The following is a 57,671-nucleotide window of genomic DNA, read 5'->3' on the forward strand; positions in this document are numbered from 1 at the left end:
TTCGCGAGCCCGACCCCGCTTTCCGGCTAAACCCTTGTAAGTACTGGGCCTCACACCGAAATTCGCTTCCCGGAAAGGTCGTATTAAACCCTATCGGCAAGGCACTTTGATGGCACCTGACCAATGGACACGAATACCTGCCAACTGGTTCACAGTCGCCCTTCGCGGCGCGTAGCTTACCTTGACAGCAATTTGGAAATAAACCATAAATGCGCAACTTAAGAGTGCCAAAGTGATATCACAGTGATATCAACTTCGCATTCTTTGACAAGTTTGTGCGCCATTTCACATTTGCAACTTGGCGCAAACGACGCCCTCACCAAGGGCCGATATGGAGATCGATTTCTGGTGAACTCACCGCAGCTGCTCGCCGCTGTTTCCGCAGACTTTCCGTGCGGCGACGACCTCGAATACGATGCCGATTTCCTGCAACTGGAACGTGATGCCCAGGGCCGCCCCGAGCGTGTGATGGGCGACGCCGTGCAGCCGGCCGAACCGCCGCAGTGGCGCGCCATCGAACAGTCCTGCACAGGCCTGCTGCAACGCAGCAAGGACCTGCGCATCACCCACTTTCTGGTCCAGGCCAACCTGGCCCTGCACGGCCTGCCGGGCCTGGCCGCGAGCCTCGAACTGATCCGCGATCTGCTGGGCGAATACTGGCTGCACCTGCACCCGCAGCTGGACGCCGCCGACGACAACGACCCTACCGTGCGCGTCAACGCCCTGGCCGGACTCACCTGCGACACCAACATCGCCCTGCTGCGCGACGCCGTGCTGGTGCGTTCGCGCACCTTCGGCCCGGTCACCCTGCGTGCCGCCCTGCATGCGGCGGGCGTGCAGCACTTCGCCAGCGAGCAGTTGAGCGCCGAGGAACTGGCCGCCGCCCTGCGCGACGCCGACCCCGAGCAGCTCGCGCAATGCCGCCAGGCCCTGCAACTGGCCCGCGAAGCCCTGGACACCATCGAGAGCCGGGTCAACGACCAGGTCGGCTCGGCCAGCGGCGTCGACCTGTCCGCCCTGCGCCAGCCGCTGCGCCAGGTCCAGCAGGTGCTGACCGACTACAGCCCGGAAGGCTCGGCGCCGGTCAGCGCGAGCATGGACGAAGTGACGGCGCCCGGCGCCAATGACGACCCGCAGCCCGCCGTCGCCGCGCCACGTGCCGCGGCTGTCGCGGCGCGCCCCGGCGAGGTGAACAGCCGCGATGACGTGCTGCAGAGCCTCGAGCGTGTGCTCCAGTACTACGCCCGCCACGAGCCCTCCAGCCCGCTGCCGGTGCTGCTGCGCCGGGCGAAGAAGCTGGTCGACGCCGACTTCGCGACCATAGTCCGCGACCTGATCCCCGATGGCATGTCGCAATTCGAGAACCTGCGTGGCCCGGAACACGACTGACGTCGTTCCGGCCGCCTAAACACCGACGCCCGCAACAAACAGAGCCGCCGTACCGGCGACCAGGAGGAACAACGTGGCGAAAGACAGCTCCCAGAAATTCATCGCGCGCAACCGTGCGCCGCGAGTGCAGATCGAATACGACGTCGAGCTGTACGGCGCCGAGAAGAAGGTCCAGCTGCCCTTCGTCATGGGCGTGCTCTCGGACCTCGCCGGCAAGCCCGCCGAGCCACTGCCGGCCGTGGCCGACCGCAAGTTCCTGGAGATCGACGTCGACAACTTCGACTCGCGCCTGAAGGCCATGAAGCCCCGCGTGGCGTTCAACGTGCCCAACGAGCTGACCGGTGAAGGCAACCTTAGCCTGGACATCACCTTCGAGAGCATGGACGACTTCAGCCCCGCCGCCGTGGCGCGCAAGGTCGATGCCCTGAACCAGCTGCTCGAGGCCCGCACCCAGCTGGCCAACCTGCTGACCTACATGGACGGCAAGACCGGCGCCGAGGACATCATCCTCAAGGCCATCAAGGACCCGGCCCTGCTCCAGGCCCTGGCCAGCGCGCCGAAACCTGCCGACACCGAGCCGAAGGCCTGAGGAGACCGACCATGAACGATCCGTTGCGCGACAGCCAGGCCCCGCAGGCGGCCACCCAGGACCCGAGCGAGTTCGCCAGTCTCCTGCTGCAGGAATTCAAGCCCAAGACCGAGCGGGCCAAGGAAGCCGTCGAGAGCGCCGTGCGCACCCTCGCGCGAGCAGGCCCTGGCGCAGACCAGCCTGGTCTCCAACGATGCCATCGGCTCGATCGAGCAGATCATTGCCGCCATCGACGCAAAGCTCACCGCCCAGGTCAACCAGATCATCCACCACGATGACTTCCAGAAACTGGAAAGCGCCTGGCGCGGCCTGCACTACCTGGTCAACAACACCGAGAGCGACGAGCAGCTGAAGATCCGCGTGCTCAACATCTCGAAGAACGACCTGCACAAGACCCTGAAGAAGTTCAAGGGCACCGCCTGGGACCAGAGCCCGGTGTTCAAGAAGCTCTACGAAGAGGAATACGGCCAGTTCGGTGGCGAGCCCTACGGCTGCCTGGTGGGCGACTACTACTTCGACCAGTCGCCACCCGACGTCGAGCTGCTGGGCGAAGTGTCCAAGGTCTGCGCCTCGATGCACGCGCCGTTCATCTCCGCCGCCTCGCCGACGGTGATGGGCATGGGCTCGTGGCAGGAGCTGTCCAACCCGCGCGACCTGACCAAGATCTTCACCACCCCGGAATACGCCGGCTGGCGCTCGCTGCGTGAATCGGAAGACTCGCGCTACATCGGCCTGACCATGCCGCGCTTCCTGGCGCGCCTGCCCTACGGCGCCAAGACCGACCCGGTGGAGGCCTTCGCCTTCGAGGAAGACACCGACGGCGCCGACAGCAGCAAGTACACCTGGGCCAACGCCGCCTACGCCATGGCGGTGAACATCAACCGTTCGTTCAAGCATTACGGCTGGTGCTCGCGTATCCGCGGCGTGGAATCCGGCGGCGAAGTCGAAGGCCTGCCGGCGCACACCTTCCCCACCGACGACGGTGGCGTGGACATGAAGTGCCCGACCGAGATCGCCATCTCCGACCGCCGCGAGGCGGAGCTGGCGAAGAACGGCTTCATGCCGCTGCTGCACAAGAAAAACACCGACTTCGCCGCCTTCATCGGCGCCCAGTCGCTGCAGAAGCCGGCCGAATACGACGACCCGGACGCCACCGCCAACGCCAACCTGGCCGCGCGCCTGCCGTACCTGTTCGCCACCTGCCGCTTCGCCCATTACCTGAAGTGCATCGTTCGCGACAAGATCGGCTCGTTCAAGGAAAAGGACGAGATGCAGCGCTGGCTGCAGGACTGGATCCTCAACTACGTCGACGGCGACCCGGCGCACTCCACCGAGACCACCAAGGCCCAGCACCCGCTGGCGGCCGCCGAAGTGGTGGTCGAGGAAGTCGAAGGCAACCCGGGTTACTACAACTCGCGCTTCTACCTGCGCCCGCACTACCAGCTCGAAGGGCTGACCGTGTCGCTGCGCCTGGTGTCGAAGCTGCCTTCGGCCAAAGGGGCCTAAGCCTGAACGGGGCCGCTGCGCGCCCCATCGCGGGACAAGCCCGCTCCTACAAAGGCTGCACAAATCCTGTAGGAGCGGGCTTGTCCCGCGATGGGCTGCACAGCAGCCCCAATAGCACCGCCAACCGACTGGAAATTCCGAGGACATCATGGCTGTAGATATTTTCATCAAGATCGGCGACATCAAGGGCGAGTCCCACGACAAGGCCCACAAGGACGAAATCGACGTGCTCAACTGGAGCTGGGGCATGTCCCAGTCCGGCAACATGCACCTGGGCAGCGGTGGCGGCTCGGGCAAGGTCAACATCCAGGACCTGTCGATCACCAAGTACATCGATAAATCCAGCCCCAACCTGATGGCCCACTGCTCCAGCGGCAAGCACATCGACAAGGTCAAGCTGACCGTGCGCAAGGCCGGTGGTGAAAGCCAGGTCGAGTACCTGATCATCAACCTCGAAGAGGTGATCATCAGCTCGCTGAGCACCGGCGGCTCGGGCAGCGACGACCGCCTGACCGAGAACGTGACCCTGAACTTCGCCAAGGTCACTGTCGACTACCAGCCGCAGAAGGCCGACGGCACCAAGGAAGGCGGCCCGATCAAGTACGGCTGGAACATCCGCTCCAACGTCAAGATCTGACCGACCGCGCCCGTGCCGCCCCAGGCGGCGCGGGCGCCCTTCCCCACGCCTCACCCGCCCACGGTGAACATCATGGCCAAGCCTTCCTTCATCAATCTGTGGAATGCCTATCCGAGCGAATCCTCGCCTTGCGATGGAGGCTGGGACAACCAGTGCGCCATCCGCATGAGCATCGCCCTCAATGGTGAACACACGATCAAGGTCAATGCCAGAACCTACAGCGAGCCACGCTGTGCCCATGACCACGCCAGGGGCGCGGAGTCACTGGCGAACTGGCTGTGGAAACACCATCTCGGCGCGCCTCTGCAACTGAGTGGCAGTGCGAATGACCGTCTGAAACTCAATGAGAAACGCGGCATCATCTTTTTCAAGGACTGCTTCGCCCGTGCAGGGCAGTCATACGAGAACCGCACCGGCGATCACATCGACCTCTGGGATCGAGGTCGGGTAACCGGCTACTTTGCCGACCAGGCCCATCGCTCCAAGGCTGTATGGTTCTGGGAGCTGAAATGAAAAGACTGCGCAAAGTCGTCCCTGGCCTGTTGATCGCGCTTGCCCTGAATGCATGCGCTCAGCAGAGCTCGACTGGCACCCCCCAAGACCTTCAGGTCAATCTTGCGGCCCAGACGCTGTCGTTGGTGAACCACGAAGGTCGCTGCGCATTGCGCAAGGCCGATCAGTCGTTGCTTGAGCTGGACATGCCTTGGCCCTGCCAGCTCAGTCCGGAGCGGCTGACTGGCAAGCCTCGCGTCGAGCATTTCAATGGTTCGCAGATCATCATCGTCAGCCATGTGGAGGCCGACCCGTCGCAGCCCGGCCGGTGCAATAGCCAGTATCAGGCCGTACGCCTGGTAGGGGCCAGCCTTGAGCCTTCGATTCTCGCGAAGGGTGGCAGTTGCTCGACAGGCCCTGTAGATCAGAAGGACTTCGTGGGGCTGTTCCAGTGGTAGCCGAGATCGCCACCCGCGACCGCCTGCAGCCCTCGCTGCTGGATCGCCTGACCGACGACGACCCGGGCAATCCGCAGGAAGCCCCCGACAAGCGCGTGCTCAGCCTGTCGCAACTCAAGGCCTCGGTGCTGCGCGACCTGGCCTGGCTGCTCAACACCACCTCGCTGCTCGACACCGGCGCCACGCTGAATTCACCGGCAGGCGCCTCGGTGATCAACTACGGCCTGCCCGCATTGGCTGGTAACAGCGCGTCGAACATCGACCTCAACGCGCTCGAACGCATCATCCACCAGGCCATCGCCACCTACGAGCCGCGTATCCTCGCCCATACCCTGAAGGTGCGCGCCCAGGCCGCGCCCGGCGAGATGAACGCCAACGCCCTGAGCTTCGAGATCGAAGGCGACCTCTGGGCCCAGCCGGCGGCCCTGCCGCTGCTGCTGCAGACCGACGTGGACCTCGAGTCCGGGCACGTGCGCGTGGCCCCCGCCGACCGCCGGAGACGCGCATGAACCCGCGCCTGCTCGAGCTGTACAACCAGGAACTGCAGCACATCCGCGAGGGTGCCGCCGAGTTCGCCAAGGAATACCCGAAGATTGCCGGGCGCCTGACGCTGTCCGGGATCGAATGCGCCGACCCCTATGTCGAGCGCCTGCTGGAAGGCTTCGCCTACCTCACCGCGCGGGTGCAGCTGAAACTCGACGCCGAATACCCGACCTTCACCCACAACCTGCTGGAAATCGCCTATCCGCACTACCTGGCGCCGACCCCGTCGATGACCGTGGTGCAACTGCAGACCGACCCCGACGAGGGCTCGCTGGCCGCCGGTTTCCAGCTGCCCCGTGACAGCGTGCTGCGCGCCAACCTCGGCCGCAACTCGCAGACGCCGTGCGAATTTCGCAGCACCCAGGACGTGACCCTGTGGCCGCTGCAGGTGGCCCGCGCCGAATACTTCGGCAACCCCGGCGCCGTGCTCGGGCGCCTGGCCGCCAGCGAACCGAAGGCCCGCGCCGGCCTGCGCCTGACCTTGCGCAGCGGCGCGGAAATCCCGTTCAACAGCCTGCCGCTGACGCACCTGCCGCTGTACCTCAATGGCGCCGACGAAACCCCATTCCGTCTGTACGAACAACTGCTGGGCAGCGCCTGCGCGGTGTTCGTGCGCCAGCCCGGGGCCGACTGGGTCGAGCGCATCCCGGTCGAACAAGCCTTGCTGCCGTGCGGCTTCGACGACCGCGAAGCGGCGTTGCCGGTGGTGCCCCAGGCGTTCCAGGGCTATCGCCTGTTGCAGGAGTACTTCGCCCTGCCGCAGCGTTTCCTGTTCGTCGATTTCGCCGGGCTGGAGCGCGCGGTCAAACGTTGCGATGGCCAGGAACTGGAGCTGCTGGTGCTGTTCGAGCGCTTCGACGCCGCGCTGGAAAGCAGCGTGGGCAGCGCGCAGTTCGTGCCGTTCTGCACCCCGGCGATCAACCTGTTCCCGCGCCGGGTCGACCGCATCCACCTGACCGACCGGGTCCACGAGCACCATGTGATCGCCGACCGCACCCGGCCTACCGACTTCGAGATCCACTCGCTGCAGCAGGTCAGCGGCCACGGCACCGGACCGGACCAGGCGTTCCTGCCGTTCTACGCCGTGCGCGACCCGTCGCGCTACGGCCGTGACCAGGCCTACTACATCGTCCGCCGCGAGCCACGGGTGCTGTCCAGCGAGCAGCGACGCAACGGCACGCGCTCCAGCTACATGGGCAGCGAGACCTTCGTCAGCCTGGTCGACGGACACCAGGCGCCGTACCGCCACGACCTGCGCCAGCTGGGCATCAGCGCGTTGTGCAGCAACCGCGACCTGCCGCTGTTCATGAACGTCGGCGACGGGCGCAGCGACTTCAGCCTGGCCGACAGCGCGCCGGTGTCCGCGGTGCGCTGCCTGGCCGGCCCCAGCCGACCGAAGGCCAGCCATGCCCACGACAACCGGGCCTGGCGCCTGATCAGCCAACTGTCGCTGAACTACCTGTCCCTGGCCGAACAGGGCCAGGGCGCCGCCGCCCTGCGCGAACTGCTGCGCCTGTACGGCGACCAGCAGGACAGTGCCCTGCAACTGCAGATCGACGGCCTGCGCGAGGTCAGCTGCAAGCCCTGCACCCGGCGCCTGCCGATGCCCGGCCCGATCGTCTTCGGCCGTGGCCTGGAGATTACCCTGACGTTCGACGAAAACGCCTTCCGCGGCACCGGCGTGTTCCTCCTGGGCGCGGTGTTCGAGCGTTTCCTGACCCGCTACGTGTCGATCAACAGCTTCACCGAAACCGTGCTGCGCACCAGCGAACGTGGCGAGATCATGCGCTGGAAAGCCAAGCCCGGGCGCAGGCCGACCCTGTGAACACGCTACAGGCCATGCAGGCAGAGCCCTGGGAGTACGACTTCTTCCAGGCGTTGCGCCGCCTCGAGGCGGAAAACCCCGAGCTGCCGCGCTTCGGCCATTCGCTGCGCCTGGCCGATGAGCCGGTGCGCCTGGGCCAGCGCCTGGATTGCAGCTTCGCCCCGGCAACGCTGGCCTCGGTCACGGCCAACGACGATCAGCCGGCGCGCCTGGAGCAGTTCTTCTTCGGCCTCGGCGGCCCCAACGGCCCACTGCCGCTGCACCTGACCGAGTACATGCGCGAACGCCAGCGCAACCACGCCGACCCGACCAGCAAGCGCTTCCTCGACATCTTCCACCATCGCCTGCTGAGCCTGTTCTACCGTGCCTGGGCCGAGGCCCGGCCGACCGTCAGCCACGACCGCCCCGGCGACGACTACTGGGCCGCGCGCCTGGCCGCCCTCAGTGGCCGCGGCCAGCCGGAACTGCAAGGCCAGGGGCCGCTGGCCGACACCGCCAAGCTGCACTGGTCCGGCCACCTGGCGGCGCAGACCCGCTACCCGGACGGTCTGTGCAGCATCCTGTCGAGCTATTTCGGCGTGCCGGTGCAGCTCGAGGAATACGTCGGCCAGTGGCTGGAGCTGCCCGAGCGCAGCCAACTGGGCGTGCGCGCCAACCGCCTCGGAGTGGACCTGTGCCTGGGCCGTTACGTCTGGGACCGCCAGCACAAGTTCCGCTTGTGCCTGGGCCCGCTGACCCTCGACCAGTACCACGCCCTGCTCCCCGGCGGGCAGGCGTTTATCGAGTTGGCGGCCTGGGTCGCCGAGTACCTGGGCCAGGAACTGGACTGGGACCTCAACCTCATCCTCGCGCAGGGCCAGGTGCCCGCGCTGCAACTCAATGCCGGTCAGCGCCTGGGGTTCGACACCTGGCTCGGCCGCCCCTCGCACGATGCACGCGACCTGAAGCTGGCCCGGTACTACGCCGACCAGCCAGTCGCCGCGCCCCACACAAGGAGTCAGGACCATGGGTGAAATCAGCCGCGCCGCGCTGTTCGGCAAACTCAACAGCGTCGCCTACAAGGCCATCGAGGCCGCCACGGTGTTCTGCAAGCTGCGGGGCAACCCCTATGTCGAGCTGGCGCACTGGCTGCACCAGCTGTTGCAACTGCAGGACAGCGACCTGCACCGCATCATCCGCCAGTTCAACGTCGAGCCGGCGCGCCTGGCCCGCGACCTGACCGACGCCCTGGACCGCCTGCCACGGGGCTCGACCTCGATCACCGACCTGTCCTCCCAGGTGGAAGAGGCCGTCGAGCGCGGCTGGGTCTACGGCAGCCTGATGTTCGGCGAAAGCCAGGTGCGCACCGGCTACCTGCTGGTCGGCATCCTCAAGACCCCGAGCCTGCGCAACGCGCTGCTGGGGCTGTCCGGCGAGTTCGCCAAGCTGAAGATCGAAGCCCTGAGCGAGCGCTTCGACGAGTACGTCGGCGACTCGCCGGAAAACAACCTGGCCGCCAGCGACGGCTTCAGCGCCGCCGCGCCGGGAGAGGCCAGCGGCGCCATGGCTCCGGCGGCGATGGGCAAGCAGGAGGCGCTCAAGCGCTTCACCGTCGACCTCACCGAGCAGGCCCGCAGCGGCAAGCTCGACCCCATCGTCGGCCGTGACGAGGAGATCCGCCAGCTGGTCGACATCCTCATGCGCCGCCGCCAGAACAACCCGATCCTCACCGGCGAGGCCGGCGTCGGCAAGACCGCCGTGGTCGAAGGCTTCGCCCTGCGTATCGTCGCCGGCGACGTGCCGCCGGCACTGAAGGACGTCGAGCTGCGCAGCCTGGACGTCGGCCTGCTGCAGGCCGGCGCCAGCATGAAGGGCGAGTTCGAACAGCGCCTGCGCCAGGTGATCGAGGACGTGCAAGCCTCGCCCAAGCCGATCATCCTGTTCATCGACGAAGCCCACACCCTGGTCGGCGCCGGCGGCGCGGCTGGCACCGGTGACGCCGCCAACCTGCTCAAACCGGCCCTGGCCCGTGGCAGCCTGCGCACCGTGGCCGCGACCACCTGGGCCGAGTACAAGAAACACATCGAGAAGGACCCGGCCCTGACCCGCCGCTTCCAGGTGGTCCAGGTCGACGAGCCGAGCGAGGCCAAGGCACTGCTGATGATGCGCGGCGTGGCCTCGACCATGGAGAAGCACCACCAGGTGCAGATCCTCGACGAAGCGTTGGAAGCCGCCGTGAAGCTGTCGCACCGCTACATCCCGGCGCGCCAGCTGCCGGACAAGTCGGTGAGCCTGCTCGACACCGCCTGCGCCCGCGTCGCCATCAGCCTGCACGCGGTGCCGGCCGAGGTGGACGACAGCCGTCGGCGCATCGAGGCGCTGGAGGTGGAACTGCAGATCATTGCCCGCGAAGCCGCCATCGGCGTCAAGACCGAGCAGCGCCAGGCCCAGGCCGACAACCTGCTGACCGAGGAACGCGAGCGCCTGGCCGCCCTCGAGAGCCGCTGGGCCGAAGAGAAAGCCCTGGTCGACGAGCTGCTGGCCACCCGCGCGCAACTACGTGAACAGGTCGGCGTGGTCGATCAGGAAGTGGACGTGCAGGGCAGCCATGAACTGCGCGAAAAACTCGTCGACCTGCAGCAGCGTCTGAGCCAGCTGCAAGGCGAAAGCCCGCTGATCCTGCCGACCGTGGACTACCAGGCGGTGGCCTCGGTGGTCGCCGACTGGACCGGCATCCCGGTGGGCCGCATGGCGCGCAACGAGATCGAGACCGTGCTCAACCTCGACAGCCACCTGGCCAAGCGCATCATCGGCCAGGACCACGCGCTGAAGATGATCGCCAAGCGCATCCAGACCTCCCGCGCCGGCCTCGACAACCCGAACAAACCCATCGGCGTGTTCATGCTCGCCGGCACTTCCGGCGTGGGCAAGACCGAAACCGCGCTGGCCCTGGCCGAAGCGATGTACGGCGGTGAGCAGAACCTGATCACCATCAACATGAGCGAGTTCCAGGAAGCCCACACCGTCTCCACCCTCAAGGGCGCGCCACCCGGCTACGTCGGTTACGGCGAGGGCGGTGTGCTGACCGAAGCGGTGCGCCGTCGCCCGTACAGTGTGGTGCTGCTGGACGAGGTGGAAAAAGCCCACCCCGACGTGCACGAGATCTTCTTCCAGGTGTTCGACAAGGGCGTGATGGAAGACGGCGAAGGCCGCCAGATCGATTTTCGCAACACCCTGATCCTGCTCACCACCAACGCCGGCACCGAGCTGATCGCCAACATCTGCAAGGACCCGCAGGCCCTGCCCGATCCGGAGGCCGTGGCCACCTCGCTGCGCAAGCCGCTGCTGGAGATCTTCCCGCCGGCGCTGCTCGGCCGCCTGGTGACCATCCCCTACTACCCGCTCAGCGACACCATGCTCAAGGCCATCACCCGCCTGCAGCTTGAGCGCATCCGCAAGCGCGTGGAAGGCACACATAAGGTCGGCTTCGCCTACGACGACGGCGTGGTCGAGCTGATCGTCTCGCGCTGCAGCGAGACCGAAAGCGGTGGCCGCATGATCGACGCCATCCTCACCAACGGCCTGCTGCCGGACATGAGCCGCGAGTTCCTGACCCGCCTGCTCGAGGGCAAGCCGCTGGCCAGCGTCAGCATCAGCCGCCGCGACAATGACCTGCATTATGACTTCGGCGCCGCCGACTGACAGGACCGACCATGCTGTTCAAGCAGTTCACGCGCCTGGCGCAGATCAACAGCCCCCTGGGGCCGGACAAGCTGATCCTTGCCGAGATGGGCGGCAGCGAGGAGCTCGGCCGCCTGTTCGACTACGAGCTGCAGCTGACCAGCGACGACCCGGCCATCGACCTCAACCAGCTGCTGGGCAAGCCCATGAGCCTGAGCGTGCAGCAGAGCGTCGGCACCTCGCGGCACTTCCACGGCATCGTCGCCCGCTGCAGCCAGTCGGTGGACCAGGGCCAGTTCGCCGCCTACCGGGTCACCCTGCGTCCGTGGCTGTGGCTGCTGACGCGCACCAGCGACTGCCGGATCTTCCAGCACCTGAGCGCGCCGCAGATCATCAAGCAGGTGTTCCGCGACCTGGGCTTCTCGGATTTCGAGGACCTGCTCAGCCGCAACTACCGCGAGCGCGAGTACTGCGTGCAGTACCGCGAGACCAGCTTCGACTTCGTCAGCCGCCTGATGGAGGAAGAAGGCATCTACTACTTCTTCCGCCACGAGCAGGAACGCCACGTGCTGGTGCTGGCCGACGCCTACGGCGCGCACCAGAAGGCACCAGGCTACGAGACCGTGCCCTACTACCCGCCGGACGGCCAGCACCGCGAGCGCGACCATATCAACGACTGGCACCTGGCCCAGGAAGTCCAGTCGGGCTCCCTGGAGCTCAACGACTATGACTTCCAGCGCCCCAGCGCGCGCATCGACGTGCGCTCGGCCATGCCGCGCCCGCACCAGGCCGGCGACTACCCGCTGTACGACTACCCCGGCGCCTATGAGCAGACCCAGGACGGCGAGCATTACGCGCGCACCCGCCTGGAGTCGCTGCAGAGCCTGCACGAGCGGGTCGAGCTGCGCGGCAATGCCCGGGGCCTGGGCAGCGGTCACCTGTTCAGCCTGAGCAACTTCAGCCGCCAGGACCAGAACCGCGAGTACCTGATCGTCGCCGCCCGCTACTACGTGCACCAGGAGCGCCTGGAAAGCGGTGGCGGCAGCGGCGCGGCGCAGTTCGAGAGCAACCTCAGCTGCATCGACGCGCAGCAGAGCTACCGCCCGGTGGGCAGCACCCTGCGGCCGATCGTCAAGGGGCCGCAGACCGCCGTGGTGGTCGGCCCGTCCGGCGAGGAGATCTGGACCGACCAGTACGGTCGGGTCAAGGTGCACTTCCACTGGGACCGCCACGACCAGTCCAACGAGAACAGCTCGTGCTGGATCCGCGTGTCGCAAGCCACGGCGGGCAAGAACTGGGGCTCGATCCAGGTGCCGCGGATCGGCCAGGAGGTCATCGTCAGCTTCCTCGAAGGCGACCCCGACCGGCCGATCATCACCGGGCGGGTGTACAACGCCGAACAGACGGTGCCCTACGACCTGCCCGGCGGCGCCACCCAGAGCGGCATGAAGAGCCGCTCGAGCAAGGGCGGCAGCCCGGCCAACTTCAATGAAATCCGCATGGAGGACAAGAAGGGCGCCGAACAGCTGTACGTGCACGCCGAGCGCAACATGGACACCGTGGTCGAGCAGAGCGAGACGCTGTCGGTGGGCATCAACCGCAACCAGACCGTCGGCATGCTCGAGACCATCACCATCGGCCAGGACCGCATCCGCGCCGTGCGCCGCGACGACATGCTGCTGGTCGGCGCCAGCAAGACCGACAGCGTCAGCACCAGCTACCTGATCGAAGTCGGCGAGAACCTGCGCCTGGTCTGCGGCAAGAGCGTGATCGAGCTCAACGCCAGCGGGCAGATCAACATCAGCTGCGAGCAGTTCAGCTTCCACGCCAACGCCGACGCCGAGATCAACACCGGTGGCACCCTGGACCTGAACGTGGGCAGCGGCGCCCAGACCGACCCGAAGAACCAGGGCGTGAAATCGACCATCGACGGCGCAGTGAAGGCCCTCTTCCCCGCCGCCGGCAAGTAACGAGACCGAACCATGAGTTACCGCCTCAACGAATTCCGCTTCGCCCTGCCCGACGCGCAGGTACGCGACACCAGCATCAACATCCTGCGCTTCGAGGCCCTGGGCACCTCGCTGATCGTCAGCCGCAGCCTGCTCGAAGAGGGCGAGACCCTGCAGAGCAACTTCGACGGCCAGCTGCAGCGCCTGCAGCAGCAGGTCAAGGACCTGCAGTTCCAGCCGGCCCGCGCCACCCAGGTGGGCGCGGCCCAGCCGATCGAGGCGATCGAGCTGAGCAGCCAGTTCAGCAAGGGCCAGGAGAAGGTCTACCAGTACCAGCTGGCGCTGGTGCTGCCGGGCACGCGCAAGATGTTCGCCCTGAGCTACGTCAAGCCAACCCCGCTGGGCGAGGCCGAGGCCGCGCACTGGGCGACGCTCAAGCAGTCCCTCGCCTTCGACAACCTGGGTTGACGTAGCGGATGTCCGACGCACTCTGGGCCGCCCGCGAGGGCGATGCGCTGTTGCACACCTCGGTGATGGCCGACATCATCGGCGGCGTGCTGGAAGTGGCCGCCAACGTCGCCATCGGCGCCCTGGCCACCGCCGCGGTGGCCGCGGCACTGGGCCTTACCGTGGTCACCGGCGGCCTGGGCTGTTTCGTGCTCGGCGCGGTGGTGGGCCTGGTGGTCGGCGTGGTCATGGCCAAGACCGGCGCGGACACCGGGCTCAGTCGATTATGCGAGGGCATCGGCAACGCCCTGTTCCCGCCGACCGTGCAGGCCACCATCGTCAGTGGCTCGCCCAACACCAAGACCAACGGCAAGCGCGCCGCACGCGCGGCCGGCGTGGTCACCGCCCCCTCGGCACCGTCCAGTGGCGGGGGTGGTGGCGCGCAGGCCGAGGAGCAGGAAGAGACCTTCCTCGACATGGCCAAGGGCTTCTTCTCGCAGATGTGGCGGCCGACCGTCGCCAGCCCCGCGCCCAACACCCAGGAAGCCCCCGACGACAAGGTGCTGTGCACCAAGCACCCGCCGATGCCGCCGCAGTACCTGGCCGAGGGCTCGAGCAAGGTGCTGATCAACGGCCACCCGGCCTGTCGCAGCGGCGATCGCAGCACCTGCGAGGCGGTGATCGTCGATGGCGGACTGGTGTCGAACAACGTGCGCATCGGCGGCGGGCCGATCGTGGTGCGCGAGATCCGCAGCGGCAAGACACCGGGGATCGGCCTGGCGATTACGGCGTTGATGATGTTGCGGGGGCGGGGGGGGAAGTTTTATAGCAAGTTTGGGTGCATGTTGATTGGGGGTGTCACCAGTTTCGCCACGAGCCAGGTAACCGGTGCCTTGGTCCAAGCGATGTCCGGCTCACCTAACCCGGTGCACGCGGCGACAGGCGCCAAAATCCTCAGCGGTGGTGACGAGCTCGACTTCAGCGTCCAGGCCTTGCTGCCGTTGGACTGGCAGCGGTTCTACAACAGCCGCGACGATCGCCTCGACGGACTGTTCGGCGCTCGCTGGAGTGTCGAGTACGAGGTCGTGGTAGAGATCGTTCTTGATCCGGACGGCAATGAACGACTGCTATTCACCGACGAGCAGGCACGTTTGATTGACATGGGATCAATTGCTCTCGGTGATGCGGTTTTCAGCGTCGCCGAAGGCCTGAGTGTGCGCCGTTCCATACACAATGAGTTGCTGCTGGAGGACATCGACAAAGGCCTTTACCGCTTGTTCCACCCCTCGCCTGACAACCCCAGGCGACTACGTCTGTGCATGATGGGTGATCGCAATGACAACCGTATCCACCTGGATTACGACAGTTGCGGTCGCCTGGTGCGATTGCGCGATACGTTTGACCTGGCACAGGTCGAGCTGAATTATTCGACGCAGTGGCCCACAAGGGTAAGCAGTGCCACCCAACGCCATGCTGATGGCGAGCTACAGGTGCTGTCGCGCTATGAATACGACGCGTGCGGCGACCTGATCACGGTATTGGACGAACAAGGGCAAGTTCGACGGCGCTTCGCCTACGACGAACAAAGGCGCCTGATCGAACATCAGGACGCAGCAGGTCTGCGCTGTTGCTACGCGTGGACACTGACCGACGACGACTGGCGCGTCACGCGCTACTGGAGCAGCGCTGGCGACGAGTACCACTTCGAGTACGACATCGCAGCGGGGATCACACGTGTCGTCGACAACCTGCAACGTATATCCACGCGCCAGTGGAACAGCCAGTACCAGATCACCGAATTCGTCGACAACGTTGGGTCCACCTGGCAGTTCGAATGGAACGAAGATCGCCAACTGCTTGGCGCTGTCGATCCATTAGGTGGGCAGTGGCGGTTCTTCTACGACGACTCCGGGAATATCGCACAGACCATCGATCCACTTGGACGAAGCGAATCGACACAGTGGCTGGAACACTGGTCATTGCCAAAGTCGGTGCTGGACCCTGCCGGAAATCGTTGGATCTATGGCTACGACACACGTGGCAATTGCATTCGCCAGACCGACCCCCTCGGTCATGTCACGCAGTATCGCCACGACGATCATGGTCAGCTGAGTGAGATCATCGACCCCGCCGGCAGATCGAGAACACTGCGCTGGAGCACCTTGGGTCTGCTGCAGCAGGAGACCGACTGCTCCGGCTTTGTCACACGCTACGCTCATGACCGCAACAGCCATCTGCAATCGATCACCGATGCTGCGGGTGAGCGAACCGAGTTCGAGCATGACTCGCAAGGGCGTCTGCTGGCGTTGGTGTTACCCGATGGAGATCGAGAATCCTATCGCTACGATTGCGCCGGCCAGCTTGTTCAGACACTGGACGCATTGGGTGGCTTGACCCAATACCGCTATGACAGCCGCGGACTCCGGACACAGACCATTGACCCGCAGGGCCGCACACTGGGTTACGAGTACGACGCTTATGGCCGCCTGTTGTCGCTGATCAACGAAAACAACGAGCGCTACAGCTTCCACTGGGACAATGCCGATCGCCTTGTCCGGGAGCGATTCCTGGATGGTACTGCAAGGGTGTATCAGCATGACGCGTTGCATAACGTCGTACAGGTGACCTTCACCCCCACACAGGACGATTCGCCAGCCTCACCGGAGCCGATTGTGCATCGGCTCGAACGCGATGCGCTGGGTCGCCTGACCGGAAAATACACTGCAGACGGTCTCACCACCTATGGCTACGATGCGCTCGACCAGTTGACCAGCATCTGTTTCCGGGACAAAACCGGCCAGGACGAGACACTCTCCCTGCACTTCGATCCGCTCGGCCAACTGCTTGAGGAACATAGTCCACAAGGCGTACTGCGTCATCAATACGATGAACTGGGGAATCTCAGCCGTACTCGACTACCCGACGGCCGATGGCTCAATCGCCTTTATTACGGCAGCGGGCATCTGCACCAGATCAACCTCGACGGCCATGTCATCAACGACTATGAGCGCGACCGGTTGCACCGCGAGGTGGCACGCACACAAGGGCCACTGACGACCCACAGCGAATACGACCGCAACGGGCGGCTGCGCACCCGCAAGTGCCGACCGACTACCCAGTCGGTACAGCTACCGGTCGCTATCCAACAGCGATTCGAGTATGACGCCCGCGACCAGTTGATCCGACGTACGCGACAGTTGCCAGGTGCGCCACTCCGCGACCAACTGGTCCAGCATGATGCCAGTGGACGCCTGCTTGGCATTCATGATCTCAATCGTGCCCAGCACGAGTCCTATCGCTACGATCCTGCCGGCAATCTGCAGGATGCAGGCAATGCCGGAGCCCTCCGACACGATCGCCTGCACACCTATCAGGACAAGCGTTATCGTTACGACGCCTTTGGCCGGCTTGTGGAGAAACGCAGTAGCAGACGCGCAAGACAGTTGTTCGGCTATGACGCCGAACATCGGCTTGTGGAGGTCCGCACTCTTCATGCCGGCCGTGAACGCAAGGTCCGCATGCGCTATGACCCTCTCGGAAGGCGAGTGGAAAAAAGCGAGTACGACGAGCACGGGCTTCTGCTCGGCCAGACAGATTTCGCCTGGGATGGCCTGCGTCTGCTGCAAGAAAAACGCCACGGCCGTGCCAGCCTGTATCTGTACGAGGGAGAGAGCTACGAACCCCTGGCGCGGGTCGATGGTACCGGCCCGGACCAGCAGATCCTGCACTTTCACAACGATCTCAGCGGCCTTCCCGAACTATTGACCGATGAGCAGGGCCAGATCACCTGGCAGGCCAACTACCTCGCTTGGGGCAATACGTTCGAGGAGTCATCTTGCACCGGTAGCCTGCACGAGCAGAACCTGCGGTTCCAGGGCCAATATCTGGACAGGGAGACAGGGCTGCACTACAACACTTTCCGCTACTACGACCCCGACATCGGCCGGTTCACCCAACCGGACCCCATCGGTCTTTCGGGTGGACATCAACTATACGCGTATGCACCCAGTCCGCTGAGCTGGATTGACCCACTGGGCTGGCTGACCTTGACCGGGAAGACCAAGGGCGGCATGGATCGGGCGTCCAAGGCCTGGAGAAGCCGCCACGGACCGGCGTCCCTACGGGACCACCACATGATCCCACAAGAGATGTGGCGGGACAGGGACTTCCGGACCCAGATGAAAAATGCCGGTATAGCCAATCCCAAACGCTACATAGACCAGCAGATTTCACGCATTCCCAACGTCCAGCACGCCGACTTGCATAGCAAGGGCTGGAACAAGGACTGGGAAACTTGGTTTGGCCGCAATCGCAACTTCACCAAGAGAGACCTGCAGAAACAGATCAAAACCATGATGCGTCAGTACAACCTGCCCAAGGCTACTCGAAACCATGTGCGCCGCTATGGCCAGAACAGCAAGAGCTGTGGAGCTTGATATGAACATCTATTTTGTCAGCAACGCACAAACACCCTGGGGCGATTGGGGTGAAGTGCTAGCCTACGGCATGATCGCCTGGGACGAAGATACCGACATTGACAGCATCGAGCGTACCGGTCCCTACACACCGCCCGCCTATATCCGCTCTGGCCTGCTGGTACTGACCGAGCCGACAAAGGAAGCGTTGGAGAACTCTGGCCTGAAAGGTATCAGCCGCTTCGAGCATCTGGAAAAGACCCATATTGTCGAACTCGACTGGCAGCAATGGGACGCGGCCAAGGACATCAGCGTCTACCTGGAGCTGGATGGCGAGCCCGAATCGATCATCGAGTCACGCCCCCATGCCCCACAACTGGCAGCACGCATGCCGGCGTTCTGGTGCGCCTACGTCGCTGGCAAGGTCGCCTTGCGCATGGACGAGAGTGTAAAGAGCAATGATCCCTCTCATTACCTGGAGGTAGTCCGTGCTGATGAGCACGCCGACTTCTTCAAGGCCGATGTGCACGGCGGCTATTTCGTCAGTGAACGGGCAAAGAACTGGCTCGAGCAGCACTGCCCGGAAGCATTCCAGTTCGCCTTGATCCCCCTCCCGCGCAAGTGATATTTCCGTGGGGCTGACAAGGGTCTTACTTAACCTGAACCAGACCCTCGGACGGGGAACCGCTATTTGATGATCGGTTGGCAACAACTCTACGAAAAGCATGAGACCAAGCTCGACCGCCTCTACGACGATGTAGAAGAAGGCAAGCTGGAGCGGCTACGTGCGTTCGCACAGAAATACCCCGAGCTTCTGGTGCTGCCCCGCTATGGTGAAGCCGACGAGGAGGGGCTGCTGCACATGGCCGCTCGGGCCGGACAGGCGGCGAGCTGTGGCCTGCTCCTGGAGCTGGGCCTGGCGCCGAACCAGCCGTATGTAGACGAGGGCCATGCCAGTGCTCTCGAACTGGCAGCCAGTGAAGGGCACCTTGAAACCTGCGTTTGCCTGCTCGATGCCGGTGCCTGGGTCGACGGCCTGCCACTCAGCGTCTGCCCACCGCTATACGCAGCGGCCCAATCGGGCCACAACGAGGTCGTTGCACTACTGCTGACACGAGGCGCACAGGTCAATCGCCTGCACCGACGCGCCAATGACAGCGCACTGGACGCTGCGCGCGAATGGGGGCATCAGCGCACGGTCGATCTTCTGCTCGAACACGGCGCACGCAGCATCAACGATGTCGAGGGCGCCGATGCCGAAGGCGCCGGACAGGCCATTGTCACCTTTGTGCACAATACCGCTGGGTGGGTCCTGCCCACCGCGTTCTGCCCTCCCAGTGAAGACCCTCGCAGCAAGCTGCATGTCAGCCTGATCGATAGCAAGACCGACTACAAGCTGCTGTTCACCACCGGCCTGTACCAGGTTGCCCCGATGATCGAGTTGTTCCTCTGCCTGCCAGGTGACTGGGCACTGCCCCAGGCCGGATTGCCGGTGCCAGACGCCTGGTGTTTTCCAGTAGGAATACTGGCACGCCTCGCCGCCAGAACCTTCGAGCACGGCCCTGTGGCCGAGGGCATGCTGTTCCAGCGTGACGATCCACAGTTTGCCAACCTGCACTGGCCTTGCGCGGTGGATGCGCTGTTGGCGGTGGACAAGCCCTGGAACAAGCATGGTGATGGCGAGCGGATTCCCGAAAGTGAGAAGGTCACCCTGCTGACCCTGGCACCGGTGAAGTTCACCGGCAAGGGTGCTCCGACCGCCAAGGCCCTGGCCGCGCTCATCGAGCGTAAACGCAAGGCGAGCTGGAAGGTCCTGGCACTGGAGACGCCGAACTGAAGTGGAACAACCCGTAAGACGCAAAGGATGCTATTGACCATGACCTCGCAAAAAATCGTGCTTTCCGACCAGGATCACGGTCTGGGCCAGATCGGCGGCGGTGCCCGTCTCAAGGATGCCTCGCTGTGGCCAAGAAGCCCGGACACTGGTGAGCCAATGATCCCGCTGCTGACATTGAGCGAACGCTTCCTGCCCGTCAGCTTCATTCCCCCCAGCATGGCGATCACGGTGTTCATCACTGCGCGCCAACATGACGGTGCTTTCAGCCGGTCCACCCAGCGCCACTACACCGTCAATCAGCAGAGCGAGCTCGACGAAAAACGCGCCAATGGTTTTGCCGGGTCATCCTGCACGAGCTGGCCGACCAGTCGATCGCACCGCCCACCACAGCCTTCCTGCTGGACCGTGCCTACATTCAGTTCGAACCCTTCAGCGATGAGGAAGAAGAACAGGAACTGGAGGACGAGGACAGCGGTATCGACCTGAGCAAGCCCGTCGGCAGGCCTTGCTGGCTGCAGGACCCGATCTACGAACCCCAGCGCTTCCTGTTCCTGATGCAACTGCTCGACAGTGATGTGGCCGCCGCCAGCCCGCAGCACGTGGGATTGTTCTCGGACGGTATCGGCTACCTGTATGTCGACAGGCAGGCACGGCGCGGCAAGCAAGGCGATGAAGCCGGCTTCTTCTTCATCCAGTTCACCTGATTGGAGACCGGCGCCTTGGCTCCGATCAAACCTGACCGTGTGTACTCCTCCAAGGCAGTTCCGCGTCGAGTAACAGTCTTTTACCGAAACCCCAGGTTTTCCTCCCGCAGCCTTTGCCTATCCTAGGCCGGGTCATCCCGCCTGCGATGGACCCATGAAAGACTCGCTCCCCAGCCGCTATGCCTGCCTGTTCCTGTGCCTGGTCTTCACGATCGCCAGCGCTCCGTTCCTGCTTGCGCACACCTGGCTCTGGCCCTTCACCGTCATCAGCGCCCTGCTTAGCCTGGTCGGCCTCAACGACCTGCGCCAACGCCACCACGCCGTGCGCCGCAACTATCCGATCCTGGGCAACATCCGCTACCTGATCGAAACCATCCGCCCGGAGATCCGCCAGTACCTGATCGAGGGCGACGACGACAAGCTGCCGTTCTCCCGCGCCCAGCGTTCGCTGGTCTACGCCCGGGCCAAGAACGAAAGCGCCGAGAAAGCCTTCGGCACCCTCAACGATGCCTACAAGCCGGGCTTCGAGTTCATCAGCCATTCGATGCTGCCGGTGCCGATGGCCGACCCGGCCTCGTTCCGCATCCGCATCGGCGGCCCGCAGTGCCGCCAGCCGTACTCGGCGTCGATCTTCAATATCTCGGCCATGAGCTTCGGCGCCCTCAGCGCCAACGCCATCGCCGCGCTGAACAAGGGCGCGCGCCTGGGACGCTTCGCCCATGACACCGGCGAGGGCAGCATCAGCCCCTACCACCGCGAACACGGCGGCGACCTGATCTGGGAAATCGGCAGCGGCTATTTTGGCTGCCGTACCGAGGACGGCCACTTCGACCCCGATCGCTTCGCCGAACAGGCCCGCGCGCCACAAGTGAAGATGATCGAGATCAAGCTCAGCCAGGGCGCCAAGCCGGGCCATGGCGGGATTTTGCCGGGGCACAAGGTCAGCGCCGAGATCGCCGCCACCCGGGGCGTGCGCGAAGGCGAGGACTGCATCTCGCCGGCCGCCCACAGTGCCTTCAGCACACCGCGGGAGCTGCTGCAGTTCGTCGCCCGCCTGCGCGAGCTGTCCGGCGGCAAACCGGTGGGTTTCAAGTTCTGCCTGGGCCATCCGTGGGAGTTCATGGGCATCGCCAAGGCCATGCTGGCCACCGGCATCACCCCGGACTTCATCGTCGTCGACGGCAAGGAAGGCGGCACTGGCGCGGCGCCCCGGGAGTTCTCCGACAACATGGGCGTGCCGCTGCGCGAGGGCCTGATGTTCGTGCACAACACCCTGGTGGGGCTGAACCTGCGCGAGCGCATCCGCATCGGTGCGGCGGGCAAACTGGTCAGCGCCTTCGACATCGCCAGCGTGCTGGCCATCGGCGCGGACTGGGTGAACTCGGCGCGGGGCTTCATGTTCGCCATCGGCTGCATCCAGTCGCAGAGCTGCCACACCAACAAGTGCCCCACCGGGGTGGCGACCCAGGACCCGCTGCGCCAGCGCGCACTGGTGGTGCCGGAGAAAGCCGAGCGGGTCGCCAGTTTCCACCGCAACACCCTGCATGCCCTGGCCGAGATGCTTGCCGCCGCCGGCCTGGACCATCCCTCTGAACTCAAGCCCAAGCACCTGGCGCGGCGTATCAGCGCCAGCGAGATCAGCCTGTTTTCGCAGCTGCACACCTTCCTCAAGCCGGGCGAGCTGCTCAGCGGCACGATCGACAGCGAGTTCTATGCGCGGATGTGGCGGATGGCACGCAGCGACAGCTTTGCACCGGAGACGGGGGAGATCGAGGTGGCGGCGGCCAGCGTGCGCCGGAAAGAAACAGCCCCGGCATAGGCCGGGGCTGCGGGTCACGCAAGATCAGGATCAGAAGATGCTGATCGGGTACTCGACGAATACGCGGACTTCGTTGCCGTCGTCGGTGTAGTTGTCGGCATAACGAACGGCGTTGTTGGTACGCAGGAAGGAACTACGCAGCTTGATCGACAGATCCTTGGCCGGGCCTTCCTGAACCACGTAGCGAATCTGGTTGAAGATTTCGCGCTCTTTACCTTCACCGTAACCCTCAGGCTTGCCGACGGTGCGAGTGTTGATATTGTCACCCACCACGTAGGCGAGCTTGTAGGTCAGGCCAGGGATACCAAAGGCACCGAAGTCCAGGCCGTAACCCAACTGCCAGGAGCGCTCGTCCTCGGCGTTGAAATCGGACCAGTAGGAGTTCGCCAAGTAGATGGTCGAACCACCATCACCCACGCCACCCGCGTTCTGATACCAGCCATATTGATAGCCGGTGCTGCCGGTGCTGCGCTGGTGCGCCAGGGTGAACGAGTGCGGGCCGTAGGCGTAGGTCGCCGCCAGGCTCCAGATGGTGTTGGAGTCGCCGTTGAGCTTGGCCGCACGCACGTACTTGTTGTCGATGTCCGACTTGTAGCCGTTGAAGTCCAGGGTCAGGGACTGGTCGCTGGCGATCGGGAAGACGTAGTTCAGGCCCAGGTAGTGCTTCTTCATCACGTCTTCGTTGTCGGCGGTGTACAGCGACGCGGTGAAGTTATCGGTGAACTTGTAGCTGCCGCCGAGCACATTGATCGACTTCAGGCCACCGCCATCACGGCGTTCGGCACTCTTACGCGCCTCCTGGGTGAAGCGACCGGCGTTCAGCTCCAGGCCTTGGATTTCCTTGGAGGTGATCAGCGTACCGGGTGAAGCTTTCCGGCAGCAGACGGCCGTCGTCGTACTGCAGTACTGGCAGGGTAGGCATCTGGTCACCGTATTTGAGCACGGTGTTGGAGATGCGGAACTTCACGGCTGCACCTGCACGGGCCAGGTCATGCGGACCACTGGCGTTGCCATCGGCGTTCGTGGAGTTGTGCGGTTTGAAGAAATCGACACCCGCGCCACCGTTGTGACCCTTGCCACCATCCAGACGCACGGCGTACAGGCCGAAGGCATCGACACCGACACCCACGGTGCCCTGGGTGAAACCGGAGGAGAAGTTGGCGATGAAGCCTTGGCCCCACTCGATCTGGTCATCGGTACCGTGCTTCTTGTCACGGTTGATGTAGGCGTTACGCAGCAGTACGTTGGCGTGGCTGTCTTCAACGAAGCCCTTGCTTTCGGCCTGCTCATTGGCCTGTGCCTGGGTCGCGGCGATCATCGCCAGGGCGACCAGGCTGATCCTGGTTTTCAACATGTTGTTTTCCTTATTTCGTATTCAAAAACGCTCTGCATTAGAACGCCAGGAACCAACGCCCCTTCGTAGGTTCGACGCTATGCGGATCCAAGCCGAAAGGCCCGCCAATGGTCTGCAACGGGCCTTGCAGCCGCATGGCCAGATCATGGCCAGCAGGCGTAGAGCCCGAATCCTAGCCCTGCCTGCTCATACATGTCAAAAAAACGTGAAATGCAGGTTGATATAACCAAAAACTAGGTCAGTGCTGGTGCATTTCCATGCATATCTGCCGTGGGTCAGCGCAAATTTGTCTCTTTTGTGGAAAGCGGGCGAAATCCATAAAACCGTCATACGACCGTGCTTCCGCAGGCCTCTCGATACCCTGTCGGAAATTGCCCTGAGCAGCGTGGAAGCGGCGGTGCGACTTGCCCCGCGATAAGGTCGGCAATGCCCTCATCACCGTCCAGCCAGGGCGCCATCGCGGGACAAGCCCGCTCCTACAGGTCATCCCCGTGCGCATCTGCATGAATATCAAGACAATTCAAAATCAATCCGCATGGATAGCAACATTTTGAAACATATGTAAAGACAACCCTTTACAAATGTCGATGCAACAGTAAATAGCAAGCATTACCATTCGCGCCCAATTTCTCACTCCATTCCTTGGACGCCTTCGATGCCTGCCCCCTGCCGCCTTTCCCCCCTGACCCTGGGCCTGTCACTGCTGTTCAGCGCCGGCCTGGCCAGTGCCGCCACCACGACCCTGCCGGAAACCTCGGTGACCGCCGACAGCACCCGCGAAGAGGACAACCCGCGGGTCAAGGACGTGACCACCGCGACCCGCACCTCGACCCCGGCGCGCTATGTGCCGCAGGCCATCGACTCGGTGAAGACCCGCAACGTGCTGGACTACGGCAGCAGCAACCTGGGCAAGGCGCTGGAAGGCATCCCCAACGTCAGCAGCGGCGCCGACACCCGCTTCGACAGCCTGCGCATCCGCGGCTTCGACGCCAGCAACGACTTCTACCTGGACGGCATCCGCGACGACAGCCAGTACACCCGCGACCTGCACAACATCGAGCGGGTCGAGGTGCTCAAGGGCCCGGCGGCGGTGCTCTATGGCCGTGGCAGCCAGGGCGGCATCGTCAACCGGGTGAGCAAGGCGCCGGAGCACGGCCGCCGCTCGAGCATCGAGGCCCAGGGCGGCAGCCAGGACCTGCGCAGCCTGTACGCCGACCTCAGCGCCGACCCCAGCGACACCCTCAGCCTGCGCCTGAACCTGGGCAACGAAGACAAAAACAGCTTCCGCGACGGCATCGACGGCAACCACCGCCAGCTGTTCGCGCCGTCCATGAGCTGGCAGATCACCCCCGAGCTGAACTGGCTGGTGCAGTACGAGTACAGCCGCTACGACCGCACCCCTGATCGCGGCATCCCCGGCAACCCGCTCACCGGGCGCCCGGCCGATGTCAGCCGCAAGACCACCTACGGCGACACCCAGCGCGACTACATCAACGACCGCGCCGAATCGCTGCGCTCGCGCCTGAACTACGAGCTGAACGACCAGTGGCAACTGCGCCACACCTTCAGCCTGTTCACCCTGGAGAGCGACTTCGACAACACCTACCTGACCGCCTACCGCCCGGCTGCCGGGCTGGTGGATCGCCAGCGCTGGCAACAGGACCTGAGCACCCGCAACCTCTACAACACCGTCGAGCTGGAAGGCCATGTAGAGACCTTTGGCCTTGAGCACACGCTGCTGGTGGGCCTGGAAATGGGCGAGCAACGCCGCAACTCGCTGCTGCACCAGGGCGTCGGCGTGCCATCGGTACCCGTGCAGGGCTCGACGGCCGGCCAGCAGCACAACGGCACGATGCGGGTGTCCAGCAACAACCACACCGACGTCGAGAGCACCGGTATCTACCTGCAGGACCAGATCCGCCTCAACGACCAGTGGCAACTGCTGGCGGGCGTACGCTTCGACCAGTTCGAGGTGGACACCACCAACAAGCTGCGCGACATCTCGGAAAAGCAGAAGGACAACAGTTTCAGCCCGCGCATCGGCTTGGTGTACACGCCCTGGCAGGACCACTCCTTCTATGCGTCCTGGAGCAAGACCTACTCTCCGGTCGGTGGCGGCCTCATCGGCATCACACCAGGCGCTGCCGGCAACACCAACCAGACCGACCCGGAAAAGACCCGGCAGAAGGAGATCGGGGTCAAGAGCGAGTGGTTCGACGAGCGTCTGAGCACCACCCTCGCGATCTACGAACTGGAACTTTACAACCGCCGTACCCGCGACCCGATCAACCCGGAGCTGATCCAGCTCAGCGGCCTGCAACGCTCGCGCGGCATCGAGCTGACCGCTACCGGCAACGTGGTGGGCAACTGGTATGTGCGCGGCGGCATCGGCCTGCAGGACGCGACCATCGTCAAGGACAACAACGGCCAGCAGGGCAACCGCATCAACGACGTGGCCAAGCGCAACGCCAGCCTGTTCGTCACCTGGAAACCGGAGCTGGGTTGGTACGCCGAAACCGGCCTGACCCTGGTCGGCGACCGCTACGCCGACAACCAGAACACCGTGATCCTGCCGGGCTATGGCCGCTGGGACGCGCTGGCGGGCTACCGCACTCATGACTGGGATGTGCGCGCGGCGCTGAGCAACATCACCGACAAGACCTACTACAGCTCGGCCACCAGCGCCGCGCAGATCCAGGTGGGCGATCCGCGCAGCCTGGTGGTGACCGGGACCTACAGCTTCTGATCGTCAAAGGCCATACGCCGTCCGTGTAGGAGCGGCCTTGCCGAGGCGTCGGACCGGCCGGAAAGGGCTGCGAAGCGGCCCCAGGATTTCAGCGTTCATGCAAGATCGCCGGGGCCGCCTTGCGGCCCTTTCGCGGCACAAGGCCGCTCCCACACACAGGGGATGTGTACTTCTGCTGCACGCCTCACAAACGAAAACGCCACCGCAGATGCGGTGGCGTTTTTTTCTGCGACGGGTTCCTTCCCGATCAATGCCAGACAGCCAGCAGAGCTTCGAGCTCCTCTTCGCTGATCAGGCCTTGTGGGTATCGCCCATCCAGCAGGCGTCGTGGGTCGGTCGTCCTGACCCGATTGTCTCCGTGACGTTTCAACCACTGAGCCAGGATTCTGAGCGATCGGTGGCTGGCTGCCGCTGCGGGCAAAGCCGACTCACTTGCTGCGTTCATTTCCTCACGTACTCCCCGGGCCTAGTGAGCGGCTAAGGTACTTCAGGCGCGTTACAGAATGGCGTAGGTCCATTCGTCTGAAGCACGAGGAAAAATCAATACAATTGCTGTGCCATGCCGCCCGACCGATTATCGCGAGCATAAAAAAACCCGTCATCCGACGGGTTTTTCACTCATTGGCCGATCAACGTTTTACCGGTGCCGGCTGCTGCTGGGTCAGGCAGTGGATGTTGCCACCGCCCAGCAGCAGCTCGCGCCCCGGGATCATCACCACTTCGTGATCCGGGAAGACCTTGGCCAGGATCGCCCGGGCCTGGGCATCGGCCGGGTCGTCGAAGCTCGGGGCGATGATGCCGCCGTTGACGATCAGGAAGTTCACGTAGGAACCGGCCAGACGCACCGACGGGTCACGCTCCTGGCTGCCCACCACATGATCAACGCCGTCGCATTCTGCCTGGGTGGCATACAGCGGCCCCGGGATCGGCATCTTGTGCACCACGAACTCGCGCCCTTTGGCGTCACGGGTGTTTTTCAGCACCTCGTAGGCGGCATGGCAGCGTGCATAGTTGGGGTCATTGGAATCATCGGTCCAGGCCAGTAACACTTCGCCGGGGCTGACGTAACAGCAGAAATTGTCGACGTGGCCATCGGTCTCGTCGTTGTACAGGCCGTCCGGCAGCCAGACGATGGTCTCGACCGCCAGGTGTTCGCGCAGGATCTCCTCGATCTGCTCGCGGTTCAGGTGCGGGTTGCGGTTGCGGTTGAGCAGGCACTCCTCGGTGGTGATCAGGGTGCCTTCGCCGTCGACGTGGATCGAACCGCCCTCGAGCACGAAACCTTCGGTGTGGTAGCGCTGCACGCGCTCCATCTCCATGACCTTGGCGGCCAGCTCCTCGTCGCGGTTCCAGGGGGCGTACAAGCCACCGTCGAAGCCACCCCAGGCGTTGAAGCCCCAGTCCACGCCACGCACTTCGCCATGGTCGTTGATGACGAAGGTCGGCCCGGTGTCGCGCACCCAGGCGTCATCGTTGCTGATCTCGACCACGCGGATGTTGGGCAGGTCGAGCTGGCGACGGGCGTTGGCGTACTGGCCGGCGGACACCGCCACGGTGACCGGCTCGAAACGGGCGATGGCCTTGGCCAGAGTCACGTGCGCGGCCTGCGCCGGCTTGCCACCCAGGCGCCAGTTGTCCGGGCGCTCCGGCCAGACCATCCACACCTGGGTCTGCGGGGCCCACTCGGCGGGCATATGGAAACCGTCGGCGCGGGGAGTCGAGTTGAGCGTTTTCATCGATGGCCTCTGATGGCAACTGTCGGTGGTCCAGGGCCCGCTGCGCGCGCCTTTCGCGGCACAAGGCCGCTCCTACAAAGAAAATGTGTGGGACCTGTAGGAGCGGCCTTGTGCCGCGAAAGGACCGCATCGCGGTCCCGGCTACGGTAAAGCGGACATTTATAAACGATAAATATCGACTTTAGAAGTTATCGACAAGACCGTTTTCGTATAAACGACGCACAAAATCCGATAAAAATCGATATCACAAACCTTCACCCAGGATCCGCTCCACGCTGTCGACAAAGTAGTCCACGCTGGCCCGCGTGGTGCACATCGGCGGTTTGATCTTGAGGATGTTCAGGTAGTCGCCGGTCGGCTGCATGAAGATCCCCAGGTCGCGCAGGCGATCGCACAGGATCATGGTCTCCTCGGTCGCCGGCTCCAGGGTCTGGCGGTCGCGCACCAGTTCCAGCCCCAGGTAGAACCCGGAACCGTGGGCGGCGCCGGCCAGCGGATATTTATCGACCAATGCCTGCAGGCGTGCCTTGAAGTGGCGGCCGACGTCACGGGCGTTGTCCCACAGCCCTTCGTCGCGCATCACATCCAGCACCGCCATGCCGATGCGACAACTGACCGGGCTGCCTCCGGCCGAGGAGAAGAAATAGCCCTCGGCCTCCAGTGCCTCGGCGATCTCGCGCCGGGTGATCACCGCGCCCAACGGCTGGCCGTTGCCCATGCCCTTGGCCATGGTGATGATGTCCGGCACCACGCCCTGCTCCTCGAAACCCCAGAAATACTCGCCCAGGCGCCCATAGCCGACCTGCACCTCGTCGGCGATGCACACCCCGCCGCGCTGGCGCACCTTGGCATAGGCCTCACGCAGGTAGCCCGGCGGCAACGAGATGCCCCCGGCGTTACCGTACACCGGCTCGCAGATCATGCCGGCCAGCTGGCGGCCACGGGCGTCGAGGTCGGCCAGCTTGGCATCGACATCACGCAGGTAGTCGGCGGCGCTGTCGGCGCCCCGGTAGCGCCCGCGGAAGGTGTTCGGTGCCTCCACCGGGTGCACCCAGTCCGGACGGGTCTCCAGGGCCTGGGGGTTGTCGGCGATGGAGGTGGAGATCGCGTCGGTGGCCACCGACCAGCCGTGGTAGGCCTCCAGCACGCTGAGCAGGTCGCGCCCGCCGCTGTAGGCCCAGGCCAGGCGGATCGCCAGGTCGTTGGCCTCGGTGCCGCTGTTGACCAGGAACACCCGGTCAAAGCCTTCCGGGGCCACTTCCAGCAAGCGCTCGGAGAACTCGGCGATGGCCGCGTAGTGGAAGCGCGAGTTGGTGTTGAGCAGCGACCACTGGCGCGCCGACTCGGCGACCATGCGCGGATGGCCATGGCCAAGCACCGCGACGTTATTGAGCATGTCGAGGTACGAGCGGCCCTGCATGTCGATCAGGTAGTTGCGCCAGCCGCGCTCGATGTGCGGCGGCTGGGCGTAGTAATGCTTCTGCGAGCGGGCGAAGCTGGCATCGCGACGGGCCAGCAGGGCCTGCGCGTCGGCCAGTGGCTCGGCATCGCAGTCGAAGCCCAGCAGGGCTTGCGGTGACGGGCACAGGGCCAGCCAGGCGGATGCGTGGGACGGTGTGGCGAAGAACGGTGGGCGGGTATCGGCATCCAGGCACAGCTGCACGCTGAGGAAGCCACAGGTCGCGCCCAGCGCCTGCCCCTTGAGCAGCGCCTGGCCATCGGCCGGCGTCTCTTCCAGGCCAGCGAGCCACAGGCTCCAGTGCGTGGTTCGCAGGCAGCCACGACCATCTCCGGTGCGCTGCCAGATACCAGCCTCGGGGGCTTGCAGCGCGCTGCCGGGCAACAGGTTCAGCTCCACGCCCAGGGCACAGGTGGCCGGCTCTTCAGGTCGGTCGATGTGGGTTTGCGACAGGCGGTACTGCCCATGGAGGCTGCACGCCGGCCCCGGCTGGGCGGCGAGCAGGCGCTGGTCGAAGCCCGGCTGCTCCCAATTGCCCGCCTCGCAGAGGGGGCTGAGCACGCCCAGGTCGACCCGGGCGACCGGCTGCCCGGCAAGACTCGGCAGCAACGCGGCGCAAGCGCTCATGTCCGGCGTCACGGGCACCTGGCCCGCCGCCTGCAGGATCGCCGCCTCCATCAGCGCGGCGGGCACGGCGCAGGCGGTGTCGAAGATCTCCCATTCATGGTCGATGTTGTCGCGGGTGTACTGGTTATCCGGGTCGATCGCCAGCTGCTGCTCGCTACTGAGCACCAGCACCGCGGCGCGGTTCAGCACCAGCGGCCACAAGGCGCGCAGCTCAACCTCCTGCAACGGGTTCGCCGCGTGATAGGCGCTAACCGCCGGCAGGACGCGCAACGGGTCGCCCTCGGCGTGGTGCAGCAGGGCCGCGCAAGTCACCGACAGGTCGGCGATGCGCCAGGTACGCAGCAAGTCGCCGAAGTCGATGACGCCCTGCACCTGCCACTGCCGCTGGTCGTCGCGGGCCCAGACCACGTTGTCGTCGGTGATGTCCAGGTGCACGGCCTGGACCGGTAACTGCTCGACCAGCGGTTGCAGGCGAGTGGCTGCGAGCTCGGCTACCTGTGCCACCTGCTCGCGACGCTGGGCATCCGGTAACACCGGCAACAGGTGCTGGATCAGCGCTTGAGCGTGCCGCGGATCCCACTGCAGCGTGCGCTCCAGCCCTGGGTGATCGAAGTCGGCCAAGGCCCTGTCGACCTCGGCACAGAGCACCCCCATCCCGGCCATCAACCGCGGGGCCATGTGCTTGAGGCGAGTCAGCGGCTGACCGTCGATAAAATCGAGCAAGCGCACGCGTAAAGACTGGCCGTCGATATCCAGCGCCAGCAGATCCTGGCCGTCGATGGACCGTCGGACCGCAGGTACCGGTAATGCGCGTTCGCGCAGATGACCCAACGCGGCATGCTGGGCCTCCAGCTCCACCTTGGCGTAGCTGCCGTGACAGACCTTGAGCACATAACGCGCATCGCGGCCATCGACCTGGAAGTTCAGGTCCTGCTGGCTGCCCAGCGACTGCAGGTCTCCCTCCAGATCGTAATGCGCCCGCAGCAAGGCATGGGCCCGGGCCTCGCTGAGCGAAGGAGCGGGCAAGCTGGAGCGCTGGATCAGGGTGGAAAGCGGCATGGCGAAAAACCTCGTTTTTCTTGTATGACGCCACCAGGCAGGCAAATTGGCAAGCTGGCAGCGTACAATTGGCGTTTCGTCGCGCTGGACATGCAACCCGGCGCATTCAACTTGCCTCCCGCCTTGTCAGCCGACAAGCTGTGAGCCCGTTAGCCACCGTCATTATTGGAAGGAAAGGGAATCCGACATGCGTATTCTCATTACCGGGGGAGCCGGTTTCATCGGATCGGCCCTGGTACGCCACCTCATCAGCAATACCGAGCATGAAGTCCTCAATCTCGACAAGCTGACCTATGCAGGAAACCTGGAATCACTGTCGAGCATCGCCAGCAATTCGCGCTATGAGTTCGCCCAGGTCGATATTGTCGACCAGGCCGCCGTCAGTGCTGTGCTCGCCCGGTTCCAGCCACACGCCATCATGCACCTGGCGGCGGAATCGCATGTGGATCGCTCCATCGACGGTCCTTCGGACTTCATCCAGACCAACATCGTCGGCACCTACAGCCTGCTGGAGGCTGCCCGGGGTTACTGGAACACGCTGGACGACGAGGAGCGCAAGGCTTTCCGCTTCCATCACATTTCCACCGACGAGGTCTACGGTGACCTTCACGGGGTCGACGACCTGTTCACCGAAACCACGCCCTACGCCCCCAGCTCGCCCTATTCGGCGAGCAAAGCGGCCTCCGACCACCTGGTCCGCGCCTGGCACCGTACCTACGGGTTGCCGGTGCTGCTGACCAACTGCTCCAACAACTATGGGCCGTTCCACTTCCCCGAGAAGCTCATTCCACTGGTCATTCTCAACGCCCTCGAAGGCAAGCCGCTGCCGGTCTATGGCGATGGCCTGCAAGTGCGTGACTGGTTGTTCGTCGAGGATCACGCCCGCGCACTGTTCAAGGTGGTGAGCGAAGGCGAGGTCGGCGAGACCTACAACATCGGTGGCCACAACGAGCAGAAGAACATCGATGTGGTGCGTGGCATCTGTGCCCTGCTCGAGGAGCTGGCTCCGCAACACCCTGCAGGAATTGCGAACTACGCTGACCTGATCACCTTCGTCAAGGATCGCCCGGGCCACGACCAGCGCTATGCCATCGACGCCAGCAAGATCGAGCGCGAACTGGGCTGGGTTCCCGAGGAAACCTTCGAGACAGGCCTGCGCAAGACCGTCCAGTGGTACCTGGACAACCTTGAATGGTGCCGCCATGTCCAGGATGGCAGCTATCAGCGTGAACGACTGGGCAACAACGATTACAAGGATTCGATCGCATGACCAAGGGCATCATCCTCGCCGGCGGCTCCGGCACTCGCCTGCACCCGATCACACTGGCCACCTCCAAGCAGCTGCTGCCCATCTACGACAAACCGATGATCTACTATCCGGTCTCTGTCCTGATGCTGGCGGGTATCCGCGATATCCTCCTGATCTCCACGCCCGCCGACCTTCCGCAGTACCGCCAGCTGTTCGGTGACGGCAGCCAGTTCGGCATCAACCTCAGCTATGCCGAGCAACCGTCACCCGACGGCCTGGCCCAGGCCTTCCTGATTGGCGAGGAGTTCATCGGCAACGACTCGGTATGCCTGATCCTGGGCGACAACATCTTCCATGGCCAGGGCTTCAGCGAACAGCTCCAGCGCGCGGTCAAGCACCAGGCCGGCGCCACGGTGTTCGGCTACTGGGTCAAGGACCCCGAGCGCTTCGGCGTGGTCGAGTTCGACGGCAATGGCCGGGCCTTGTCGATCGAAGAAAAGCCAGCCAAGCCAAGGTCCAGCTACGCCGTTACCGGCTTGTACTTCTACGACAACGATGTGGTGAAGATTGCCAAGGGAGTCAAGCCCTCCCCACGCGGCGAACTGGAGATCACCGACATCAACAACGCCTACCTGGAACGTGGCGACCTGCGCGTGGAGCGCCTGGGGCGCGGCCTTGCATGGCTCGACACCGGCACCCACGACAGTCTCCTGGAAGCTTCCCAGTATGTGCGGACCATCGAGCACCTGCAGGGATTGAAAATCGCGTGCCTGGAAGAGATCGCCTATCAGAAAGGCTGGATCAGCCGTCAAGAATTGCAGAAGAAGGCCGAAGAACTTAAGAAGACGGGGTACGGACAGTACCTCAGTAAATTGATAGAAGAGACCCCATGAATATCATCGCCACGGCCATCCCGGATGTTCTGATCATCGAACCGAAGATTTTTGGTGATAGCCGTGGCTTCTTCTTCGAAAGCTTCAACGCACGGGATTTTGCCGACAAGGCTGGCGTTGACGTGAACTTCGTGCAGGACAACCACTCACGCTCGCAAAAGGGCGTGTTGCGCGGCCTGCACTACCAGATCGACAATCCCCAGGGGAAACTGGTGCGGGTCATGCAGGGCGAGGTCCTCGACGTCGCCGTGGACCTGCGGCAAAGCTCACCTACCTGTGGAAAGTGGGTCGCGACGCGACTGAGCGCCGTGGAGCACCGTCAATTCTGGATACCACCAGGATTTGCCCATGGCTTCCTGGTGCTGAGCGAGTCGGCCGACTTCCTCTATAAAACCACCGATTACTACACCCCGAGCGCCGAACGCTGCATCCGCTGGGATGACCCTCAGCTGGCGATCGACTGGGGCCTGCTGGAAGCACCGATCCTGTCCGCCAAGGACCAGGCCGGCAAATTGTTCAAGGATGCGGAGCTGTTCCCGTGAAAATCCTTGTCTGCGGCCACAATGGCCAGGTTGCCCAGGCGTTGCAGGGCGCCCTGGCCGGACTGGGCGAGGTGTGCCTGGTTGGCCGCGACCAGTTCGACATGGCCCGACCGGAACAGCTGCGCGAACCACTGCGCCGACAGACCCCCGACCTGATCATCAATGCGGCGGCACACACTGCGGTGGATCAGGCAGAGAACGAGCCGGAACTGGCCTTCGCCATCAATGCCGAGGCGCCAGGAATAGTGGCCGAGGAAGCCGCACGCCTTGGCGTGCCACTGATCCACTACTCCACCGACTATGTCTTCGACGGCAGCAAGGCCACGCCATACGACGAGGACGACGCGCCCAACCCCCTGGGAATCTACGGACGCAGCAAGCTGGCCGGAGAACAGGCGATCCGCGCAGCAGGCTCAGAACACCTGATCCTGCGCACCAGCTGGGTCTATTCGCTGCATGGGCGCAATTTCCTGCTGACCATGCAGCGCCTGCTTCAGGAACGCGCTCAACTGAAAGTGGTGGACGACCAGATCGGCGCCCCGACTTGGGCAGCCACAATTGCAGCCAGCACGCGTGCATTGATCGAGCGCTGGCAGAGCGGCCAGGCCGGCGCCTGGGGCACCTACCACCTGACCGCCCAGGGTGAAACCTCCTGGTTCGGCTTCGCCCAGGCCATCGGCGAACAGCTCAAGATCCGTGGCCTGCCCTGCGCCGAATTGCTGCCGATCCCTTCCAGCGAATACCCGACACCGGCAAAGCGACCGCTCAACTCGCGCCTGGACTGTTCGCGCCTGGCCCGCGAATGGCAGGTCAGCCAGCCACACTGGCACGATGCACTCATCGACTGCCTCAAGTAGCGCATAATTGCGCCAGATCCTACTGGCGCCATTATCGCAATGATCCCAAGACCCACGCCTCCCCGCCGCCCCCGCTGGCGCAGCCTGGCCCTGCTGGCGCTGTGCCTGGCCCCGCTGCTGTGGCCGCTGCACCACCTGGCCGAGCGCTACTATCAGGACGAACTGGCTTCGCAGAACCGCCAGACCCTCGACCTCTACGTCGCCAACCTGCTGGGCACCCTGCACCGCTATGAAACCCTGCCGCAGATCCTCGGCGACCTGCCGGCGCTGCGCAGCGTGCTGGCCGACCCGTTGCGCCTCGAGGCGGTGACCAACGCCAACCGCCTGCTCAAGCACATCACCCAGCAGACCGGCGCCGAGGTGATGTACCTGATGGATGTCAGCGGCAACACCCTGGCCGCCTCCAACTGGGACAAGCAGGACAGCTTCGTCGGCCGCAACTTCTCGTTCCGCCCCTACTTCATCGAAGCAATGGAGGGCCGCCTGGGGCGCTTCTTCGGCCAAGGCACCACCTCGGCCAAGCGCGGCTACTTCTTCGCCGCCGCCGTGCACGACCGCGACAAGGTGATCGGCGTGCTGGTGGTCAAGGTCGATCTCGATCACACCGAGACCCTCTGGGGCCGCACTCCGGAACAACTGCTGCTGACCGACCAGAACGGCGTGGTGGTGCTCACCTCGCGCCCGGACTGGCGCTTTCGCGCCACCCGCGAGCTGACCGCGGCCGAGCGCCAGGCCATCGTCGCCATCCAGCCCTACCCGACCCAGGCGCCGCAGCCGCTGACCCTCGACCAGGCCGCCTGGCTGATCCAGACCCGCGACATCAAGGAAACCGGCTGGCAGGTGAGCATCCTCGCCCCGCGCCTGCTGGTCGACCGCTCGGTGCAGACGGTCATGGCCATCGGCGGCGGCGCGCTGCTGGTGACCATGCTCCTGGCCGGCCTGGTGATGCAGCGCCGTCGCCACTACATCGACCGTATCGATTTCGAGGCCCGTGCCCGCCAGGAGCTGGAAAACCGCGTGATCGAACGCACCGCCGACCTCGAAGGCCTCAACACCCGACTCAAGAGCGCGGTGCTCGAGCGCGAAAGCGCCCAGCAAGAGCTGGTGCGCGCCCAGGACGAACTGGTCCAGGCCGGCAAGCTGTCGGTGCTCGGCACCATGTCGGCCAGCATCAGCCACGAGCTGAACCAGCCGCTGGCGGCCATCCGCAGCTACGCCGAGAACGCCGAGATCCTGCTTGATCATCAGCGCACCGAGGACGTGCGCGGCAACCTCAAGCTGATCGGCGAGCTGACCGGGCGCATGGCCTCGATCATCGCCCACCTGCGCGCCTTCGCCCGCGCCGCGACCAGCACGCCCCGGAAAGCGTGGCCCTGCAACCGGCCCTGGACGACGCCCTCGCGCTGCTGGCCAAGCGCCGCCGGGCCATGGCCGTGGAACTGGTGCGCGACCTGCCCGAGGCTACCCTGTGGGTGCAGGCCGGCGAGACCCGCCTGCGCCAGGTGCTGGGCAACCTGCTGGCCAACGCCCTCGATGCCCTCACCGAGAAAGCCAACCCACGCAGGCTGTGGCTGAGTGCCGAACGCCAGGATGACTGCGTCTACCTGTACATCCGCGACAATGGCCCCGGCTTCAGCCGCCAGGCCCTGGAGCACGCCAAGGAACCGTTCTTCACCACCAAGACCCGCACCCAGGGCCTGGGCCTGGGCCTGGCCATCTGTGAAAGCCTGATGCATGCGCTGGGCGGCGAGCTGCTGCTGGGCAACCACCCGGAAGGCGGTGCCCTACTGACGCTGAAACTGCGTGTGGCCAAGCCCGGCGCCAACCTGCAATCTTCGGAGGACACCTCGGCATGACCGAGACACTGATCGACAGCCACGCCCAGGTGCTCCTGGTCGACGACGACCCGCACCTGCGCCAGGCCCTGAGCCAGACCCTGGACCTGGCCGGGCTCAAGGTCGTGGCCCTGGCCGACGCCCAGGGCCTGGCCGGGCGCATCGAGGAAGACTGGCCAGGGGTGGTGGTCAGCGATATCCGCATGCCCGGCATCGATGGCCTGCAACTGCTGGAACAACTGCATGCCCGCGACAACGAGCTGCCGGTACTGCTGATCACCGGCCACGGCGATGTGCCGCTGGCGGTGCAGGCAATGCGCGCCGGCGCCTACGACTTCCTCGAAAAGCCCTTCGCCAGCGACGCCCTGCTCGACAGCGTGCGCCGTGCCCTGGCCCTGCGCCGCCTGGTGCTGGACAACCGCAGCCTGCGCCTGGCCCTGAGCGACCGCCAGCAGCTGGCCACGCGCCTGGTCGGCCAGTCGCCGGGCATGCAGCGCCTGCGCGAGCAGATCGGCGCTCTCGCCGGGACCCGCGCCGATGTGCTGATCCTCGGTGAGACCGGTGCGGGCAAAGAGGTGGTGGCCCGTGCCCTGCACGACTTGTCGAGCCGCCGCGACGGCCCGTTCGTGGCGATCAACGCCGGCGCCCTGGCCGAGTCCGTGGTCGAGAGCGAGCTGTTCGGCCACGAGCCCGGGGCTTTCACCGGGGCGCAGAAACGCCGGATCGGCAAGTTCGAGTTCGCCAACGGCGGCACACTGTTCCTCGACGAGATCGAGAGCATGAGCCTGGATGTACAGGTCAAGCTGCTGCGCCTGCTGCAGGAACGGGTTGTCGAACGCCTGGGCGGCAACCAGCTGATCCCGCTGGATATCCGCATCATTGCCGCGACCAAGGAAGACCTGCGCCAGTCTGCCGACCAGGGCCGCTTCCGCGCCGACCTGTACTACCGCCTCAACGTCGCGCCGCTGCGTATTCCCGCGTTGCGCGAGCGCGGCGATGACATCCTCGTGCTGTTCCAGCACTTCGCCGACGCCGCCAGCGAGCGCCACGGCCTGCCGCCCCACAGCCTGCAACCGGCGCAGCGCGCCGTGCTGCTGCGCCACGATTGGCCGGGCAACGTGCGCGAACTGCAGAACGCAGCCGAACGCTTCGCCCTGGGCCTTGAGCTGGCCCTCGATGGCCAGGCGCCCGCGGCGACCCATGACATCCAGGTGCCCGTGCCAACCGGCAACCTCAGCGAGCAGGTCGAGCAGTTCGAACGCTCGCTGATCGCCGCCGAGCTGGGCCAACCGCACAACTCGATGCGCAGCCTCGCCGAAGCCCTCGGCATCCCGCGCAAGACCCTGCACGACAAGCTGCGCAAGCATGGCCTGAGCTTCGACGGCGGCGGCGGGCACGACGACCAGGAGGACAACCGTCCATGAGCACCGACAGCCAGTACCTGCAATCCGTGTTGCACAGTGATATTCCCCTGACCCGCGAGATGGGGATGGAAGTCATCGATTGGCAGCGGCACTGTCTGCGCCTGAAGCTGCCGCTGGCCCCCAACGTCAACCACAAAAGCACCATGTTCGGTGGCAGCCTGTACTGCGGCGCGGTGTTGGTGGGCTGGGGCTGGCTGCACCTGCGCCTGCGCGAGCTGGGGATCGATGACGGGCATATCGTCATCCAGGAAGGGCAGATCAGTTATCCGCTGCCGGTTACCGGTACGGCGGTGGCACAGTGCCCGGCGCCGGACGAGAAGACCTGGGAGCGGTTCCTGACCATGTACCAGCGTCGCGGGCGGGCGCGGCTGACGCTGGAGACGGTGGTGAGCAACGAGGGTAGCGACGAGCCTGCGGTGAGGTTCAGCGGGCAGTACGTGTTGCATCGCTGAAAGCTTGGAGGCCCATCGCGGCACAAGGCCGCTCCTACAGGGAAACGTGATCCCCTGTAGGAGCGGCCTTGTGCCGCGATGGGCTGCAAAGCAGCCCCGGCTATCTCAAGCCCGGATAGCGCCCGCCAGCTCAATCAACGCCTTCCGCCAACCGGCAGCCTTGGGCAACGCCAGGAAAAACGGATTGAGCAACGACTCCCGCGCCGGATACCGGAACGGCAATCCATCCAACCCGATCACCTCACCCCCGGCCCCTTCCAGCACGCCCTGGGCAGCCGCCGTATCCCACTGCGAAGTCGGCGCCAACCGCGGATAACAGTCAGCACTGCCTTCGGCCAGCAGGCAGAACTTCAGCGAACTGCCGATATTAGCCAGCTCCAGCTCACCCACCGCACCACTCAACCCGGCCAGCAGGGCCTCCTGCTGCGGGCTGGAATGCCGACGGCTGGCGACGACGGTAAACTTCACCCCCTGCGGTGGCGCGTTGCGTACTCGGATCGGCTGCGCGGCACCATCACGCTCCACACGCCAGGCCCCCAGGTTGCGCCCGCCGAAATAACAGCGGCCATTGGTCGGCATCGCCACCACCCCGAACACCACCTCGCCGTTTTCGACCAGCGCGATATTGACGGTGAACTCTTCGCTACCAGCGATGAACTCCTTGGTGCCATCCAGCGGGTCGACCAGCCACCAGCGCTGCCAGCCTTCACGGGTGGCCAGCGGGATGTCGCAGTCTTCCTCGGACAGCACCGGAATCTGCGGTGCCAGTGCCTGCAGACCCTCGGCGATCACCCGATGGGCCGCCAGGTCGGCAGCAGTCACCGGCGAATCGTCGGCCTTGCTGGTCACGGCCACATCGGCGCGCCAGAACGGCAGGATCGCCTCGCCGGCCAAGCAGGCGAGCTCCACCACGTCCTGCATCAATTGCCGATCATTCATACGCTCAGCACCCCACGCTGGATCAGCAGGTCACGGGCCAGGTACAACGCCGCCAGCGCCCGACCTTCGGTGAACTGCGGGTGCATGGCCAGGGCCGAGAGCTCGCGCAGGTTGACCTTGTCGACCCGCATCGGCTCGGGCTCGTCACCCTCCAGGCGTTCTTCGTACAGGTCCGAGGCCAGCACCACCTGGATCTTCTGGCTCATGTAGCCGGGCGACAGCGACAGCTCGGTCAGGTGCTCCAGCTGGCGTGCGCCGAACCCGGCCTCTTCCTTGAGCTCCCGGTCGGCGGCAGCCAGCACGTCCTCGCCCGGCTCGATCAGGCCCTTGGGCAGGGACAGCTCGTATTCATCGGTCCCGCCGCAATATTCCTCGACCAGCACCGCGTGCTCGGTATCGAGCATGGCCACGATCATCACCGCGCCATAACCGTTGCCACGACCTACCAATCGCTCGTAGGTGCGCTCGGTGCCGTTGGAAAAGCGCAACTGCACGGCCTCGACCCGGAACAGGCGGCTGCTGGCGACGATCTCGCGGCTGAGGACGGTGGGTTTCTGGCGCATGGGGCGGCTCCTTGGCGTGAACGGGTTACTATACCGTGGCTTGCCGACTGATCGAGAATTTCCCATGCCCGTTCTTCCCTGGTCCGCCATCGATACCGTCCTGCTGGACATGGACGGTACCCTGCTCGACCTGCACTACGACAACCGCTTCTGGCTGGAGCACCTGCCCCAGCGCTATGCCGAGCAGCATGGCGTGAGCCGAGCCATGGCCGAGCTTGAGCTGCGCCCGCTGTTCGAACAGCATGCCGGGACGCTCAACTGGTACTGCCTGGACTTCTGGAGCCGCGAGCTGCGTCTGCCGATCCGCGAGCTGAAACAGGAGATCGCCGACCTTATTGCCCTCAAGCCGGATGCCGACACCTTTCTCGCGGCCGTGCGCAAGGCGGGCAAGCGGGTGGTGATGATCACCAATGCGCATCGCGATTCACTGTCGCTGAAACTGGAGCGGGTGGAACTGGCGCCGTACTTCGAACGGCTGATCAGTTCGCATGACTATGGGTATCCGAAGGAGAGCCCGCAGTTCTGGGACGCGTTGCACGCGGATATCGGCTTCGAACCGGCGCGCAGCCTGTTCATCGACGACACCCTGGCGATTCTGCGCAGTGCCCGGCGGTACGGGGTGGGGCATCTGCTGGCGGTGCGCCAGCCGGATAGTCGGGCGGAGCCTCGGGATACCCAGGAGTTTGCGGCGGTCGAGGATTACCGGGAGTTACTGGTTGGCCTGTGAGGGCCTCTCGCGGGTAAACCCGCTCCCACAGGAGTTGCACAGTCCTTGAATGTGGTGCAGTACCTGTGGGAGCGGGTTTACCCGCGAAAGAGCCGGATCAGGCGATGAAGATTAATCCGGAATACGCAGCACCTGCCCCGGATAGATCTTGTTGGGATCCTTCAGCATCGGCTTGTTCGCCTCGAAGATCTTCTGGTACTTGTTGGCATCGCCATAGACCCGTTTGGAGATGGCGCTCAGGGTGTCGCCTTTCTCGACCTCGACGAACCGCGCCGCCTGGGCCACCGGCCCGGTGACGGTGATCTGGTCATCCACCGAAGCCACCCCCGCGATATTGCCGGCGGCCAGTATGATCTTCTCCTTCTCTTCCTGGCTGGCCACCTCGCCCTTGAGAATGACCTTGTCACCCTCTACAGTGGCCGAAATGTTCGGGTTACCCAGGCCAACGTCCTGGACGTGCTTCTTCAACTGTTCCTCGGCATTGGCATTGCCCGGCGTCAGCAGGTCGATCAACTTCTCGCCGGCTTCCTTCACGAAACTGAACAGGCTCATGTGGCGCTCCTTTGATGGTGAATCCATGGAAGCAGGAGTCTAGGCCAGGATCCCTCATCCCGCCCCACTGCGACCAATCGACGCGCTCTATCACGGCATAGACGCTAGCGATTAGACGCCACCAGCACAGGGGCCTAGGCTTGTGGGGTCAAACTGCCAGCCGGTATTCGCCCCGATGAACAGCAAGCCACCGGTCTGCGCGGCGTCCACGTCTTTTGCGCTGCCCGCCGCCAGTAACACCTACGACTACGTCCAGCTCACCGACACAGCTCGCGAAAGCACGCCGTTGGCCGAGGAAGTGGCCCTGGCCATCGTCTACAACGGCCTGAACCAGGCGGTGATGCTGGTCAGCCCGACCGACCTGGAAGACTTCGCCGTCGGTTTCAGCGTGGGCAGTGGCATCGTCGCCGGTACCGAAGAAATCTACGACGTGAAGCTCTCCGGCAGCGGCTCGGCGCTGTATGCCGACCTGGAGATCTCCAGCCGCGCCTTCTGGAACCTGAAGAACCAGCGCCGTCAGCTGGCCGGCACCAGCGGCTGCGGCCTGTGCGGCGTCGAGGCCCTGGAGCAGGCATTGCCCGAGCTGGACGTGCTGCCTGGCGCGCCGCTGCCGCCCGCGCACTGGCTGATGGACCTGCGCCAGCGCATCGACGCCTTCCAGCCCCTCGGCCAGCACTGCGGCGCGGTGCACGCGGCGCTGTTCATGGACCGCGACGGCCAGCTGCTGCTGGGTCGCGAGGATATCGGCCGGCACAACGCCCTGGACAAGCTGATCGGCGCCCTGCTGCGCCAGCGCATCGACACCACCGGCGGCCTGGCCATCGTCACCAGCCGCTGCAGCCTGGAGCTGATCCAGAAAGTCCTGCGCGCCGGCATCCAGACGTTGGTCAGCCTCTCCGCGCCCACGGGCCTGGCCCTGCAATGGGCGCGCAAGCACAACCTCAACCTTATCCATCTGCCCAAACACAGTGCACCGCGGGTGTTCAGCCCAGCGGCGGAGTAGCAACAGCCGTGACCTCCTACGAAAAACTGCCAGACAACGCCCCCGCCTCCACCCCTCGCTACAAGCCCTACCCCGGCCCTGCCGGCGGTTGGGGGGCGCTGCGCAGCGTGGCCAAGGCCTGGGTGGGCAGCGACAACGCCCTGAAGAACATCCGCGCCCTGCTCAAGACCAACCAGAACGGCGGCTTCGACTGCCCCGGCTGCGCCTGGGGCGACTCGCCCGAAAGCGGCATGGTCAAGTTCTGCGAAAACGGCGCCAAGGCGGTCAACTGGGAGGCCACCAAGCGTCGCGTCGATGCGGCGTTCTTCGCCCGCTACAGCGTCAGCGCGCTGCTCGAGCAGAGCGACTACTGGCTCGAGTACCAGGGCCGCCTGACCGAGCCGATGATCTACGACCCGGTCACTGACCGCTACCAGCCGATCGACTGGGACGCGGCCTTCGCCCTGATCGCCCGTCACCTGAACAACCTGTCCAGCCCTGATCAGGCCGAGTTCTACACCTCCGGCCGGGCCAGCAACGAGGCGGCGTACCTGTACCAGCTGTTCGTGCGCGCCTACGGCACCAACAACTTCCCCGACTGCTCGAACATGTGCCACGAGGCCAGTGGCGTGGCGCTGGGTCAAAGCGTCGGCGTGGGCAAGGGCACGGTCACCTACGACGATTTCGAGCACGCCGACACGATCTTCGTCCTGGGTCAGAACCCCGGCACCAACCACCCACGCATGCTCGACCCACTGCGTGACGCGGTGAAGCGCGGTGCCCAGGTGGTCTGCGTCAACCCGCTCAAGGAGCGTGGCCTGGAGCGTTTCCAGCACCCTCAGAACCCGCTGGAGATGCTGACCAACACCGATCGCCCGACCAACACGGCGTTCTTGCGCCCGGCCCTGGGCGGCGACATGGCGCTGCTGCGCGGCATGGCCAAGTTCCTGCTGCAGTGGGAGCGTGAAGCCCAGGCCAAGGGCGAGCCGGCGATCTTCGACCATGCCTTCATCGCCGAGCACGGCCATGGCGTGGACGAGTACCTGGCTGCGGTCGATGCCACCCCGTGGGAGCAGATCCAGGCGCAATCGGGCCTGACCCTGGCCGACATCGAACTGTCGGCGCGCATGTACTGCAAAGGCAAGCGGGTGATCATGTGCTGGGCCATGGGCATCACCCAGCACCGCCATTCGGTGCCGACCATCCAGGAAATCGTCAACCTGATGCTGCTGCGCGGCAACCTCGGCGTGCCGGGCGCCGGCCTGTGCCCGGTGCGCGGCCACAGCAACGTGCAGGGCGACCGCACCATGGGCATCAACGAACGCCCGCCAGTCTTCCTGCTCGACGCCCTCGAAAAGCGCTTCGGCTTCCCGGTGCCGCGCCACAACGGCCACAACACCGTCGAGGCGATCCACGCCATGCTCGACGGCCGGGCCAAGGTGTTCATCGGCCTGGGCGGCAACTTCGCCCAGGCCACGCCGGACACCGAGCGCACCGCGCAGGCGCTGCGCAACTGCGAGCTGACCGTGCACATCAGCACCAAGCTCAACCGCAGCCACCTGGTTCACGGTAAGCAAGCGCTGATCCTGCCGTGCCTGGGCCGCACCGATATCGACCTGCAGGGCGAAGGCCCGCAGGCGGTGACGGTGGAGGACTCGTTCAGCATGGTCCATGCCTCCAACGGCCAGCTCAAGCCGCTGTCCCGGCAGATGCGCTCGGAGCCGGCCGTGGTCGCCGGCATCGCCGCCGCCACCTTGGGCAAGCAGCCGGTGGACTGGCACTGGCTGGTGGCCGACTACGCGCGCATCCGCGACCTGATCGCCGACACCATCCCCGGCTTTGCCGACTTCAATGAACGCCTGCGCCTGCCCGGCGGCTTCTATCTGGGCAACAGCGCCGGCAGCCGCCAGTGGAAGACCGCCAGCGGCCGTGCCAACTTCAAGGCCAACCTGCTGCCCGACAGCCTGCTCGACGAGCGCGTGCGCGCCAGCGGCCAGTTGCCGGACCTGATCATGCAGTCGATGCGTTCGCACGATCAGTACAACACCACCATCTATGGCATGGACGACCGCTACCGCGGCGTGCGCGGCCAGCGCGACGTGCTGTTCGTCAACGAAGCCGACATCGTCCGCCTGGGCTTCCAGCCAGGGCAGAAGGTCGACATCGTGTCGCTGTGGGGCGATGAGCATGTGCGCCGGGTGCATGGCTTCACCCTGCTGGCGTTCGACATTCCCGCCGGCCAGGCGGCGGCCTACTACCCGGAGGTGAACCCGCTGGTGCCGCTGGAAAGCATCGGCGATGGCAGCCATACGCCGACGTCGAAGTTCATCGCCATCAAGCTGGAGCGGGCGCGGGACGACGGGCGCATCATCTGAGCAAGATTGGGCTATGCGCGATCCCTGTAGGAGCGGCCTTGCCGAGGCGTCGGACCGGCCGGAAAGGGCCGCAAAGCGGCCCCGGCGATATCTGCTTGATGCACAAATCGTGGGGGCGCTTCGCACCCCTTTCGCGGCACAAGGCCGCTCCTACAAGGGCAAGCGCAGATTCCGAGCAATTGCCCACAAAAAAGCCCTGTTCCGCAACGGTTCAGGGCTTCGTCATAAATAGCTCAGACAACCGAAAATCGAGAAAGTTTCATACATAATTCAATAACTTAGAGAATTGTGTACAACTCGTGCTACTCGTCGGATTCCGATTGCCAGGCGCCTCGGCGAGCCTCAAATTCCGCTTCGTCATCCCTCTGAGGCTCTCTTGATGAAGAAGTACTCCTCGATTCTGTTGTTGTCTTTTGGTCTGCTCAGCGGCGTTGCCATGGCAGGCGGCACCACCGAAGCCGGCATTGGCGGCGCATTGGGTGGGGTACTCGGCTCCGTGGTGGGCAACTCCATCGGCGGTAGCACCGGCGGCGCCATCGGTGCCGGCCTGGGTGGCGCGGCCGGCGGCGCCCTGGGTGCCGACAAGCGCCAGCGTGGCGAAGCGGCCATCGGTGGCGCACTGGGCGCCGCAGGCGGCAACGTGGTGGGTCGCTCCGTGGGCGGCACCACCGGCAGCTACATCGGCGCGGCCGCCGGTGGTGGCGCCGGTGGCGCACTGGGCAACTACATGGGCAACAAGGCCGATGAGGATGAGCGCCGTGATTCGCGCCGCTACCGTCGCGACTACGACGATCGCCGCTACTACGACCGCGGTCACCACTATGGCCATCGCAAGCACAAGCGCCACTGGCGCCATGACTGATGGCCAGGCTTACGCCTGAGGCCTAAGGCCCTGCCCTCATCGGCAGGGCCTTTTCGTTTGCATACCCGCCAGAGGATTAGGGGCTGCCCCGATATGGAGGCCACTAGCCACTAGTTATCATCGCTGTTTCGATCAAGCACAGGACGCAGGGAATGCGCACGATCATCACCGACCCCGTCTGTCTGCCCCGGGCCAGGAGAGGCTGAAGGATGCCCGGTCGTCGCCCGCCACTGCTCGGCGAAGCCAGCTTTGCATCAATTCGCCAGCGGGTCGTGCAGGCCACCGGCGTGCAACTGGCCGACGATCGCCGTGCCGTGGTCGCGGCGCGCCTGCACAAGCGCCTCAAGGCCCTGGGCCTGACGGACTTCGAACGCTACCTCGCCCTGCTCGACAGCCCCCGAGGCGCGGAGGAGCACGAGCACCTGCTGCGCCTGCTGGTCGCCCGTGACAGCTACTTCTTTCGCGAGCATCGCCACTTCGAATGCCTGGCCCGCTGGCTGGCCGACCTTGACCACCCCGCACGCCTGTGGAGCGCCGCCTGCGCCACCGGGGAGGAAGCCTGGAGCCTGGCCATGGTCGCCGCCGAAAACGCCCGCCATCCCGACTGGCAGGTGCTGGCCAGCGACTTCGACCCACAACTGCTGGAGACCGCCGCTGCCGGCATCTACGACATCGCCCAGGCACGCTACTTCCCCGAAGGCTGGCTGGCCCGCCACTGCCTGTGCGGCGTCGACGAGATGGCTGGCCGGCTGCGGGTCACGGCGGCCCTGCGCGAGCAGGTGCGCTTCGAGGCGCTCAACCTGATCCGGCCCCTGCCCGAACAGCTCGGCCGCTTCGACGTCATCCTGCTGCGCAACCTGTTGTCGAACCTGGCGCCACGGTACAAGAACGAGGTACTCCAGCGCCTGCTGGCACACTTGCGCCCCGGTGGCCTGATGATCATCGGTCACAGCGAGAGCGTCCACGCCCTGGGCCTGCCCCTGCGTCCACTACTGCCGTCGGTGTTCGAACGCCTATGATAAGAGGCACTGCCGCGCCCATCGGCAGACAAGGACTGATCGCGCAACCGCGCGGCAGTGCGCTTTCGGATCGAGCAGGCCTGCCGCCCCCCTTCCCTTGCGAAACAGGCCCTTATCCATGCCCTGCCGAATCCTGCTTGCCGATCACTCGCCGCTCTTCCGCGCCGGCCTGCGTGCCCTGCTTGAACAGAAGAAAGATTTCGTCGTGGTGGGCGACACCGGCGATGCCATGACGGCCGTGAGCCTTGCGGAAAAACTCAAGCCGGACATCGTGGTGCTCGACATGAGCGGCGAGCTGGACAGCCAGCAGGCCCTGCAGGAGCTGTTCATCCGCGCCCCTGCCTGCCGGGTGCTGATGTTCTCGCCACGCTCGGAGCTCGAGCATGTGATGAGCTGCCTGCAACTGGGCGCCCATGGCTTCCTGCTCAAGAGCGCCACGGTGAGCGAACTGGAGCAGGCCCTGCAGACCCTGCGTGGTGGCGGCCAGTACCTGTCGTCGGCGGTGCTGCCGATGGTCATCGGCCAGGCCCTGAAGCACAGCCGCAAGCGCGTCGTCAGTCAGGTCCAGACACCGCCGCTGACCACCCGCCAACTGGAGATCCTGCGCCTGATCGCCCGTGGCGAGACCACTCGCTCCATCGCCGACGGCCTGGGCCTGAGCATCAAGACCGTCGAGGCTCACCGCTCGCAGATCATGCACCGCCTGCAGATCCACGACGTGCCCGGCCTGGTGCTGTTCGCCGTGCGCGAGGGGATCATTCGCCTCAACGATTGAGCGACAGCCCGGCGAGGATCAGCTGCAGCGTCTCCGGTAGCGCCACAGGACGCCCCGAGGCCCGCTCGATGAACACCTGCACCACACTCCCCGCCGCGCAGGCCTCGGCCTCGCCCGGGCGGAACAGCGCCAGGCGGAACTCCACGGTACTGCCCGCCAGGCGTGTCACGCCCAGGCCCACCTCGAGCACGTCGGGAAAGCCCGGCAAGGCGAAGAAGTCCGCCGCCGAGCTGACGACGAAGCCGGCCAGCTCACCGTCGCGCAGGTCCAGCTCGGCCTGTTCGACCAGGAAGGCCTGGATGGCGGTTTCGAAGAAGGCATGCACGGTGGCGCCGGCGAGGTGACCGTTATGGTCGTTGTCCTGCGGGCGCGTAAGGATGGGGTGAAAATGAGAGAAGGCGGAGCGTTGGGGGGATTCTGTCATGAGGCATCTGCTTTCTGGTGGGTGCCCTGCAAGTGAAACAGATTCTGGCCGTGCTGTATTGATGCGGCTATCCGACAAACCTTCAGGAACGGTGTGTAAATCCTGTAGGAGCTGGCCTTCCCTGCGATAGCCTCAGTAGACACAGCACCCAAAGCGGGCTTTCAGATACGAAAAAGCCGCCCCGAAGGGCGGCTTTTCTTCCGAACCGGCAGCAGCTTAGAGCTGCGGACCAGCGGCCTTGATGGCGTCGGAAACGTCGAACTTCTTGAAGTTCTCGGTGAACAGCGTGGCCAGGCCCTTGGCGGCTTCGTCGTAGGCAGCCTTGTCAGCCCAGGTGTTGCGTGGGTTGAGCAGTTCGGTCTCGACGCCTGGAACAGCCTTCGGCACGTCCAGGTTGATGATGTCCAGGTGCTCGGTTTCGGCACCGACCAGAGCGCCGCTCTGGATGGCAGCGATCACGCCACGGGTGGTCGGGATGCTGAAACGCTTGCCGACGCCGTAGCCACCACCGGTCCAGCCGGTGTTGACCAGGTAGACCTTGGAACCGAACGCCTTGATACGCTTGATCAGCAGTTCGGCGTAAACGCCGGCCGGACGCGGGAAGAACGGTGCGCCGAAGCAGGTGGAGAAGGTCGACTTGATGCCGCCGCCCGAACCCATTTCGGTGGAACCGACCAGCGCGGTGTAGCCGGACAGGAAGTGGTAGGCCGCCTGCTCGTTGTTCAGGATCGACACCGGAGGCAGTACGCCGGTCAGGTCGCAGGTCAGGAAGATGACCGCGTTCGGCTCGCCGCCCAGGTTCTCTGCCGAGACCTTCTCGACGTGCGCCAACGGATAGGCGGCACGGCTGTTCTGGGTCAGGCTCACGTCGGCGTAGTCGGCGTGCTTGTTGGCGTCGATCACGACGTTTTCCAGCACCGCGCCGTGCTTGATGGCTTTCCAGATGACCGGCTCGTTCTTCTCGGAGAGGTCGATGCACTTGGCATAGCAACCGCCTTCGATGTTGAACACCACGCCCTCACCCCAGCCGTGCTCGTCGTCACCGATCAGGTAACGGCTTTCGTCGGCCGACAGGGTGGTCTTGCCGGTGCCGGACAGGCCGAAGAACAGGGTGACGTCACCCTCTTCGCCGATGTTGGCGGCGCAGTGCATCGGCAGCACGTCGGCGGCCGGCAGCAGGAAGTTCTGCACCGAGAACATGGCTTTCTTCATTTCACCGGCGTAACGCATGCCGGCGATCAGCACCTTCTTCTGGGCGAAGTTGATGATCACGCAGCCATCGGAGTTGGTGCCGTCACGCTCAGGCACGCACTCGAAGTTGGCAACGTTGAGGATCCGCCACTCACCACGGCCAGCCGGGTTGTACTGCTCGGGGTTGATGAACAGGCAACGGCCGAACAGGTTCTGCCAGGCGGTCTGGGTGGTCATCTTGACCGGCAGGTAGTGCTCGGCCGCAGCGCCTACGTGAACGTAGGAAACGAAGTGATCCTGGACGTTGTTGAACGCCTCGACGCGGTCCCACAGGGCATCGAACTTGTCGGCCGGGAACTTGCGGTTGATCGGGCCCCAGCCAATCTGGTCCTGGGTGGACGGTTCTTCGACGATGAAACGGTCAGCCGGCGAACGGCCGGTGCGATGACCGGTTTCCACCACCAGCGCGCCAGTATCGGCCAGCACGCCTTCACCGCGGGACAGCGCTTCTTTTACCAGCTCATCGACGCTCAGGTCGGTGTACACGGTGTTGTTGGCTTGCGTCATGAGATACCCCATCCGGCCCGAGGCCGAGTGCTCCAAACGTTTTGTAGTCGTCTCGAAAAAACTACTACAGCGAAAAAAGTGGCCGGATTATGCCAGAAACGCCCAAAAAAAGTAGGCCCCTCCTGTCAGAACTGCGTTTTTGCGCAATTCGACAGGAGTTTTTCCTGTAGTTAACCGTTTCAGTGCTGAGTTTCTGACGGCGCCTCGGTGCCGCCACCGGCAAACAATTGCGCGACATCGCTTGCATCGAAGAGATAGCGCTCGTTGCAGAACTGGCAATCGATCTCGACCTGGCCGCCGCGTTCGGCCACCAGCGCCTTGGCATCCTGCTCGCCGAGGCTCACCAGAGCGTTGGCGGAACGCTCGCGCGAGCAGCTGCAACGGAAGCGTAGCGGCTGGATATCGAACAGGCGAACCGCGTCCTCGTGGTACAGGCGGTGCAGCACGGTTTCGTTGTCCAGACCGAGCAATTCCTCGGTCTTCACGGTGCTGGCCAGGGCCTTGACGTGAGCCCAGCTTTCCTCGCGGTCCTCGCTGTCCTTGTGGATCTCGGCCGGCAGTTGCTGCACCAGCAGGCCACGGGCGCGAGCACCATCGGCGGCCAGGGAGATGCAGGTGTTCACCTGCTGTGACATGACGAAGTAGTTGGTGAAGCACTCCGACAGGTCCTTGCCGTCCAGTTCGACGGTGCCCTGGTAGCGCTGGCCGTTGACCGGAATGATGGTCAGCACCAGGTGACCGCCCGGCATCAGGTCGGCCAGATTGGCATCCACCTTGATCTGCTCGGCTTCATAGCGCGCCAGGCCACGGATGTCGTGCTCGCTGGTGTACTCGATGGCCAGCAGCGGCACCGGGCCCTGGGACTGCGCCTGGAGCACCAGCAGCCCGTCGAACTTCAGGGTGCCGACCAGCAGCGCGGCGGCGGCCATCAGTTCACCGAGCAGATGCTTTACCGGCTGCGGGTAGGCGTGCTTGGCCAGCACCTCGGCGTAGCTGCGTTCCAGCGCGACCATCTCGCCGCGCACGTCGCGGTCGTCGAACAGGAAGCGTTGAGTGAAATCGGTATCTGGCAAGTCGCTCATGGTTGTCTGGCTTTCTAAAAATGATTACAAAATAATTACAGGAGACCGAAAGGTCCGTCGCAGAGCGCTCACAAGGCGCTCACTTCCTGCTGGATATCGAGGTATTTTATGGACAATCGACCACTGTTCCAAGCAAGGTGGTCCTGGGGACCATTGGCAGCCTGCACCCTGCTGCCCATCGCACTACTGTGTTTCTGGTTGTGGCCCGTTGGCCAGATCCTGTGCCTGACTTTCGACGAATGGCTATTCCACAGCCTCAATGCGCCACTGGCCGACAACCTGGTCTGGCGGTCGATCTGGGCAGTCGGCAGCCTGCGCCCCTTCGACATCCTGGTCGGCCTGATCATGCTGTCGCTGCTGATCCGCGGCGATTGGGTATTCAAGGCTACCCAAGCGCGCCAGGCTTTTTTCGGCTTTTTGGTGACCCTACTCCTCTTAGTGGTGATTCGCGCGCTGTTTTCCAAGTGGGTCAGCGCAATGGGCTGGCAACACAACAGCCCGTCGATGGTGTTCGACGACGCCGTGCACCTGAGCGACTTCTATCCGCACATGGAAGCGAAGTGGGAACTGAAGGACCGCTCCAGCCAGAGTTTCCCGGGTGACCACGCCTCGGTGCTGCTGATCTGGGCGCTGTTCATGAGCCTGTTCAGCCGTCGCCTGGTGCAGCACCTGGTGATCTGGACACTGGCCTTGCTGTTCATGCTGCCGCGCCTGGTGGCCGGCGCCCATTGGGGGCAGGACGACTACATCGGCGGCCTGTTGATGGCGGTGCTGGCACTGGGCTGGAGCTGCCACACGCCCCTGGCGGCCAAGGCCAGCGAGGCGTTGGTGCGCTGGACGGCGCCGCTGTTCGGCCTGCTCGGCAAGCTGCCGCTGGTCGGGCGCATGAGCGTGATGCGCACCGCCTGATCCATTGCCGGGGCCGCCAGGCGGCCCCGGCCCTCAAGCCCTGGCCAGCTCCGGCAAGTCCCCGGACAACCCCAGGGCCTGACGCACGAACAGCGCCTTGGCCTCGGGCATCTGCTCTACCAGCTTCAAGCCGCTGTTGCGCAGCCAGCGCAGGGGCAGCGGATTGGCCTGGAACAAACGCTCGAAGCCCTCCATCGCCGCCATCAACGCCAGGTTGTGCGGCATCCGTCGCCGCTCGAAGCGGCTCAGCACCTTCACATCGGCCAGGCGCTCGCCACGCTCGCAGGCACGGACCAGTTCCTCGGCCAGCACCGCGGCGTCGAGAAAGCCCAGGTTGACCCCCTGCCCGGCCAATGGGTGGATGGTGTGAGCCGCATCGCCGATCAGCGCCAGCCCCTCCTCCACGTAGCGCTTGGCATGGCGCTGGCGCAGCGGCACGCAGACCCGCGGATCTGCCTCCAGCACATCGCCCAGACGCCCCTCGAAAGCCCGCTCAAGAGCCTGACGGAAGGCCGCGTCGTCCATCGCCATGGCCTGCTCGGCCTGCTCCGGGGTGGTCGACCAGACGATCGAGCACCAGTCCTGGCGACCATCGCGGCTGAGCGGCAGGAACGCCAGCGGGCCTTCGTCGGTGAAACGCTGCCAGGCCGTGGCCCTGTGTGCCTCGCTGCAGCGCACGCTGGTGACGATGGCGTGGTGCAGGTAATCCCACTCACGGGTTGCACAGCCGGCCAGGCGGCGTACCGCCGAGTTGGCGCCATCGGCGGCGATCACCAGCGGCGCGCGCAGCTTGCGGCCATCGGCCAGGGTCAGCAGCCACTCATCACCGGAGCGGCGCAGTTGCTCCAGGCGAGCGTTGGCCAGCAGCCCGACATCGCTGTCGTGCAGACGCTCCAGCAGGCCATCCTGGACCACGCGGTTCTCGACGATATGACCCAGCACCTCGGCATGCACGCTGGCCGCGGAGAAATGGATCTCGCCAGTGCCGCTGCCGTCCCAGACATGCATGTCCGAGTACGGCGAGACACGCCGCCGGGCGATGCCGTCCCAGGCGCCGAGGCGCTCGAGAATGCGCTGGCTGGCGGCCGACAGGGCACTGACCCGTGGTTCGAAAGGTGCCTCGCCGTCAAACGGCTTGACCGTCATCGGGCCGCCATCAAGCAGGAGCACCTCCAGACCACTGTGGCGCAAGGCCAGGGCCAGGGCGCTGCCGACCATACCGGCACCGACAATCAACAGATCTGCGCGCATTTCCATGCCTTACGCCTGCCTCGCTTGCGGCTTGAGCCGCACGTATAGGGTTTTGTCGACCCGCGCCACCAGCTCACCGGCGCCGTCGCGAATCTCCACCTGCAACCGCGGCAGGTATTTCTTGCCGCTGGCGGTCTGCTGGCGGATCTCGTCCAGCAGCGCGTCGTCGACGTGGAATTGGGCATACACCGGGCCCTTGCCCGGCGAGATGAAATCGATGCTGGCGGCCTTGTCCCAGACGATGTATTCACGCCCCAACTGCTCGATCAGCAGCAGCATGTAGAACGGATCGACCATCGCGTACAGGCTGCCGCCGAACTGGGTGCCGACGTAGTTGCGATTCCACCGTGTCAGCTTCATGCGCACCTTGACGCTGCGCATGTCCGGGCTGATTTCCTGGATATGGATGCCGGCGCCCAGGTAGGGCGGGTAGAAGTTCAACAACCAGCGCAGCATCCGTGCCCGCCGTGCGAGCCGGCGAACATCGCTCATGGGCGGCCTCGCGGGTCGGGGCGGGTACCCAGGCCCATGGCCTGGCGGGCGAACCAGCTTTTTGCCGGTGGCAGCAGGTCCAGGCCAAGCAGGCCGAGGTTGCGCCCGGCAGCCAGCAGTGGCTGGCTGCTGCCGAACAGGCGGGTGACCTGGTCGGAGAAGCCGATGGTCAGGGCCTGGTCGAGGCGCTGGCGCTGGTGATAGGCCTGCAGCGTGGCCAGGTCGCCCGGCAGTGCCGGGCCGGCCAGCAGGGCGTCCGCCAGCGACTGCACGTCGCGCAGCGACAGGTTGAAGCCCTGGCCGGCGATCGGGTGCAGGCTGTGGGCGGCATTGCCCAGCACCACCAGGTGCGGGCGTACCTGCTCCTCGGCCTCGACCAGCGACAGTGGGTAGAGATGGCGGGCACCGACCTGGCGCAAGGCGCCGAGGCGATAGCCAAAGGCCTCCTGCAGCTCGCGCAGGAAGCTGCGCTCGTCGAGCTCGGCCAGGCGCCTGGCGTCCATCCCCTGGCGGGTCCAGACCAGCGCGCAGCGGTTGTCCGCCAGCGGCAGCAAGGCCATCGGGCCTTGCTCGGTGAAACGCTCGAAGGCCTGACCGGCGTGGGCTTCACCCGGGGTGATGTTGGCGATCAGCGCGCTCTGGTCATAGGGCGTGTTGCGCACATGGATGCCCAGCTGCTCGCGCAGGCCCGAACGGCCGCCGTCGGCCAGCACCGCCAGGTCGCATTCCAGCGAAGTGTCGTCATCCAGCTGCAGGCGGTAGCCACCGGCGATGGCCTGCATCGCCTGCACCTGCGCCGGGCAGCGCCAGCTGATCACTTCGTTGTCGATCGCCTGCCACAGGCACTGGCCAAGCCAGGCGTTCTCGACCACGTAGCCGAGTGCCGGCACGCCCTCCTCCAGGGCGTCCAGGCGGGTGCCGCCAAAGCGGCCGCGGTCGGACACCTGGATCTGCCGGATCGGCTCGGCGCGGCGGCTGATGGTCTGCCACAGCCCCAGGCGCTCATAGATCTGCCGGGTGCCGTAGGACAGCGCCGAGGAGCGTGCGTCATAGCTGGGCTGGAAGCTGTCGCCGGGGGCGAACGGCTCGATCAGCAGGATCTTCCAGCCACGGGCCTTGGCCGCGGCCTGCAGCGTCAGGGCCAGGCTCGCGCCCACCAGGCCGCCACCGATGATCGCCAGGTTGACCCGGTTCATGCGGCGTCCTTGCGGGCGTCGTGCATCAGCGCCTCGATCTCGGCGACCGTGCGCGGCACGCCTGAAGTCAGGATTTCACAGCCTTGCCTGGTCACCACCACGTCGTCCTCGATCCTTACCCCGATGCCACGCCACTTCTTCGCCACCGCCTGGTTGTCGGCGGCGATGTAGATGCCGGGTTCGACGGTCAGCGCCATGCCCGGTTCGAGCACGCGCCACTGGCCACCGACCTTGTATTCGCCCACGTCGTGCACATCCATGCCCAGCCAGTGTCCGGCGCGGTGCATGTAGAAGGCACGGTAGGCCTCGCTGTCGATCAAGGCCTGCACCTCACCCTTGAGCAGCCCCAGCGTCACCAACCCTTCGGTGATCACCCGCACGGTCGCCTCGTGGGCGTGGTTCCAGTGCTTGCCCGGGGCAATCTCGGCGAACGCCGCGGCCTGGGCCGCCAGCACCAGCTCGTAGATGGCTTTCTGTTCCGGCGAGAACCGCCCGCTGACCGGGAAGGTGCGGGTGATGTCGCTGGCGTAGCAGTCGATCTCGCAACCGGCGTCGATCAGGACCAGGTCGCCGTCCTTGAGCGGCGCGTCGTTCTGCTGGTAGTGCAGGATGCAGCCATTGCGCCCGGCGGCGACGATCGAGCCGTAGGCCGGCATCTTCGCTCCGCCCTTGCGGAACTCGTAGTCCAGCTCGGCTTCCAGGCTGTACTCGTGCAGCCCGGCGCGGCAGGCCTGCATGGCACGCACGTGGGCTCGGGCGGAGATCGCCGCGGCCTCGCGCATGACCTTCACTTCCGCCGCCGATTTATACAGGCGCATGTCGTGCAGCAGATGATCCAGGGCAACGAACTCGTTCGGCGGCTGGGCGCCGAGGCGGGCCTTGGAGCGGATCACGTTGATCCACTCCATCAGCCGGCGGTCGAACTCGGCGTTGCTGCCCATGTTGCTGTAGACCCGCTCGCGGCCTTCGATCAGGCCCGGCAGGATCTCGTCGATATCACTGATGGGGAAGGCATCGTCGGCGCCGAAATCACGCACTGCGCCTTCCTGGCCAGCACGCAGGCCGTCCCACTGCTCGCGCTCGGGGTTGCGCTCGCGGCAGAACAATACGTACTCGCCATGCTCGCGCCCCGGAATCAGGGCAATCACCGCCTCGGGTTCGGGGAAGCCGCTCAGGTACTGGAAATCGCTATCCTGGCGATAGACATGCTCGACGTCGCGGTTGCGGATAGCGACCGCCGCGGCCGGCAGGATGGCGATGCTGTTGGGGACCATCTGCGCCATCAGCGCCTTGCGCCGACGGGCGTACTCCGCCTTGGGTATGTGGCTCATGGGCAAACGACCCCGTTCAGATCAGTGCAGCGATGGCTTTGGCGCGGGCGCGGCGGGTGCGGCCAGCTCCGTGTACAGCAGCAGCGGGGCGACGCGCAGGTACTCCATGACCTCCATGTAGTCGCTCTCGCCGTCCTCGGACTCTTCCAGCGCTTCCTGGACCTGGGAAATGGCCACCAGGTCCTGGAGCACTTCCTTGGCATCGGTGGACAGGTCCTTGCCGCCGGCGTTCAGGCCGAAGCCGGTGATGAAGCCCTGGCACCACTGCCCCAGCGCGGTGGCGCGGTCGCTGAGTGCGGCATCATCGGAAGGCAGCAGCAGGACGATAGCGACGTCCTCGCCGGTCAGCTCGGCCTTGACCATCTCTTGCAGGCCGACCAGGGCGTTGCGCACCGAGTCACCGGGCTCGGTCTCGAGCAACTGGGCGGCATCGGCCAGCCAGGCATCGGCATCGAAGCCGGCGCCGGCGCAACTGCGACCGATCAGCAGGCCATGCAGCTCGGCAGGGGTGACGGGGTGGCCATTGCTCGAAAGCAACATGGCGAAGGCGATGTAGGGCGATTGGGTATTGGGCATGGGCAGCTAGGCGCCAGACGGCGCAATGACTAGAATGGAGACCTTGTATCCTAGCACCGGCAGGCGCGCCAAGACCATCGGCACTGGCCGTCGCGCCCTTGGGGCAGGCATGATCGCCAGGCGAGTGAAGGAATCGAGTGCAACCCATGCAAGAGAACGACCTGCAAGCACTGATGAGCCGGTTCGAGTTGCTGATCGAACGGGCCGAGCAACTAAAGCGGCAAAACGCACTCTTAGTAGCTCAGGAACGATCCTGGCGCGAGGAACGCGCCCACCTGATCGAAAAGAACGAGATCGCCAAACGCAAGATCGAATCGATGATCCTGCGCCTCAAGGCCCTGGAGCAAGACTCATGAGTTCAAGCAATAGCGTCACCGTCCAGATCCTCGACAAGGAATACTCGATCATCTGCCCGCCCGAGGAGCGCAACAACCTGGTCGGCGCCGCTCGTTACCTGGACGGCAAGATGCGCGAGATCCGCAGCAGCGGCAAGGTGATCGGCGCTGACCGCATCGCCGTGATGGCCGCGCTGAACATCACCCACGAGCTGCTGCACCGCCAGGAACGCCCCGAAGCGACCAGCGGCGGCACCACCCGCGAGCAGGTGCGCGACCTGCTGGAACGGGTCGATCAGGCCCTGTCCGACGATCCGGTTAGCAAAAGCGACTGAGATTGGTATACTGGCGCCACTCCCTGGGGGATGCGCCAGTCGGTTATGTCCCTGAGCCGATACGCACAACCACGGGGGTTGCACGCTGGGGCCGGTGTGCATGTCCGCCCGACGGAAAGCCTTAACGCCCCCTGCAATCTCCACCTTGAACTTTCGGGTTCAAGGGCTACACCGATAGCGGTCTTGTCGGGGAGCCTGCATTCAGAACTGCCCGCCTCCAACGGCGGGCTTTTCGTTTCTTCTGGGATCGCCCGTGCCATGACCGACACCGCGCCGCTCACCCGCCCCCAGCTTCGCCGCTTCCTGCGCAATGCCCGCCGCGCACTCACACCCGCCCAGCAACGCCAGGCCGCCGAAGGTCTGTATCGCCAACTGGCGCAGGATCCGCTGTTCCGCCGCGCCCGGCATATCGCCCTGTACCTGCCCAATGACGGCGAGATCGACCCAAGCCTGCTGCTGCGCGAGGCGCACAAGCGCGGCAAGCGCGTCTACTTGCCGGTGCTGCACGCCTGGCCGCGCACGCGCATGGTGTTCCAGCGCTTCGAGGCCGGCGAGGCACTGCGGCCCAACCGTTTTCGCATCCTGGAGCCGGTGATCGAACGCAAGCGGCAACGGCCGATCTGGGCGCTGGACCTGATCCTGCTGCCGCTGGTCGGTTTCGACGAGGTGGGGGGGCGCCTGGGCA

The 57,671-nt window shown here is 64.9% G+C and carries 47 protein-coding genes, 1 other RNA gene and 3 pseudogenes (1 of these 51 running past the window's edge); 37 read left to right on the forward strand and 14 right to left on the reverse strand.

Annotated features, from left to right (window positions below):
• The first annotated feature begins 348 nt into the window (after positions 1-348).
• From tssA to ACZ899_RS18305, 18 genes and pseudogenes are all read left to right on the forward strand, one after another.
• Positions 349-1,389: a type VI secretion system protein TssA gene (gene tssA / locus ACZ899_RS18220; RefSeq protein WP_234561215.1), complete on the forward strand. Its 1,041-nt coding sequence runs from the start codon at positions 349-351 to the stop codon at positions 1,387-1,389.
• Between the two features lie 73 nt (positions 1,390-1,462).
• The gene (tssB, locus tag ACZ899_RS18225; protein WP_023632506.1) at positions 1,463-1,978 is read left to right on the forward strand and encodes a type VI secretion system contractile sheath small subunit; all 516 of its coding nucleotides are present in this window, start codon (positions 1,463-1,465) and stop codon (positions 1,976-1,978) included.
• A gap of 11 nt (positions 1,979-1,989) precedes the next feature.
• A pseudogene (tssC, locus tag ACZ899_RS18230) lies at positions 1,990-3,484 on the forward strand (type VI secretion system contractile sheath large subunit).
• A gap of 148 nt (positions 3,485-3,632) precedes the next feature.
• Positions 3,633-4,121 (forward strand): Hcp family type VI secretion system effector, encoded by a 489-nt coding sequence (locus ACZ899_RS18235; protein WP_023632508.1) that lies wholly within the window; start codon positions 3,633-3,635, stop codon positions 4,119-4,121.
• Positions 4,122-4,193: 72 nt separating this feature from the next.
• Entirely contained in the window at positions 4,194-4,634 is a 441-nt protein-coding gene (locus ACZ899_RS18240; RefSeq protein ID WP_203648716.1) for a type VI secretion system amidase effector protein Tae4, read from the forward strand.
• On the forward strand, positions 4,631-5,071 hold the full coding sequence (locus ACZ899_RS18245) for a hypothetical protein (protein WP_203648718.1): 441 nt from the start codon (positions 4,631-4,633) through the stop codon (positions 5,069-5,071). Before ACZ899_RS18240 ends, ACZ899_RS18245 begins: the two co-directional genes overlap by 4 nt.
• The gene (tssE, locus tag ACZ899_RS18250; protein WP_234561216.1) at positions 5,065-5,580 is read left to right on the forward strand and encodes a type VI secretion system baseplate subunit TssE; all 516 of its coding nucleotides are present in this window, start codon (positions 5,065-5,067) and stop codon (positions 5,578-5,580) included. Before ACZ899_RS18245 ends, tssE begins: the two co-directional genes overlap by 7 nt.
• Positions 5,577-7,439, forward strand: a complete 1,863-nt coding sequence (tssF, locus tag ACZ899_RS18255; RefSeq protein WP_234561217.1) for a type VI secretion system baseplate subunit TssF — start codon at positions 5,577-5,579, stop codon at positions 7,437-7,439. The genes tssE and tssF overlap by 4 nt, the downstream gene beginning before the upstream one ends.
• A complete protein-coding gene (gene tssG / locus ACZ899_RS18260; RefSeq protein WP_234561246.1) occupies positions 7,403-8,452 on the forward strand; it encodes a type VI secretion system baseplate subunit TssG in 1,050 nt (349 codons plus the stop codon). The genes tssF and tssG overlap by 37 nt, the downstream gene beginning before the upstream one ends.
• A complete protein-coding gene (tssH, locus tag ACZ899_RS18265) occupies positions 8,445-11,120 on the forward strand; it encodes a type VI secretion system ATPase TssH (RefSeq protein WP_234561218.1) in 2,676 nt (891 codons plus the stop codon). The genes tssG and tssH overlap by 8 nt, the downstream gene beginning before the upstream one ends.
• 11 nt (positions 11,121-11,131) lie before the next feature.
• Entirely contained in the window at positions 11,132-13,069 is a 1,938-nt protein-coding gene (locus ACZ899_RS18270) for a type VI secretion system Vgr family protein (RefSeq protein WP_234561219.1), read from the forward strand.
• Positions 13,070-13,081: 12 nt separating this feature from the next.
• Positions 13,082-13,516, forward strand: coding sequence for a DcrB-related protein (locus tag ACZ899_RS18275; RefSeq protein ID WP_232854845.1), 435 nt, complete (start codon positions 13,082-13,084; stop codon positions 13,514-13,516).
• Positions 13,517-13,524: 8 nt separating this feature from the next.
• Complete coding sequence (locus ACZ899_RS18280) at positions 13,525-17,931, forward strand: RHS repeat-associated core domain-containing protein (protein WP_234561220.1); 4,407 nt, start codon at positions 13,525-13,527, stop codon at positions 17,929-17,931.
• A 1-nt stretch (position 17,932) separates the two neighbouring features.
• Positions 17,933-18,535, forward strand: a complete 603-nt coding sequence (locus tag ACZ899_RS18285; RefSeq protein ID WP_234561221.1) for a hypothetical protein — start codon at positions 17,933-17,935, stop codon at positions 18,533-18,535.
• A gap of 69 nt (positions 18,536-18,604) precedes the next feature.
• The gene (locus ACZ899_RS18290) at positions 18,605-19,747 is read left to right on the forward strand and encodes an ankyrin repeat domain-containing protein (protein ID WP_234561222.1); all 1,143 of its coding nucleotides are present in this window, start codon (positions 18,605-18,607) and stop codon (positions 19,745-19,747) included.
• A gap of 39 nt (positions 19,748-19,786) precedes the next feature.
• Positions 19,787-20,233, forward strand: coding sequence for a hypothetical protein (locus tag ACZ899_RS18295; RefSeq protein ID WP_234561223.1), 447 nt, complete (start codon positions 19,787-19,789; stop codon positions 20,231-20,233).
• A 68-nt stretch (positions 20,234-20,301) separates the two neighbouring features.
• The gene (locus ACZ899_RS18300) at positions 20,302-20,451 is read left to right on the forward strand and encodes a hypothetical protein (protein ID WP_234561224.1); all 150 of its coding nucleotides are present in this window, start codon (positions 20,302-20,304) and stop codon (positions 20,449-20,451) included.
• A 154-nt stretch (positions 20,452-20,605) separates the two neighbouring features.
• A complete protein-coding gene (locus tag ACZ899_RS18305; RefSeq protein WP_234561225.1) occupies positions 20,606-22,270 on the forward strand; it encodes an FMN-binding glutamate synthase family protein in 1,665 nt (554 codons plus the stop codon).
• A 30-nt stretch (positions 22,271-22,300) separates the two neighbouring features.
• Here the strand turns inward: ACZ899_RS18305 and ACZ899_RS18310 are convergent.
• A pseudogene (locus ACZ899_RS18310) lies at positions 22,301-23,624 on the reverse strand (OprD family porin).
• A 655-nt stretch (positions 23,625-24,279) separates the two neighbouring features.
• On the opposite strand from ACZ899_RS18310, the gene ACZ899_RS18315 reads away from it, so the two are divergent.
• Complete coding sequence (locus tag ACZ899_RS18315; RefSeq protein WP_234561226.1) at positions 24,280-26,370, forward strand: TonB-dependent receptor; 2,091 nt, start codon at positions 24,280-24,282, stop codon at positions 26,368-26,370.
• A gap of 629 nt (positions 26,371-26,999) precedes the next feature.
• Here the strand turns inward: ACZ899_RS18315 and aguA are convergent.
• Positions 27,000-28,106 (reverse strand): agmatine deiminase, encoded by a 1,107-nt coding sequence (gene aguA, locus ACZ899_RS18320; RefSeq protein ID WP_028689184.1) that lies wholly within the window; start codon positions 28,104-28,106, stop codon positions 27,000-27,002.
• Between the two features lie 244 nt (positions 28,107-28,350).
• Entirely contained in the window at positions 28,351-31,251 is a 2,901-nt protein-coding gene (locus ACZ899_RS18325; RefSeq protein WP_234561228.1) for an aminotransferase, read from the reverse strand.
• Between the two features lie 187 nt (positions 31,252-31,438).
• Between ACZ899_RS18325 and rfbB the strand changes: the two genes are divergently transcribed.
• The 7 genes and pseudogenes from rfbB (at position 31,439) to ACZ899_RS18360 (ending at position 38,503) form a co-directional block, all read left to right on the forward strand.
• Entirely contained in the window at positions 31,439-32,521 is a 1,083-nt protein-coding gene (rfbB, locus tag ACZ899_RS18330) for a dTDP-glucose 4,6-dehydratase (protein WP_203648756.1), read from the forward strand.
• On the forward strand, positions 32,518-33,393 hold the full coding sequence (rfbA, locus tag ACZ899_RS18335; RefSeq protein WP_203648764.1) for a glucose-1-phosphate thymidylyltransferase RfbA: 876 nt from the start codon (positions 32,518-32,520) through the stop codon (positions 33,391-33,393). The genes rfbB and rfbA overlap by 4 nt, the downstream gene beginning before the upstream one ends.
• Positions 33,390-33,935: a dTDP-4-dehydrorhamnose 3,5-epimerase gene (rfbC, locus tag ACZ899_RS18340; protein WP_186712097.1), complete on the forward strand. Its 546-nt coding sequence runs from the start codon at positions 33,390-33,392 to the stop codon at positions 33,933-33,935. Before rfbA ends, rfbC begins: the two co-directional genes overlap by 4 nt.
• Complete coding sequence (gene rfbD, locus ACZ899_RS18345) at positions 33,932-34,792, forward strand: dTDP-4-dehydrorhamnose reductase (RefSeq protein ID WP_234561229.1); 861 nt, start codon at positions 33,932-33,934, stop codon at positions 34,790-34,792. The genes rfbC and rfbD overlap by 4 nt, the downstream gene beginning before the upstream one ends.
• A 39-nt stretch (positions 34,793-34,831) precedes the next feature.
• Positions 34,832-36,648: pseudogene (locus ACZ899_RS18350) on the forward strand (sensor histidine kinase).
• Entirely contained in the window at positions 36,645-38,051 is a 1,407-nt protein-coding gene (locus ACZ899_RS18355) for a sigma-54-dependent transcriptional regulator (protein ID WP_203648775.1), read from the forward strand. Before ACZ899_RS18350 ends, ACZ899_RS18355 begins: the two are co-directional and overlap by 4 nt.
• Positions 38,048-38,503, forward strand: a complete 456-nt coding sequence (locus ACZ899_RS18360) for a thioesterase domain-containing protein (RefSeq protein ID WP_203648777.1) — start codon at positions 38,048-38,050, stop codon at positions 38,501-38,503. The genes ACZ899_RS18355 and ACZ899_RS18360 overlap by 4 nt, the downstream gene beginning before the upstream one ends.
• A 105-nt stretch (positions 38,504-38,608) precedes the next feature.
• On the opposite strand, the gene cysQ is transcribed toward ACZ899_RS18360, so the two are convergent.
• Entirely contained in the window at positions 38,609-39,442 is an 834-nt protein-coding gene (gene cysQ / locus ACZ899_RS18365; protein WP_234561230.1) for a 3'(2'),5'-bisphosphate nucleotidase CysQ, read from the reverse strand.
• Positions 39,439-40,005 carry an ADP compounds hydrolase NudE gene (gene nudE / locus ACZ899_RS18370; RefSeq protein ID WP_028689194.1) on the reverse strand — a complete coding sequence of 189 codons (567 nt, stop codon included), beginning with the start codon at positions 40,003-40,005 and terminating at the stop codon, positions 39,439-39,441. Before nudE ends, cysQ begins: the two co-directional genes overlap by 4 nt.
• Positions 40,006-40,069: 64 nt before the next feature.
• Between nudE and yrfG the strand changes: the two genes are divergently transcribed.
• Positions 40,070-40,732, forward strand: a complete 663-nt coding sequence (yrfG, locus tag ACZ899_RS18375; RefSeq protein WP_234561231.1) for a GMP/IMP nucleotidase — start codon at positions 40,070-40,072, stop codon at positions 40,730-40,732.
• 111 nt (positions 40,733-40,843) lie between these two features.
• On the opposite strand, the gene lysM is transcribed toward yrfG, so the two are convergent.
• A complete protein-coding gene (lysM, locus tag ACZ899_RS18380) occupies positions 40,844-41,284 on the reverse strand; it encodes a peptidoglycan-binding protein LysM (protein WP_028689196.1) in 441 nt (146 codons plus the stop codon).
• 175 nt (positions 41,285-41,459) lie between these two features.
• Between lysM and fdhD the strand changes: the two genes are divergently transcribed.
• The 5 genes from fdhD to ACZ899_RS18405 all read left to right on the forward strand — a co-directional run bounded on the left by fdhD (position 41,460) and on the right by ACZ899_RS18405 (position 47,297).
• A complete protein-coding gene (gene fdhD, locus ACZ899_RS18385) occupies positions 41,460-42,287 on the forward strand; it encodes a formate dehydrogenase accessory sulfurtransferase FdhD (RefSeq protein WP_234561232.1) in 828 nt (275 codons plus the stop codon).
• An 8-nt stretch (positions 42,288-42,295) separates the two neighbouring features.
• Positions 42,296-44,641, forward strand: coding sequence for an FdhF/YdeP family oxidoreductase (locus tag ACZ899_RS18390; protein WP_203648800.1), 2,346 nt, complete (start codon positions 42,296-42,298; stop codon positions 44,639-44,641).
• A gap of 379 nt (positions 44,642-45,020) precedes the next feature.
• On the forward strand, positions 45,021-45,503 hold the full coding sequence (locus ACZ899_RS18395; protein ID WP_234561233.1) for a glycine zipper domain-containing protein: 483 nt from the start codon (positions 45,021-45,023) through the stop codon (positions 45,501-45,503).
• Between the two features lie 209 nt (positions 45,504-45,712).
• On the forward strand, positions 45,713-46,522 hold the full coding sequence (locus tag ACZ899_RS18400; protein WP_232854828.1) for a CheR family methyltransferase: 810 nt from the start codon (positions 45,713-45,715) through the stop codon (positions 46,520-46,522).
• A gap of 118 nt (positions 46,523-46,640) precedes the next feature.
• Positions 46,641-47,297, forward strand: a complete 657-nt coding sequence (locus tag ACZ899_RS18405) for a response regulator (protein WP_232854827.1) — start codon at positions 46,641-46,643, stop codon at positions 47,295-47,297.
• Here ACZ899_RS18405 and ACZ899_RS18410 read toward each other — a convergent pair.
• From ACZ899_RS18410 to hslO, 3 genes are all read right to left on the reverse strand, one after another.
• Complete coding sequence (locus tag ACZ899_RS18410) at positions 47,287-47,721, reverse strand: acyl-CoA thioesterase (RefSeq protein WP_186712110.1); 435 nt, start codon at positions 47,719-47,721, stop codon at positions 47,287-47,289. The genes ACZ899_RS18405 and ACZ899_RS18410 overlap by 11 nt on opposite strands.
• Before the next feature lie 216 nt (positions 47,722-47,937).
• On the reverse strand, positions 47,938-49,479 hold the full coding sequence (locus tag ACZ899_RS18415; protein ID WP_234561234.1) for a phosphoenolpyruvate carboxykinase: 1,542 nt from the start codon (positions 49,477-49,479) through the stop codon (positions 47,938-47,940).
• A 179-nt stretch (positions 49,480-49,658) separates the two neighbouring features.
• A complete protein-coding gene (hslO, locus tag ACZ899_RS18420; RefSeq protein ID WP_234561235.1) occupies positions 49,659-50,561 on the reverse strand; it encodes an Hsp33 family molecular chaperone HslO in 903 nt (300 codons plus the stop codon).
• A gap of 108 nt (positions 50,562-50,669) precedes the next feature.
• Here hslO and ACZ899_RS18425 point away from each other — a divergent pair, with 108 nt between their 5' ends.
• Positions 50,670-51,470: a phosphatase PAP2 family protein gene (locus ACZ899_RS18425; protein ID WP_234561236.1), complete on the forward strand. Its 801-nt coding sequence runs from the start codon at positions 50,670-50,672 to the stop codon at positions 51,468-51,470.
• Between the two features lie 33 nt (positions 51,471-51,503).
• Here ACZ899_RS18425 and ACZ899_RS18430 read toward each other — a convergent pair whose 3' ends face one another.
• The 5 genes from ACZ899_RS18430 to ACZ899_RS18450 are packed head-to-tail and all read right to left on the reverse strand — an operon-like array spanning position 51,504 to position 56,316.
• Entirely contained in the window at positions 51,504-52,721 is a 1,218-nt protein-coding gene (locus tag ACZ899_RS18430; RefSeq protein ID WP_203652568.1) for a 2-octaprenyl-3-methyl-6-methoxy-1,4-benzoquinol hydroxylase, read from the reverse strand.
• A gap of 9 nt (positions 52,722-52,730) precedes the next feature.
• Positions 52,731-53,213 (reverse strand): DUF4442 domain-containing protein, encoded by a 483-nt coding sequence (locus tag ACZ899_RS18435; protein WP_203648827.1) that lies wholly within the window; start codon positions 53,211-53,213, stop codon positions 52,731-52,733.
• Positions 53,210-54,409: a 2-octaprenyl-6-methoxyphenyl hydroxylase gene (ubiH, locus tag ACZ899_RS18440; protein WP_186712116.1), complete on the reverse strand. Its 1,200-nt coding sequence runs from the start codon at positions 54,407-54,409 to the stop codon at positions 53,210-53,212. The genes ACZ899_RS18435 and ubiH overlap by 4 nt, the downstream gene beginning before the upstream one ends.
• Entirely contained in the window at positions 54,406-55,740 is a 1,335-nt protein-coding gene (gene pepP, locus ACZ899_RS18445; protein WP_234561237.1) for a Xaa-Pro aminopeptidase, read from the reverse strand. The genes ubiH and pepP overlap by 4 nt, the downstream gene beginning before the upstream one ends.
• 21 nt (positions 55,741-55,761) lie before the next feature.
• Positions 55,762-56,316 carry a YecA/YgfB family protein gene (locus tag ACZ899_RS18450; RefSeq protein ID WP_232854823.1) on the reverse strand — a complete coding sequence of 185 codons (555 nt, stop codon included), beginning with the start codon at positions 56,314-56,316 and terminating at the stop codon, positions 55,762-55,764.
• 146 nt (positions 56,317-56,462) lie between these two features.
• Between ACZ899_RS18450 and ACZ899_RS18455 the strand changes: the two genes are divergently transcribed.
• The 4 genes from ACZ899_RS18455 to ACZ899_RS18470 all read left to right on the forward strand — a co-directional run.
• Positions 56,463-56,672: a TIGR02449 family protein gene (locus ACZ899_RS18455; protein ID WP_234561238.1), complete on the forward strand. Its 210-nt coding sequence runs from the start codon at positions 56,463-56,465 to the stop codon at positions 56,670-56,672.
• Complete coding sequence (locus tag ACZ899_RS18460; protein ID WP_203648834.1) at positions 56,669-56,986, forward strand: cell division protein ZapA; 318 nt, start codon at positions 56,669-56,671, stop codon at positions 56,984-56,986. The genes ACZ899_RS18455 and ACZ899_RS18460 overlap by 4 nt, the downstream gene beginning before the upstream one ends.
• 17 nt (positions 56,987-57,003) lie before the next feature.
• Positions 57,004-57,183, forward strand: a non-coding RNA gene (gene ssrS / locus ACZ899_RS18465) — 6S RNA.
• A gap of 61 nt (positions 57,184-57,244) precedes the next feature.
• Positions 57,245-57,671, forward strand: the 5' portion of a protein-coding gene (locus ACZ899_RS18470) for a 5-formyltetrahydrofolate cyclo-ligase (RefSeq protein WP_234561239.1). The gene runs 182 nt beyond the window's last position; only the first 427 of its 609 coding nucleotides appear in the window; it begins with the start codon at positions 57,245-57,247; its stop codon lies beyond the right edge, outside the window.

This window comes from Pseudomonas sp. TE31087, from assembly GCF_057284075.1.

Coding starts and splice junctions, on each gene's coding strand:
- ACZ899_RS18235 (WP_023632508.1), top strand. CDS start 3,633: ATGGCTGTAGATATTTTCATCAAGATCGGCGACATCAAGGGCGAGTCC.
- ACZ899_RS18240 (WP_203648716.1), top strand. CDS start 4,194: ATGGCCAAGCCTTCCTTCATCAATCTGTGGAATGCCTATCCGAGCGAA.
- ACZ899_RS18245 (WP_203648718.1), top strand. CDS start 4,631: ATGAAAAGACTGCGCAAAGTCGTCCCTGGCCTGTTGATCGCGCTTGCC.
- tssF (WP_234561217.1), top strand. CDS start 5,577: ATGAACCCGCGCCTGCTCGAGCTGTACAACCAGGAACTGCAGCACATC.
- tssH (WP_234561218.1), top strand. CDS start 8,445: ATGGGTGAAATCAGCCGCGCCGCGCTGTTCGGCAAACTCAACAGCGTC.
- ACZ899_RS18270 (WP_234561219.1), top strand. CDS start 11,132: ATGCTGTTCAAGCAGTTCACGCGCCTGGCGCAGATCAACAGCCCCCTG.
- ACZ899_RS18275 (WP_232854845.1), top strand. CDS start 13,082: ATGAGTTACCGCCTCAACGAATTCCGCTTCGCCCTGCCCGACGCGCAG.
- ACZ899_RS18280 (WP_234561220.1), top strand. CDS start 13,525: ATGTCCGACGCACTCTGGGCCGCCCGCGAGGGCGATGCGCTGTTGCAC.
- ACZ899_RS18285 (WP_234561221.1), top strand. CDS start 17,933: ATGAACATCTATTTTGTCAGCAACGCACAAACACCCTGGGGCGATTGG.
- ACZ899_RS18290 (WP_234561222.1), top strand. CDS start 18,605: ATGATCGGTTGGCAACAACTCTACGAAAAGCATGAGACCAAGCTCGAC.
- ACZ899_RS18295 (WP_234561223.1), top strand. CDS start 19,787: ATGACCTCGCAAAAAATCGTGCTTTCCGACCAGGATCACGGTCTGGGC.
- ACZ899_RS18300 (WP_234561224.1), top strand. CDS start 20,302: ATGCAACTGCTCGACAGTGATGTGGCCGCCGCCAGCCCGCAGCACGTG.
- ACZ899_RS18305 (WP_234561225.1), top strand. CDS start 20,606: ATGAAAGACTCGCTCCCCAGCCGCTATGCCTGCCTGTTCCTGTGCCTG.
- ACZ899_RS18315 (WP_234561226.1), top strand. CDS start 24,280: ATGCCTGCCCCCTGCCGCCTTTCCCCCCTGACCCTGGGCCTGTCACTG.
- aguA (WP_028689184.1), bottom strand. CDS start 28,106: ATGAAAACGCTCAACTCGACTCCCCGCGCCGACGGTTTCCATATGCCC.
- ACZ899_RS18325 (WP_234561228.1), bottom strand. CDS start 31,251: ATGCCGCTTTCCACCCTGATCCAGCGCTCCAGCTTGCCCGCTCCTTCG.
- rfbB (WP_203648756.1), top strand. CDS start 31,439: ATGCGTATTCTCATTACCGGGGGAGCCGGTTTCATCGGATCGGCCCTG.
- rfbA (WP_203648764.1), top strand. CDS start 32,518: ATGACCAAGGGCATCATCCTCGCCGGCGGCTCCGGCACTCGCCTGCAC.
- rfbC (WP_186712097.1), top strand. CDS start 33,390: ATGAATATCATCGCCACGGCCATCCCGGATGTTCTGATCATCGAACCG.
- ACZ899_RS18355 (WP_203648775.1), top strand. CDS start 36,645: ATGACCGAGACACTGATCGACAGCCACGCCCAGGTGCTCCTGGTCGAC.
- ACZ899_RS18360 (WP_203648777.1), top strand. CDS start 38,048: ATGAGCACCGACAGCCAGTACCTGCAATCCGTGTTGCACAGTGATATT.
- cysQ (WP_234561230.1), bottom strand. CDS start 39,442: ATGAATGATCGGCAATTGATGCAGGACGTGGTGGAGCTCGCCTGCTTG.
- nudE (WP_028689194.1), bottom strand. CDS start 40,005: ATGCGCCAGAAACCCACCGTCCTCAGCCGCGAGATCGTCGCCAGCAGC.
- yrfG (WP_234561231.1), top strand. CDS start 40,070: ATGCCCGTTCTTCCCTGGTCCGCCATCGATACCGTCCTGCTGGACATG.
- lysM (WP_028689196.1), bottom strand. CDS start 41,284: ATGAGCCTGTTCAGTTTCGTGAAGGAAGCCGGCGAGAAGTTGATCGAC.
- fdhD (WP_234561232.1), top strand. CDS start 41,460: ATGAACAGCAAGCCACCGGTCTGCGCGGCGTCCACGTCTTTTGCGCTG.
- ACZ899_RS18395 (WP_234561233.1), top strand. CDS start 45,021: ATGAAGAAGTACTCCTCGATTCTGTTGTTGTCTTTTGGTCTGCTCAGC.
- ACZ899_RS18400 (WP_232854828.1), top strand. CDS start 45,713: ATGCCCGGTCGTCGCCCGCCACTGCTCGGCGAAGCCAGCTTTGCATCA.
- ACZ899_RS18405 (WP_232854827.1), top strand. CDS start 46,641: ATGCCCTGCCGAATCCTGCTTGCCGATCACTCGCCGCTCTTCCGCGCC.
- ACZ899_RS18410 (WP_186712110.1), bottom strand. CDS start 47,721: ATGACAGAATCCCCCCAACGCTCCGCCTTCTCTCATTTTCACCCCATC.
- ACZ899_RS18415 (WP_234561234.1), bottom strand. CDS start 49,479: ATGACGCAAGCCAACAACACCGTGTACACCGACCTGAGCGTCGATGAG.
- hslO (WP_234561235.1), bottom strand. CDS start 50,561: ATGAGCGACTTGCCAGATACCGATTTCACTCAACGCTTCCTGTTCGAC.
- ACZ899_RS18425 (WP_234561236.1), top strand. CDS start 50,670: ATGGACAATCGACCACTGTTCCAAGCAAGGTGGTCCTGGGGACCATTG.
- ACZ899_RS18430 (WP_203652568.1), bottom strand. CDS start 52,721: ATGCGCGCAGATCTGTTGATTGTCGGTGCCGGTATGGTCGGCAGCGCC.
- ACZ899_RS18435 (WP_203648827.1), bottom strand. CDS start 53,213: ATGAGCGATGTTCGCCGGCTCGCACGGCGGGCACGGATGCTGCGCTGG.
- ubiH (WP_186712116.1), bottom strand. CDS start 54,409: ATGAACCGGGTCAACCTGGCGATCATCGGTGGCGGCCTGGTGGGCGCG.
- pepP (WP_234561237.1), bottom strand. CDS start 55,740: ATGAGCCACATACCCAAGGCGGAGTACGCCCGTCGGCGCAAGGCGCTG.
- ACZ899_RS18450 (WP_232854823.1), bottom strand. CDS start 56,316: ATGCCCAATACCCAATCGCCCTACATCGCCTTCGCCATGTTGCTTTCG.
- ACZ899_RS18455 (WP_234561238.1), top strand. CDS start 56,463: ATGCAAGAGAACGACCTGCAAGCACTGATGAGCCGGTTCGAGTTGCTG.
- ACZ899_RS18460 (WP_203648834.1), top strand. CDS start 56,669: ATGAGTTCAAGCAATAGCGTCACCGTCCAGATCCTCGACAAGGAATAC.